We start from the raw sequence: 56844 nt of genomic DNA, 5'->3' as shown, positions 1-56844 counted from the left end.
TTTGCAATGCCTTACGCTGACCCGGTTCACCCCCTCGCAAGTCCTCTTCTTCTGCGGACCCTTCGACTCAGCTGCCTCACCGACGCGTACGCGCCACTCTGGGGCGAGCTCTACGAAATGACCTGGCCTGGTTATGAGGATTGGGGTGTGGAGTGGCCCTACCTTGCGCCGCTTGCCAGCGGGATTGGGAAAGAATGGAGACACGGCACACCTCTTCGGACGGAGTACGAGCGTCGTGCCGCCCTTGTGGAGATCGACGCCCTGGTGGCGGTATGGCTCGGCATGAGCGCGGACGAGCTTATCGCCATTCACAAGGCGCGGTACGCGATCCTTGCCGATCGGGAATCACACATGTGGTTCGACGCCAGCGGGCGTCAACTGGCCAAGGACCCGTATGCCCACGGTCACGGCCAGACCAAGGAGCACTACGAGCACTTCCTCGCCTACCAGAAGAAGGAGCGGCCCGAGCCCCCCGAGGGCTACACCGCCCCCTTCTACAAGGCTGACCGCGAGAAGGAGATGCGTGAGGCGCACGCTCACTTCTCCGCGCGGCTTCAGGAAGCCGTCGACACAGGCAAGTGGATGCCGCCTGCCCGCTGAACGGCAGCGTCCCGTGCCGGACCTGTCCAGCACGGGACGCAGGCCGAAGGGTCAGTCGCCGAAAATGCTGGCCAAGTCCGCCGCCACCGCGCCCCTGCCGTCACGGCTCGACATTGTGATGGACGGCGCATACAGCAGGCTGGATGATGTTGCGCTTATGTCCAGCTCGGTGCAGTCCCTTTCGGGTCTCCGAACGGCACTGGTCGACCAGTGAGGGCGTCCAGGAGGAGGCGGTCACCGAGCGGCTGCGACAGTTCCACCCTCAGGTTCTGTTCGATCATCTCGGCGGAGCATGGGCCGCTTTCTGCCCCCTTGAGAGAGGCGTGCAACACGACGCTCTCCTTTGTCTCCAGCGCTTTGACGACGGGGCTGTCGTCGCAGGATCCGTGAGTGGCCCGCACAGTCACGGAACGGCCATCTGCCGCCGTTCCGGCCAGCCGGGCGATGCTCCTGAGACCGCCGGCAGTCCCTTGCCGGGCTTGTCCGATCGGCGGCTCGGGAAGCTTTGAGGGGGTTACGGCGACACGCTTGAGCGGGGTGTCGTAGCTCTCCAGCGTGAACAACCATGCGGGAACGGCTGCGTTGCCACGGCTGGTCACGATGGTTGTCGTGCCGAGCCGAGCCCCCGTCACGGTCAGGTGCGGTCCGGCGCTGCGGTTGAGAGCTAACGACTGGTATGCCTTCTTCGCCTCCATCAGCGGGCGGCTGAGATCTTTCCCGTTTCCCCAGTCCACCTTCCCGAGGGCGGGGGCCTTGATGGGCAGATCGCCACCCAGAACGAAGTTCTTCGTTTCGAAGGCTCGCTCGTCTGCCTTGCTCCCGCGCCGGTCACGCGGATCGGGCACCCGCGCAAGCGAGTGGAGCAGCCCGGCGGCCCCACCAGCGGCCCGGTCGGCGTGAGGGCGCCACAGCGGGCGCGACGGGCGTAGGAGATGACGGAGCGACGAGCACAACAACCTCGCGGATCTCGAAGCGTAGAGAACTCCATGAGCCGCAAGTGCCGTGCTCGACTTACATCCGATACCCGCTCGTGCCCCACATGGTCAAACCTGGCGAACGTGACTCTCCCCGGGGCTCTGGGGTCAGCCCTGGGCGGCGTACGTGATGAAGTCGCTCCACGCGGCGGGGGAGAGGGCGAGTTCGGGGCTCCGCTGGTCCTTGGAGTCCCGGACGTGGATCGCCTGCGTGCCCTTCGCCACCTCGACGCAGTCGTCGCCATCGGAACCGCTGTAGCTGCTCTTGAACCAAGCCTGTTCGTCGATGCTGCTCATAGCGCTCCTCGAAGTTGCTTCAGCAGGCCTCTTGAGTCCTCGGAGGAGAGGGCCTGTGAGCGCAGTTTCGCATACCGCTGGAACGTGATGCTGACCTCCTTGGGGTCGGAGATCAGCATGCCGCCACGCTGTCCCTCCGCGTACCCGAACCACTTGGTGTCCTGCGTTTCTAGGAGCCTCAGCGGTCCGTCAAACCCCGCATGATCCGGCTGGTATCGCGGCATGATCTGCAACTCGACGTTGAACTGCACCGACCGCTCCAGCAGATGGTCGAGCAACTCCCGCATCACGTCGGGCCCGCCCGTACCTCGTTCGACAAGCGCCTGCTCGATGATGAAGCTGAACGCGATCGGTGGCCTGCGCTCGAACAGTTGCTGGCGTTCCAGTCGAGCTGCAACCTGCTTGGCCACCTGCTCCTCGTCCTTCACGGGCGGCACGCTTTCCGTCACGGCTCGCGCGTACCGCTCGGTCTGGAGCAGTCCGGGGATCACCCGGCACTCGTAGGTCCACAAGGTCACAGCCTGCGCCTCCAGCCGAGCCCACTGCCGGAACCAACTCGCCAGCCCCGCCTGCCGCGACAGATGCGGCGCCGCCCTCCGAAGGGCCCCCGTGCCCCCGAGGACCGGCTCCGCGCGCTCCACGAAGTCCCGGTCCGGCATCCGGCGGCCCTGCTCGACCGAGGCGACCGTGTGCTTCGAGTAGCCGACCAGCGTGCCGAACTCCTCCCGGCTCAGGCCCGCGTGTTCGCGTAAGGCCTGGACGACCGCGCCGAAGGTGCGCAGACTGTCCGACGCCCCCGGTTCCGCGCCGCCCGCGCCCGTACCGCCGTCCGTGCTCTCGTAGGCCACCGCCGGACACCTCCCGTGCCACCCGCCCGCCGTAACGCTTCTGACTCCGTTCATGGTCACGCACGGTGACGCGTACTGTCCACGGAATGTGCGCGTACGCTGACCCAGCGTACGCGGGGTCGCCCTGGTGAATCGCCTGATTCAGCGTCACATTGGGCATATGACACCACCGTCCACCCCCACAACCCGCCGAGCGCCCGTCACCGTACGTGTGTTCACCCAGCGGTTCAGCTCCACCCCGCGCGGCGCCCGCCTCGCCCGCCGGCTCGCACTGCACCAGCTCGACACCTGGGGCGTGCCGTACGGCAGTGAGGCGTCCGACACCGCCGCCCTGCTCGTCGCGGAACTCGCCGCCAACGCCGTCACGCACGGCCGCGTCCCCGGCCGGGACTTCGAGGTCGCCGTCAGGCTCCTCGGCCGGACCCTGCGCATCGAGGTCTCCGACACCCGGGGCGAGGAGCGGCCCGTCGGCCCCGGCGCGCCCCGCCCGGCGCTCCCGCCGCTCGCGGAGACCGGCCGGGGCATGCTCCTCGTGGAGGCCCTCGCGGACCGGTGGGACGTCCTCGACCGCGTCCCCGTCGGCAAGACGGTCGTCGCCGAGCTGGATCTGCCGCGCTGACGGGCGCCGACAGGCCCGGACGATCTCGCTGACAGGCCACGACGCCGTCTATAGGCTGTGCCGGGCACGGCATCGGGCGGCGGAGGGCAACGGGGAGCATGGCGGACCTGGAGGACAGCGGCGGCGGCCGGGGCGCCGGGCGGCACCGGCCGGCGCGACCCCGGGGGTACGCCGTACCGGAGGACGTCGAGGGCGGGCCCGACGCGTTCTTCCTGCCGCTGGGGCCGCCCCTGGAGATCGGGTCCGACGGCCGGCCGACCGGCGTCGAGCTGGAGCTTCCCTCCGACGACGAGGAGGGGGAGGAGGGCCCCTACAGCGACGCCGACGGCATCTCCGCGCCGTTCCGGCCCGACAGCATCAAGATCCACACGGAGACCACCACCGTGGACCTGCTGCTGTCCCGGCTGCGGGAGGGCATGATCGACCTCGCCCCGGACTTCCAGCGCCGGGCCGGGATCTGGAGCGACCGCGCGCAGAGCCGTCTGATCGAGTCGCTGCTGCTGCGCATCCCGATCTCCAACCTCCACATGGCCCAGGACGACGAGGACAAGTGGGCCGTGGTGGACGGCGTCCAGCGGCTCACCGCCATCGCCCGGTTCATGGAGCCCAAGCTCACCGGCCTAGGTCCCCTGACCCTCCGGGGCATGGACTACCTCTGGAAACTCGACGGCAGCACCTACCAGGAGCTGACCGGACGGCTGAAGATCAGGTTGCGCGAGACCCAGCTGACCGTCCACATCATGCAGCAGGGCACCCCGGACACCGTCAAGCACAACGTGTTCTCCCGGATCAACACCACCGGCATGCGGCTGACGCAGCAGGAGCTGCGGCACGCGCTGGTGCGGGGTGCGGCCCGGGAGTTCCTCGCGGACCTCGCCGAGGACCCGGCGTTCGGCGAGGCCACGCAGTGGAGCGTGTCCAACGAGCGGATGGCCGACCGGGAGATGGTGCTGCGCTTCCTCGCCTTCCGCCTGACCAACCCGGCCGCGCACGACGAGAAGGACTTCGACCGCTTCCTCACCGATGTGATGTACCGGGTCAACAACCTCACCGAGGAGCGGCGGGAGCAGCTGACACGGGAGTTCCGCAGGGCGATGCGGTGCGCGCGGGACCTGTTCGGGGAGCGGGCCTTCCGCAAGTGGCGTGACGGGCCGGGGCGTTCGCCCATCAACAAGGCCCTCTTCGAGACGATCTCCGTTCATCTCGCGCTGCTCGACGACCAGGAGCGGGACCGGCTGGTAGCGTCTCGGGAGATCTTGCTCGACCGGTACGCCGAGCTCATGAGGGACTGGGACTTCGACCGGTCGATCTCCATCGGCACCGGCGACCCGGCGAAGATCCGCACCAGATTCCAGTACGTGGCACGGTTGTTCCGGGGGGTAGCCGAACAGTGATCGACCGTCTGACCCTGCACAACTTCAAGGCGTTCCGCGACGCGTCCTTACCGCTGGGGCCGCTCACCCTCCTGACCGGGCTCAACTCGTCCGGCAAGAGCAGCGTCCTCCAGTCGATCGCGCTGCTGCGCCAGTCGTTCGAGGCGGGCGACCTCGCGGTCTCCGAGTACCTGCGCGAGGCGCAGCGGGCCGGACTGCGGCACAGCGTCGCCAACCAGGGCTTCCTGCTCAACGGCGAACTCGTCGGCCTCGGCACCGGAGAGGACGTCCTGCACGAGGACTTCGCGGGGGACGAGGCCCGGATCGGTCTCGCCGTCGACGAGGGGCCGTACCACTACGGCTGGACCGTCGACTACGACCCCGAGCAGAACCTGCTGCCGCTGCGCGACGTGGACCTGCCGTCCACCTCCGAGGGGTCCGCGGCACCGACCGGTCCCGAAGCCGTGGCCCCGTCGTTCCTCACCGCGCCCTTCCAGTACCTGCACGCCGACCGGATCTCGCCCGCCGAGTTCTACCCGCGTGACCACCACGCCGCCGTCGGCCGGGGCTTCCTCGGCGTACGGGGCGAGCACACCGTCAACTTCCTCCGCCACCACGCCCGGGACGAGGTCCCCAAGGGCCCGCTGCACCATCCGCGCGCCGAGTCCGATTCCCTGCGCGAACAGGCCGCCGCCTGGATGGGCGACCTGTGCCCCGGAGTGGACATCCAGGCCGACCCCATCGAGGGCGCCGACGCCGTGCGCCTCTCCTACGGGTTCCAGGGCACGCTCGGCCCCACCCGGCGCCGCCGGCCCAGCCACGTCGGCTTCGGCCTCACCTACGTCCTGCCGGTCGTGGTGGCCTGCCTCACCGCCCGTCCCGGCTCCCTGGTCCTCCTGGAGAACCCGGAGGCGCACCTCCACCCGCAGGGCCAGACGCAGATGGCGACGCTCGCCGCCGCGGCCGCCGCACAGGGCGCGCAGGTGATCATGGAGACGCACAGCGACCACGTCATCAACGGCGTGCGGCTCGCCGTCAAGCAGGGACGGATCACCCCCGGACAGGCGGTGTTCCACTACTTCCGCGGCGACGGCACCGGCGTGGAGGTCGTCAGCCCGCGCGTCGACGCGGACGGCATGCTCGACCAGTGGCCCACCGGGTTCTTCGACGAGCTGGAGAACACGCTCGACCAGCTCATCGGCTGACACGCCCGCCTGGGGAGGCGGGCAAGGCGCACACATCGTCGCGGAGGGGGAGACGTGCCGCAGCTGTTCCTGAACGAGAAGTCCTGTGAGTCGAAGGCAGATCCGGAGCGGGTCAACCGCGCCATGACCGAGATGGTCAGGGCCGTGCTCGCGGTGGCCAGGGAGGACCGGGCGGGGACCCGGCTCTTCTCCCGGGAGCCCGTCAACGCGTTACAGCTGGCCCAGGGCCACGCCATCGGCAAGTGGATCGGCACCCCGGGTGCCAGGGACCTGTGGGTGCGCCTGCTCCAGATGCAGACCAAGTGGCCCCACCGGGAGGCCTTCCCCGAGGGGGAGACCCACTCCGACGTGGAGTACCGGCACGACGGGCAGGCGGTCGAGGGGCTCGGGTCGGCGCACCTGACCGGTGGTCTCGGGGTGTCCCTGCCCGTCGAGCCGTGCTGGGACGCCGACCGGCTCACCCTCGTACGGGAGGAACTCCTCGACGACGAGGACGGCGGCTCCGCCCTCACGAGCGTCGAGGTGGAGCACGCCGCCCGACGGGAGCACGTCGCCACGCACCTGTCGTGGATCCGCCGCGGCGCGGACGGTGTCCGGCAGAAGGCCGTCGAAGGCCTGCGGTCCGGCACCGAGCTGTGGCGACTGAAGGCGGAGCTGTGGCCGCACCTCCAGTTCACACGGCTCGCCGAGCAGTACTTCACCGAGCTGCCCGAGGTGTGGGTGCAGCCGGTGGGGGAGCGGCTCGGAGAGCTCCAGGACGCGGTCAGCGACTGGAACCCGGACCGGCAGCCCATCGCGCCCCAGTGGCGTTCCTACGTACGGACCGAGTTCGAGGCGCGTCGGCGCCTGTGCTGGTTCACCGACGACGACGGCGAGAACCGCCTGTTCGACTGGCACTGCGACTTCCTGCCGTCGCCGGGCCGGATGCACTTCCGGCTGCTCCACGAGGAACGCACCCTGCGCATCGCGTACGTCGGGCGGAAACTCGGCAAGTGAGGCGGGCCCGGGGCCGCACCACCTCCCCCGATACCGTGGGCGGTGAACGGGCGCCCCCGGCAAGCCCGTCCCGGCACGACCAGCACCAAGGAGGACCGCGCGTGCGTCCCACCCTCGCCGCCGACCAGGTACGGGCCAGCCTGAGCCAGTACCTCGCGACGACGTACGCGCTGGCCGACGAGAGCACCCGCCGCGCGCTGGAGAACTTCCTCGGCGACGCCGACGACGGCATCTTCCGCGGCCCCTACCTCCGGGTGCGCACACCGTTCCGGACCGCCGAGGGAGAAGACTGGAAGCGGCACCTGGTCTGGCATCCCGAGCTGACCCCGTACCGGCACCAGGAAGCCGCCTGGGAACGGCTGTCCACCCTGCACGGACCAGCGCGGCCCACCCTCGTCACCACCGGCACCGGATCCGGCAAGACCGAGTCGTTCCTGATCCCGCTGCTCGACCACTGCTACCGGGAACGGCTGGCCGGCCGGGAGGGCGTCAAGGCGATCCTGCTCTACCCCATGAACGCGCTCGCCACCGACCAGGCCCACCGCATCGGCGAGCGGCTCGCCGACGTCAAGGACACCCGGCTGCACGACGCCGGGGTGCGGGCGGCGCTCTACATCGGCGACACACCGTCCCAGGACTTCAAGCAGGCCAACCCCGCGATCGCCGTCGACCGCGACGAGATCCGGCGCACCCGGCCGGACATCCTGATCACGAACTACAAGATGCTCGACCTGCTCCTCCAGCGGCCCGAGGACCAGCGGCTGTGGCAGGACTCCGCACTCGCGTACGTCGTCCTCGACGAGTTCCACACCTACGACGGCGCCCAGGGCACGGACGTGGCCATGCTGCTGCGGAGGCTCGGCTCCGTCACCGGGCTCGCGCGGCCCGGCCGGCCGCTCGGGCCGGTCTGCCCCGTCGCGACGTCGGCCACCCTTGGCGCGAACGGCCCCGACAGAGACGGACGGGGCACGGACGGGCGGGGCGGGACCGGGCGGCCGGGCGGCGGACCCGGCATGCTGGAGGTCGCCGAGCAGGTCTTCGGCGTGCCGTTCCCGCCCGACTCGGTCGTCGGCGAGGACCGGCGCTCCACCAAGGACTTCACCGGCGAGTGCGACTTCACCCTGCCGTTTCCCTCGCCCGAGGAGGTCACCGGCCTCGGCGACCCCACCCGCGACCCGGGCGCCATGGACGACCTCGTCGCCGCGTTCACCGGCCGGAGCGGACCGACCCCCGAGGAACTCGGGGCGGTGCTGCGCCGCCACCGGCTCACCGCCGCCGTCCTGGAGATCCTCGACGGCACCCCCAAGACCCTCACCGAGATCACCGAGGTGCTGCCCCGCTACGCCTACCACTGGGGCATGGCCGTGCAGCAGCGGCCACGGATCGCCGCCCAGGCCCTCGCCCGCTACGTCGCCCTCCTGTCGTACGCCCGTGACCCCGAGCACCCCGGACGGCCGCTGCTGTCCATCGAGGTCCACCACTGGGTGCGCTCGGTCTCCCGCGTGCTACGGGGCATCAGCGCGGCCCGCGCCGAGTTCCGCTGGGACGACGAGCGGGTGACCTCCGGCGGCGCACTGGCCCGCAAGGACCAGAGCACCGCCGCCCGGCCGTCCCCGTACGACGGAGAGGGCCCCGCCGTACCGCTCGACGCCGCCGAACAGGCCGCCGTACCGGCCGGCGACAGTGCCCCGCCGCCCGCCGAGGTCTTCCTGCCCGCCGTGTTCTGCCGCGAGTGCGGGCGCTCCGGCTGGGCCGCGTACTCACCGGAGGTCGACCCGGCCGAACTCGACCTGACCGCCACGAAGATCCGCCGCGCCTCGGTGAGCCGCGACAAGCGCCGGGTGCGCAACATGATCGCCGCGACTCCCCAGGAGGTGCACGAGGCCGCCTTCGCAGCCGGGGCGGAACAGCGGCGTGGCGGGCCCGCCGTCATGGTCCTGGAAGGCAGCGGCGGACGGCTGCGCCCCCTCTCGCCCGAAGCCGACTTCACCAGCCCGGTCAACGGCGAGGGACCACGCCGGCCCGCACCCCTGCACAACGCGGCGTTCGTCCACGTCGACCTCGACGGCGACCGGGCCGCGGAACGCGACCAGTGCCCCGCCTGCCGCACCTTCAACTCCATCCGCTACCTCGGCACCGGCCTCGCCGCGCTCGCCGCCGCCGCCATCACCCAGCTCTTCACCGGCGGCGAACTGGACAAGAACCTGGGCGAGAACAAGACCCTGCTCTTCAACGACTCCGTCCAGGACGCCGCCCACCGTGCCGGATACGTCGCCAGCCGCTCGTACACGTTCTCGCTGCGCGCGCTTCTCGCCAGCCGCATCGACGAGGACGAACCCACCACCCTGAACGACCTGGCCGCCGACCTGATCGCGGACGTCGTCGACAGCAAGGCGGTGCAGGCCGCCGTCATCCCGCCGGACCTGCACCTGATCCGCGGCGTGGACATCCTGCTCGCCGGCCGCAGCCGCGGCTCGCGGCCCACGTGGGAACTGATCGCGCAGCGCCTGGCGTTCGCCACCGTCATGGAGTTCGGACTGCGGTCCCGGCAGGGCCGCACCCTCGAACTCACCCGCACCGTCGCCGCCGACGTGCCCCTGACGGACCCCGACGCCGTGGCGGACCTCGTCCACGAGATCCTCCTCACCACACCGGGAGAGATCGCACTCCCCGACGGATCGGCGCCCGGCCCGGATCAGTACCTCGGTTTCGTCCGGGGCCTGCTCGAACGGCTGCGCATCCGGGGCGCCGTCCGGCACGCCTGGCTGGACCCCTGGCTCGACCAGGCCGGAGTGCGCCGGTGGGCGATCTGGGGCGGACGCGAACCCGGCATGCCCGCCTTCCCCCGCGGCGTCTCCGCGCCCGCCTTCCTGCTCGGCTCACCCAAGCAGGGCAGCGAGGACTTCGACGTGCTCACCGGCCGGCTCGGCTGGTACCAGGACTGGGCCGTGCGCGCCCTCGGCCTGCGCCGGGAGGCCGCCGCAGGTTTCCTCGCCCGGCTGCTGCCCGCGCTCGCCGACACCGGCGTCCTCTCCGCACGCACCGCGCTCGACGGCGCCACCCGCGTCTACGGACTCCAGCCCGGCCACATCCAGGTCCGCCGACTCGCCGACGACATCCTGCCCGACGCCACCGCGCACTGCCCGCGCTGCTTCTGGGAACAGACCATCCACCCCGACCTCGCCGACCGGTGGCACGGGCAGCCGTGCCCCCGCTACCGCTGCGGGGGGACCCTCGGCACCGGCCGTGACCTGGACAGCGGCCTGCGGCAGAGGGACTTCACCGACGACTTCTACCGGCGCATGTACCGCGACGCCGGGGTCTTCACCATCAACACCGCCGAGCACACCGGCACCCTCAGCCGCGCCAAGCGCGAAGCGGTCGAGCGGGCCTTCCGAGAGGGCACCGACGTCCACTACGCCAACCCGCAGGTACTGTCCTGCACCCCCACCCTCGAACTCGGCATCGACATCGGCGACCTGTCGGCCGTCGTCCTCGCCTCACTGCCGAAGGGACCGGCCAACTACATCCAGCGCGTCGGCCGGGCGGGCCGCTCCACCGGCAACGCCTACCTGCTCACCATGGTCGACCGCGGCCCGCGCGACCGCTACTACCTCGAAGAACCCCGGATGATGATCGCCGGGGACGTCCTGCCGCCCGGCTGCTACCTGTCCGCGGCGGAGATCCTGCGCCGCCAGTACCTGGCCCACCTCCTCGACCTCGCGGGCGCCGGACGGCTGACCGCCCCCGACGGGACACCCCTGCGGCCGCTGCCCGGGCGCGCCACCGACTTGTTCGGGGCCTCGGCCTGGCAGGCCGAGTTCGCCGAGGCCGCGCTCGCCGACGGCGGGCGGCTCGTACAGCGCTTCCTGGACCTGTTCCCGCCGTACGACGAGAGCCGCGGCACCGGCGTCAGCCCGCAGGCCCGCGCCGCCCTCGTCACCTACGCGACCGACCCCGGCGAGGAGGGACTGGCAGGCGCCCTGGAAGCCGCGTGCCGGCGCTGGGAGGACCGCCGGGCCGACCTGCAGCGCCGCAGCGAGGCCATCGACCGGGCTCACGGACTGCTCGTCGCCGGTGACCCCGACCACGAACGGCAGGGGCGCGAACTGCGCGCCGAACGCCGGGACGTGGCACGCGTCTCCCGCGAGATCAGCCACACCACCGCGCACGGCGCCCTCGTCGATCTCGGCCTGCTGCCGAACTACAGCCTGATCGACTCGGCCACCGAGCTGGAGGCCACCCTCACCTGGACCGAGAAGACCACCGACGGCACCGGCGAGAAGCGCAGCAAGACCCTGCGCCACAGCCGTCCCGCGCGCTTCGCGCTCTCCGAATTCGCCCCCGGCAACCACTACTACGCCCAGGGCTACAAACACCGGGTCACCGGACTGGACATCGGCAGCCCCGACCGCCCGGCCTGGCTCTGGTGGCGTGTCTGCCCCGACTGCGGACACGTGCGCACCCACCGTGCCGAACAGGACGCCTCACCCTGCCCCCGCTGCCGGTCCGCGGCCATCGGAGACGTCGGCTGCCTGCACAAGGTCCTCGTGCCGCGCCGCGTCACCTCCCGGGACGAACGCGACGACGTCCGGGTACGGGACGACAGGGACGAGCGGGACGAGCGGCACTACACCGTCGTCCCGGCCGTGGACATCGAAGCGGGCGACGTCGAGCAGGCGTGGAAGCACGAACATGCCACCTTCGGCTGGGAGTTCACCCGCGAGGCTCACATCCGCCACATCAACGTCGGAGCGACCCGGGTCGACGGCGGGGCCGACACCGCCTTCGCCGGACAGGAGGTCCGCCTCAACCCCTTCTGGGTCTGCGACGCGTGCGGCTTCGCCGACCCCGACGGCGGACCCGCCGCTCACGACGCCGCCGACCCTTCCGCGAACGGCAAGTACCATCGCCCCTGGTGCCGCAGACGGCGCGCCGGAGCCGACACCGCACGACGGGGCGAGAGGATCCTGCTCGCCCACGAACTGCGCACCGACGCCCTGCGCATCCTCATCCCCGCCGTCACCGCGCACACCCGGGAACGGCTCGCGTCCTTCAAGGCGCTGCTGCTGGCCGGCATCGCCCGCAGCTACGGTGGCGACCCCGACCACCTCGCGGTCGTCACCGACTCCATGCCCGAGGAACGCGGCGAGAGCGCGCACCGCCGCCACTTCCTCGTGCTCTACGACACGCTTCCCGGCGGCACCGGCTATCTGCACCGCCTCGCCGGCCAGGAGGGCCTCAAGGGCGTCCTGGAGGCCGCCCGCCAGGTGATCGAGACCTGCGTGTGCGTGGGTCAGGGCCGCCCCGCCTGCCACCGCTGCCTGCTGAGGCACGTCACCGACAACGAGTACGCACTCGTCTCCCGCGAGCACGCCCTCGACATGCTGGGCGACCTGTTCGGCCGCACCGCCGACCGGTGGAGCGTCGTACCGGTCGCCACCACCCGGGACATCACCCTGGTGCACCAGGTGGAGAGCGAACTGGAGGCGCTCTTCCGCCGCGGACTCCTGGAATGGGCCGAGCGGATGGACGAGGTCAGCGTCCGCACCGCGCTCACCGCGGACGGCACCAGGGACACGACCCTCCGCTTCACCGCACCCGACGGAACCGTCCGCGGCTGGCAGATGGAAACCCAGACCCCGCTCGGTTTCACCCGGCCGGACGTGGTCTTCCGCAGCACCGACGCGGACCGTCGCGTAGCCGTCTACCTCGACGGATACCGCTACCACGCGAGCCCCGAGCACCTCATCGCGGAGTCGGACGCGGTGAAACGCACCCGGCTGCGCGCGGAGGGCTGGCAGGTCTTCCAGCTCACCTGGGACGACGTGCAGGCCTGGACGGGACAGACCAGACCACAGGCCGACCCCGTGTGGAAGCCGTACCCGAACACCGCGCAGAAGACGGCCATGGACGTCCACCGGCGCATGCACGCAGGGGACACCCGTGACCTGCCGCGCCTGGTGTGGGCCAATCCGGTCGAGACGCTGATCGGCTACCTCACCGACCCCGACCCCGACGCGTGGCGGCGCCGCACCCAGAGCGTGCTCGCGGGCTTCGCCGCAGTGTCGGCGACCAGCAGGGCCCTGGCCGACGGCGAGGAGATCGGCCGCCGGATCGGTGAGGCGCTGCACGGGCGGCGGCTGGCCAAGGGGCAGGGCGCGGTTCAGGTCATGGCGACCCGGGACGCGTCGGGATGCCCGCTCACCATCGCGCTCGACCTGCGCAGAGGACAGAGCGGGGCGGTCTGGACGGCGCTGACCGTACTGGACGACAGCCCGGATGCAGTCACGGCCGGGGAGGCCGCCCACCGCAGGCGCTGGCAGGCGTGGCTCTACTGGAGCAACCTGCTCCAGTTCCTCGACACGGGCGAGGGGGACGGGGTCCAGCTGACGGCCGGGATGCTGCCCGGGTTCGACCCGGCTGAACTGGCGGTCACCGGCGGAGCCGGATGGCTCACCTCCCAGCGGCGGGCGCACGCACCCGCAGCGGAGAGAGGAGAAGCGGCGGCGAAGCGGCCGGACGCCGAGGACACTCCGGCGACCGTGCGCGATCCCGCCTGGGACGAGGTCATCGAGCTCCTTGTCGACGATCCCGGCCTGCCCGCTCTCGCCCGGACCCTCGCCGACCGGGGCCTGCCCGCCCCGGAGGCCGGCTACGAGCTGGGAGCAGCCGCCTGGCCCGCCGAACTCGCCTGGCCCGCCCATCGCGTCGGCGTCGTCCTCGCGCACCGGCCGGGCCCGGGCGGCGAACAGGACATCGATGCCGAACAACGGGACCAGGCCTACCGGGAGGCGGGCTGGCAGGTCCGCACCGCGACGGACTGGGACGCCGACGAACTCGCCGCCCTGGTGAACGGCGACGCCGGCAGTGCGACGAACGACCATGAGGAGAACGAGCGATGACGGTCACCGGCGCGCCGAGGACGGGCGTGACCCTGCGCCTGCTCGACAAGGCCGACAAGGAAATCGTCACACTGGACCGTGCGGTCCTCGGGGCGTTCTACAAGTTCCAGCACGACTTCCGCCGCAACCCGGACGCCGGCGGGTTCCACCTCAAACCACTGGAAGGCCACGACCGGCTCTGGTCGGCACGCGTCAACCGCGAGTGGCGGGCCCTGATGATCCGCCTCGGCGGTGACGACTGGCTTCTCGTCTCGGTCAAGCACCGCAGCCACGTCCACAAGAACCTGGACAGGCTCAACTACGGCATCAACCACGTCACCGGCGCCATCGAGTACGTCGACCTCCAGGTCGTCGAGGAGAGCGTGCTGCGCCGTGACCTCACGCCGCCCGCCACTCCCGCCCCGCCTCCCGCGCCCACCCCCGCTCCCGCACCGCAATCGGACCGGCCGAAGCCGCCGGAGGAGCCCCTTTTCGCCGCGTACACCGACGAGCAGCTCGCGGACCTCGGCGTCGCCGCACCCCTCATCCCGGTCGTCCGGAAGCTCACCACGGACGACGAACTGCTCGGCCTCGCCGAATACGCGCCCCGCCACAGCGCAGAGGTGCTCCTCCAACTGCGCGACGGCGTTCCGTACGACCTGGTCATGGAACTGGTCACCGCGCCCGTCGCCGTGACCGAGCCGGACACGAACCTCGACACCGACGACTGGCAGGCGGCCGTCGACCGCTCCCAGACCGTGGTGATCACCGACGACGAATCCCTGCAGAGCATCCTGGAGGAAGGTGACTTCGGTCGATGGAAGGTCTTTCTCCACCCCACCCAGGAGAAGCTGGTACACCGGCGCTGCTCCGGCCCGGCCCGGGTCGGCGGCGGGCCCGGGACGGGCAAGACGATCGTCGCCCTCCACCGCGTGTGCCATCTCGTGCGAAGGCTTCCTCCCGGTCGTAACAAGCCCGTCCTGCTCACCACGTTCAACAAAAACCTCGCCGCGGACCTGCGGGCCCGGCTGCTCTCGCTCGGTGGCCCCGATGTGCTGGCCCGGGTCGACATCGCCCATGTCGACCAACTCGCGACCCGGGTCGTCAGCGAGGCCGATCCGGGCAACGCCAAGCGGCGGATCGACGACACGGCGGCGCTCCGCGAGTGGCGCGAGCTCCTGGTGGAGGCGGGGGAGAGCCGTTGGAGCGCCGAGTTCCTCAGCGACGAATGGAACCAGGTCATCCTCGGCCAGGCCGTGACCTCCCGCGCGAACTACTTCACCGTGCGGCGTGCCGGACGGGGACGCAGTGTCACCCGCGCCGAGCGCGCCGGTATCTGGCAGCTCGCCGAGCGCTTCACCCAGCGGCTCGAGACCAAGGGGCTGGAGACCCACCGCCAGGTCGCGGAGCGGGCCGCGCGGCTGGAGATGGCCCGCAAGGCCAGGATCGACAAGCGGGCGGAGGAACGCGAGGAACGAGGAGGACAGGACAACCTCCACATCGAGGCCGGCTCCGGTGCGTGGCTGCGCTACCGGTACCGGCACATCGTGGTCGACGAGGCACAGGACCTCAGCGCCGCCCACTGGAAGATGCTGCGTGCCATGGTGCCGTCCGAGCCCGACGACCTCTTCCTCGTCGGCGACACGCACCAGCGGATCTACGACAACCAGGTCACCCTCGGCAGCCTGGGCGTCCACATCCGCGGCCGCTCCTCCCGTCTGACACTCAGCTACCGCACGACCCGGGAGATCCTCCGCGACGCGATCCGGGTGCTGGGCGACGCCGACTACGACGATCTCGACGGCGGCGCCGACACCCTCGCCGGATACCGCTCGGTCCTCCACGGCCCGGCCCCGTCGCTGCGCGGCGCGCGGAGCTGGGACGAGGAGATGGACCTCGTCGTGGAGCAGTTGCGGGCCTGGCACGACGTGCCCCGCGAGTCCACGGCCATCTGCGTCCCGACCAACGACATGGTCACCCAGCTCGCCGACCGGCTCGTCCGGCGCGGCATCACTCCGACCGAGATCACGCAGGACGGGCCGCGGAGCGACCAGGGCGTCCACATCGGCACCATGTACCGCTTCAAAGGACTGGAGTACCGCTGCCTGATCATCGCCGGGGTTGCCGAGGGGCTCGTCCCCCGGGCCTCGGTGGACGCCTGGGAACACACTGACCCGAGCCGCCACCAGCGAGAACTGCACCGGGCACGCTCGCTGCTCTTCGTTGCGGCGACCCGCGCCCGTGACGCGCTCGCCATCACCTGGCATGGCGAGCCGAGCCGCTTCCTTTCGCCCTTGCTTCCGTCCCGGTGACAAGAAGCGGGGCTCTCTCATCGACGCTGGAGTGCCACTCGGCCGCGCAGTCCCGCCATGCCCGCTCAGTTCGCCGCCGCACTCGTTCGTTCCACGGCGTGACCCCACGTACGGCAGAGGCGTCTACGGCGACGAGGCGGCCTGCGCGCAGGGGTTGCAGCCGTGCTGCCGCCCGAAGCCCTGAACGTGGCAACCCTTCCCGGAGCGGCCCAGCCCCTCCTCACCTGCCCTCGGAAGTCCCGTAGGCACCCCGTGCGCAATTCCCGCGACGGACCCCTCACTCTCCCCCGTAGAGCAGACGACAGGAAGCTCACCGGGAGGGGAACAGGACGTGGCAGGGCACAGGGGCAGACGTGTCAGGGGTACGGTAGCCGCGGTGGCGGCGATGGCGGCGCTCACCGCGTCGCAGGGGCCGGGGGTGATCCCGGCGCGGGCCTCCGTACCGGCGCCCGGTCAGGCACCGGCCGAGCACGGACCGAGCGTGTCCGGCGACGCCCCCTATCGCACAGCGCTTCCGCCCCTGCGGACCGGGAAGCGCTCGGGTGGCGGGGCGGCCGTGGAGGTGGGCGGAGCGCTGCCGGCGAGTGTGTTCGCCGCCTACCGGAAAGCCGAGGACCGGCTCGCGCGGGAGGCGCCCGGCTGCCGGCTGCGCTGGCAGCTGCTGGCGGCGATCGGGCAGGTGGAGTCGGGGCAGGCGCGCGGCGGAAGGGTGACGCCGGACGGTACGACCGTGGCGCCGATCCTCGGGCCGCGGCTGGACGGCGTGGCCTTCGCGCTGATCCGGGACACCGACGGGGGTGTCCACGACGGGGACACGGCGTACGACCGCGCGGTCGGGCCGATGCAGTTCATCCCGTCGACCTGGGCCCGCTGGGGCGCGGACGGCAACGGTGACGGGCGTACGGATCCGAACAACGTCTTCGACGCGGCCCTCGCCGCCGGACGGTACCTGTGTGCCGGCGGCCGGGACCTGTCCGTCCCCGCCCAGCTGGACCGGGCGATCCTCGGCTACAACCACTCGGCGGCCTATCTGCGCACGGTCAGGGCCTGGTACGCCTACTTCACGGAAGGACACCGCGTGGTGCCGGACGGCTCCGCCGGGCCCTCCTCCGCGCGCCCGGAGCCGTCGCGGCCGGCCGCCACACCGAAGCCGTCGCGGACACCCTCCGCCCGGCCGAGTGCCCCGCCGTCCCGTACCCCGCCGACCCCTGCCTCCCCGGCCCCGGCCCCGGCCGGAACCGGCCCGGCCGCCGAACCCGAGAGGCCGGACGAGCCGCAACTTCCCGTCCCGGGCCCGGACATGAAGCTCCCCGGCGAGAACCTGCTGCCCAGCGGTGCCCCACTCACCAGTAACAGCGCGGACTCGATGACCGTCTCCCCCTCCACAACCGCCGATACCGGGCGGTAATGTCGCCCCCCGCCGGACAGCACGGGACCGGTGGGTGAGCGCGAAGGGGCCCTCATGGCGACGGACATGCCCGCACAGACACGTGTGGAGATACACGCGGCCGACGAGCGGTGGCGCCACATGTGGAGCCACCGCGAGCATTTGCTCAAGGTGGCCCGGCGCAGGTCGATGAGTGCGGAGGACGCCGAGGACGCGGTACACGAGGCGATGCTGCGCGCGGCCGAGCGGCCCGATCTGGACGAGGAGCGGCTCGCGGCCTGGCTGACGACGGTGACGATGCGGCTCTGCGTCGACCGCTATCGGCAGGTGCACCGCGAGGCCGAGGTGCGTACCAGTCCGACGCTCGTCACCCCCGGCCCGGTGCCCGTCGAGGAGGCGGTGTGCGACCGGGCTGAGGCGAAGTGGCTGGCGGTGCGCAGCGGTGAGCTGCCCGCGCGGCAGGCCGAGGCGCTGCGGCTGAAGTCGCAGGACCTGGACGTCGGCCAGGTCGCCGTCCGGATGGGGCTGAGCTACCGGACCGTCGAGTCGCTGCTGGCCCGGGCCCGGCGGACGCTGCGGCAGTCGCTGGCCGCCACGCTCGGGTGCGCGCTGTTCCTGATCGGGTGGGGGCGGTCGCGCGGAGTCGGCAGGGCGCAGGCCGTGGCGGTCGCCTCGACGGCGGCATCCCTGGCGGTGGCGGGGTTCGTGCTGCCGTACGCGCTCGACGGCGGCGGCGGCGGCGGGGGAGGCGGGGGCGGTGCGGCGCCTCGGCCCGCCGTCGCCACGCCGGACGCGGAGACGATGCGGCCGGACGGCGGTGGCGAGGGCGGTACGCGTCGGGGGTCTGAGCCCACGACTGCCGCAGCCGAGCGCGGAGCGGCCGGGGCTCCCGCCGGCGAATCGTTCCTCCCGCTGTCCGTGCCGTCGCTGCCGGAGGTCCCGGTCGTCGCGCAGGTCCCGGATGTCCCGGACCTTCCTCAGGTCCCGGCGGCCCCGCTGCCCGGGCTGTCCGCGCCGGAGGTCCCGCAGGTGCCCGACGCCCCCGGCCTGCCGGTGGAGCTCTCCGCCGTGCCGAGGGACACGGCGGCCACGGCCGTCCCGGAAGCTCCCGAGACATCCAACACGCTGTCCACCTCGTTCCCCGGGCTCGAGCTCACGGCGAGCCCGCTTCCGTAGCGCTGTCAGTAAACCCGCCTCATAGCGCTGCCTGGCGCCGCGCGCAGGTGTTGCCGGGAGACCGATTCGCGGGTGCTGCCGGGCGCCGCGCGCAGGTGTTGCCGGGAGACCGATTCGCGGGTGCTGCCGGGCACCGCGCGCAGGTGCTGCCGGGAACCGGCTCGCGGGCGCTGCCTGGCGCTGCTCGAAGGTGCTGCCGGGAACCGGCTCGCAGGTGCTGCCCGGTGCTGCTCGAAGGTGCTGCCGGGAACCGGCTCGCAGGTGCTGCCTGGCGCTGCTCGAAGGTGCTGCCGGGAACCGGCTCGCGGGTGCTGCCCGGTGCCGCTCGAAGGTGCTGCCGGGAACCGGCTCGCGGGTGCTGCCCGGTGCCGCTCGAAGGTGCTGCCGGGAACCGGCTCGCAGGTGCTGCCCGGTGCTGCCCGAAGGTGCTGCCGGGAACTGGCTCGCGGGCGCTGCCTGGCGCTGCCCGAAGGTGCTGCCGGGAACCGGCTCGCGGGCGCTGCCCGGTGCCGCGCGAAGGTGCTGCCCGGGAACCGGCTTGCAGGCGCTGCCTGGCGCCGCTCGAAGGTGCTGCCCGTAACCCGCCCGAAAAAAATCCGCCGCACGAGCGACGGACGCCCAGTCCCTCCCCGTAGAGCAGATGGCAGAGCTGCTCCGCGGGCTGAAGGGTGGACCGGATGGGTGTCGAGATCTGTGTGGAAGGACTGACCAAGTCCTTCGGTCACCAGGTCATCTGGCAGGACGTCTCGCTGACGCTGCCCGCCGGGGAGGTCTCGGTCATGCTCGGCCCCTCGGGCACGGGCAAGTCGGTGTTCCTCAAGACGCTCGTCGGACTGCTGAAGCCGGAGCGCGGCTCGATCACGATCCAGGGCCGGGACATCACCAAGCTCCGCGAGCACGACCTGTACGAGGTGCGCAAGCTCTTCGGCGTGCTGTTCCAGGACGGCGCGCTGTTCGGCTCGATGAACCTGTACGACAACATCGCCTTCCCGCTGCGCGAGCACACCCGTAAGCCCGAGAGCGAGATCCGGCGCATCGTGCTGGAGAAGATGGACATGGTCGGGCTGATCGGCGCCGAGGAAAAGCTGCCCGGCGAGATCTCCGGCGGGATGCGCAAGCGCGCCGGGCTGGCCCGGGCCCTCGTCCTGGACCCGGAGATCATCCTCTTCGACGAACCGGACTCGGGCCTGGACCCGGTCCGCGTCGCCTACCTCAACCAGCTCATCGTCGACCTCAACGCCCAGATCGACGCGACCTTCCTGATCGTCACGCACGACATCGCCTCGGCCCGCCAGGTGCCGGACAACATCGGGCTGCTCTTCCGCCGGGAGCTGGTGATGTTCGGGCCGCGCGCAGAGCTGCTGACCAGCGACGAGCCCGTCGTACGGCAGTTCCTCAACGGCCGGATGCAGGGCCCGATCGGCATGGCGGAGGAGAAGGACGCGGCGCAGGTCGAGCAGGAGCTCGCGCAGATCGACGACAGCACGCGCGTGCAGGAGCTGACTCCCCGCCTGCTGCCGGGACCGGGCATCACCCGCCCGCCCCGCTGGCAGGCGATCGCACGGCGCGAGGCCCGGCTCCACCAGAAGGAGGTGGCCGGCGCATGAGCCTGTCACCGGCCGGGGCGCTGCGGCACTCCGGCAGCCTCTTCGCGATGGCGCTGGACGTCGCCCGGACGATCCCCCGACGGCCTTTCCAGGCACGGGAGTTCATCCAGCAGGCGTGGTTCGTCGCGAGCGTGACGATCCTGCCGACGGCCCTGGTCTCCATCCCGTTCGGGGCGGTCATCGCGCTCCAGATCGGCAGCCTGACCCGGCAACTGGGCGCCCAGTCCTTCGCCGGGGCGGCCTCCGTGCTCGCCGTGCTGCGCGAGGCCTCGCCGATCGTCACCGCGCTGCTGATCGCGGGCGCCGGCGGCACGGCGATCTGCGCCGACCTCGGGGCGCGGAAGATCCGCGACGAGATCGACGCGATGCAGGTGCTGGGCATCGACCCCATCCACCGGCTGGTCGTTCCCCGCGTGCTGGCGTCGATGCTGGTGGCGGTGCTGCTCAACGGCCTGGTGTCGGTGGTCGGCGTGGCGGGCGGCTACTTCTTCAACGTCGTCCTCCAGAACGGCACTCCCGGCGCCTACCTGGCCTCCTTCACCACGCTCGCCCAGCTCTCCGACCTGTGGGCGGCCGAGGTCAAGGCGCTGGTGTTCGGTGCGATCGCCGGGATCGTCGCCTCCTACAAGGGGCTGACCGCGAAGGGCGGACCCAAGGGTGTGGGCGACGCGGTGAACCAGTCGGTGGTGATCACCTTCATGTTGCTGTTCGTGACGAACTTCGTGATGACCGCCGTGTACTTCCAAGTCGTTCCGCAGAGGGGCTGAGGCATGGCGCTGCTGAGTCGTCTGGAGGAGCTGGGTGCCCAGCTGTCCTTCTACGGGCGGTCGCTGGCCTGGACCGGCCGCACCCTGCGCCGCTACAAGAAGGAGATCCTGCGGTTGCTCGCCGAGGTGAGCTTCGGCCGCGGCGCGCTCGCCGTCGTGGGCGGCACGGTCGGCGTGATCGCCTTCCTGTCGTTCTTCACCGGCACGGAAGTGGGGTTGCAGGGGTACGCCGCGCTCAACCAGCTCGGCACCTCCAACTTCGTGGCGTTCCTCTCGGCGTACTTCAACACCCGTGAGATCGCCCCGCTGGTGGCCGGGCTCGCGCTCTCCGCGACCGTCGGCGCCGGGTTCACCGCCCAGCTCGGCGCGATGCGGATCAGCGAGGAGACCGACGCGCTGGAGGTCATGGGCGTGCCCTCGCTGCCGTTCCTCGTGACGACGCGGATGATCGCCGGGTTCGTGGCCGTCATCCCGCTGTACGTGATCGGGCTGCTGTCCTCGTACCTGGCCGCCCGCACCATCACCACCGGCTACTACGGGCAGTCCACGGGCACCTACGACCACTACTTCCAGCAGTACCTGCCACCGGTCGACGTGCTGTGGTCCTTCGGCAAGGTGCTGGTCTTCGCCGTCCTGATCATCCTCGTGCACTGCTTCTACGGCTACTACGCGAGCGGCGGCCCGGCGGGCGTCGGCGTCGCGGTGGGCCGCGCCGTGCGGACCTCGATCGTGGCGATCAACGTCCTGGACTTCTTCCTGTCGCTGGCGATCTGGGGCGCCAGCACGACCGTACGGATCGCGGGGTGAGCCGCCGGATGAAGGTGCTGAGACTGCGGTTGTACGGCGTCGTCTTCATCGCCGTGCTCGCGCTGCTGCTGTCCCTGTCCGTCGCCGTCTACCGGCAGGCGTTCACGCCGGTCGTGCGGATCACTCTGGAGGCCGACAGCCTCGGCAACCAGCTCGATCCGCGGGCCGACGTCAAGCTGCGCGGGCTGCTGGTCGGCGAAGTGCGCGGCGTGCGGGCCGACGGCACGAAGGCGACGCTCGACATCGCGCTGAAGCCGGAACACGTCGCCCGGATCCCGTCCGACGTGCACGCGCGCCTGCTGCCCAAGACGCTGTTCGGCGAGAAGTACGTCGACCTGGTCGCACCGCGCGGCTCATCGGGCCGGCCCATTCGCGCCGGTGACGTCATCACCCAGGACCGCACCCGCGTCGGCATCGAGGTCCAGCAGCTGATGAACGACCTGCTGCCCCTGCTGCGGACGGTCCAGCCCGGCAAGCTCAACGCCACGCTCTCCGCGTTCGCCACCGCCCTCGACGGCCGCGGCGACCGGATCGGCGACAACCTCACGCGAGTGGAGGCCTACCTGCGCCGCATCAATCCGCACCTGCCGTCCCTGAAAGAGGACATCGCACGCTTCGCCGACGTCGCCGAGGTCTACGGCGACGCGGCGCCCGACCTGATGGAGATCCTGCGCAACACCGTCACCACCAGCCGCACGATCGTCGATCAGAAGGACCGGCTGGCCGCGGCGCTGAAGAGCACGGCCACTGTCGCGGACACCGCCGAGGACTTCCTCGACTCCAACGGCGACCGGCTGATCACCCTCGGCCGGGTCTCCCGCCCCACGCTGGAGCTGTTCGCCCGCTACTCCCCCCAGTACCCCTGTCTGCTGGCCGGCCTGGTCCGGCAGGAGAAGGCGTCCGAGGAGGCGTTCAAGGGCGGGAAGATGCACATCACGCTGGAGGTCGTACGACCGCAGGGCGCGTACGAACCGGGTGAGGAACCGCGCTACGGCGAGCGGTCGGGCCCGAACTGCCGTGATCTGCCGCACCCTGCGGTGCCGGCGCCCGGCGCCCACCTCGACGACGGTTCCAAGGAGGCGAGTCCGGCCTCGGGCGGCCCGCTCGGCGTCTCCGCCACCCGGGCCGAGCAGCGGGCCGTCGGCTCGCTCGTGGCGCCGGTGCTGGGCGTGCCCGCCGACGAGGTGCCACCGGTCGCGACGCTGCTGTTCGGGCCGATGGCGCGCGGGACGGCGGTGAGCGTCGCATGAGCACCACAGGAGCCCGGCAGACCGCCGCCCCGCTGGTCAAGTTCAGTCTCTTCGCGCTGGTGACGCTGGTGGCGACAGCCCTGCTCGCCGCCACCATCGTGAACATCTCCTTCACCCCCGAGCACGAGTACCGCGCGGTCTTCAGCGACGTCACCGGCCTCGAAGAGGGCGACGACATCCGGGTGGCCGGAGTGCGGGTCGGCGAGGTCGAGGGCATCCGGATCAAGGACCGGACGCTGGCCGAGGTCACCTTCACGACAAGCCAGGACCGGCCGCTGCTGACCAGTACGGGCGCCGTCATCCGCTACCGCAACCTGGTCGGGCAGCGGTACGTCGCGCTGACCGAGGGCGCCGGCGACGGTACCCGGCTGCGCCCCGGCGGCACGATCCCGCTCGCGCGCACCCAGCCGGCCCTCGATCTGAACGCGCTGCTGAACGGCTTCAAGCCGCTGTTCGCCGCGCTCAGCCCGAAGGACGTCAACCAGCTCGCCACCGAGATCATCAAGACCCTCCAGGGCGAGGGCGGCACCGTCAACAGCCTGCTCACGCACACGGCGTCGCTCACCACGTCGCTGGCCGGCCGCGACAAGCTGATCGGCTCGGTGATCGACAACCTCAACACCGTGCTGAAGACGCTCGACAAGCGAGGCGCCCGCTTCTCCGGACTGCTCAAGCAGCTGCGCCGGGTCATCTCGGGCCTGTCCGCCGACCGCAAGCCCATCGGGGAGTCGCTGGTGAGCATCGGCGATCTGACGGAGGCCACCTCGGGCCTGCTGAAGGACGCGCGTCCGCCGCTGAAGGACGACATCGCGGAACTGACCGACCTCACCGGGACGCTGAACGACAACGAGAAGACCGTGGAGGGCGTGCTGAAGAGGCTGCCGAACAAGCTCAACGAGCTCACGGGGACGGCGTCCTACGGATCGTGGTTCAACTTCTACCTGTGCGACTTCGACGGCCGGATCGTGCTGCCGAAGACGAAGCAGGTGCTCACCCCCGAGATGCACGTGGCGAGGGCGAGGTGTGGGGCATGAGCCGTAAGAACCGCCCGGAGCCGCTGGTCAGGGTGCGGGTGGAACCGCCGAAGCTGCCCAGAGTACGGCTGCCGGGGACACGGCTCCTGCCGCGCCGCACGCCGCGCCCGCAGCCGCTGGTCAGGGTGCGGGTGGAACCGCCGAAGCTGCCCAGAGTACGGCTGCCGAGGACACGGCTCCTGCCGCGCCGCACGCCGCGCCCGCAGCCGCTGGTCAAGGTCCGCGTCGACCCGCCGAAGCTGCCGAGGATCCGGCTCCGCCGTCCGCGCCTCGGGCCCTTCCGCGAGCGCAACCCCGTCCTCATCGGTGCCGTCGGGCTCACGGTCCTGGCGCTGCTGACCGTGGCCGCGTTCAACGCCGACCGCCTGCCGGTGATCGGCGACGGTGAGACGTACAGTGCCGCCTTCGCGGAGGCGGGCGGTCTCAAGCCGGGTGACGAGGTGCGGATCGCCGGGGTCAAGGTCGGCAAGGTCGAGGAGGTCGACCTGGACGGCGACCATGTCAAGGTCACCTTCAAGATCAAGGGCGAGCCGGCGTTCGGCACCGAGACCGGCGCGTCGATCCGGGTCAAGACGATTCTCGGCGCCAAGTACCTCGCCCTGTACCCCAGCGGGCGGGGCCAGTTGGAGCCCGGCAGCGAGATCCCGCTGAAGCGGACCGTCCCCGCCTACGACGTCGTGCAGGCGTTCAGCGATCTCACCACCACGACGGAGAAGGTCGACACCGAACAGCTGGCGAAGGCGCTGGACACCATCTCGACGACCTTCGAGGACTCCCCCTCCGAAGTGCGGTCGTCCATCAAGGGCCTGTCGAAAATCTCCCGGACCGTGGCCTCGCGCGACAAGGCCCTCAGGGAGCTCCTCGACCACGCGAACGGCGTGACGGGTGTACTCGCCGACCGGTCGGGCGACTTCACCGCCCTGGTCGAGGACGGCGACAAGCTGTTCAAGGAGATCAGCAAGAGGCGCAATGCGATCCACAAGCTGCTGAAGACCTCCGCCGCGCTCGGCATCCAGCTGTCCGGCCTGGTCCAGGACAACGAGAAGGAGATCGGGCCCGCGCTCAAGGGCCTCAACACCGTGGTGAAGATGCTCGAACGCAACCAGTCCAGCCTCGACCGGAGCATCGAGCTCCTTGCGCCCTATGTGCGGGTCTTCACCAACACCCTCGGCAACGGCCGCTGGTTCGACTCCTACGTCCAGAACCTGGTCGCCGCCCCGGTGGTGCCGCGGACGCGGACGGGAGGCGCGCGGTGAGCAACCGTTGGAGGAAGGGCGCGGCCCTGTTGATCACCCTGACCCTGGTCGCGGCGCTCACCCACGTCCTGTGGCCGCGGACCGAGCCGGCCCGCGTCACGGCGTACTTCCCGCGCACCGTCGGCATCTACCCCGGCTCGGACGTCCGCGTGCTGGGCGTGCGGATCGGCGAGGTCAAGAAGATCACGCCGGAGGGCGGCCGGGTGCGGGTGGAGCTGGAGTACGACGCGGACCGGAAGGTCCCGGCGGACGCACAGGCGGCGATCGTCAACTCCTCGGTGGTCAGCGACCGTTACGTGCAGCTGCTGCCGGTGTACCGCAGCGGCCCGGTACTGCGGGACGGGGACGAGATCCCCGAGTCGCGCACGGCCGTGCCGGTCGAACTGGACCGCGTCTTCGACAGCCTGCACACCACGGCAGAGGCGCTCGGCCCCGAGGGAGCCAACAAGGACGGCGCCCTGTCACGGCTGCTCGGCGTCAGCGCCGACAACCTCGACGGCCAGGGCGAGAACCTGCACCAGACGGTGAAGGACCTCTCGGAGGCGGTCACGACCCTGTCCGACGGCCGCACGGACCTGTTCGGCACGGTCCGCAACCTCCAGGTGTTCACGGCGGCACTGGCGGCGGACGACAAGAGCGTGCGGTCGTTCAACAGCAGCCTCGCCAAGGCCGCCGGGCAACTCGCGGGCGAGCGCAAGGATTTGGCGGCGGCGCTGAAACACCTCGGCACGGCGCTCGGTGACGTGTCCGCCTTCGTGAAGAAGAACAAGAAGTCGCTGACGTCGAACGTGGAGGGCCTGAGCAAGGTGACCAAGGTGCTCGTCACCCAACGGGCTGCGCTGGAGGAGCTGCTGGAGGTCGCGCCGACGGGCGTGTCGAACCTGCACAACGCCTACAACCCTTCCGCCGGCACCCTCGACACCCGCAACAACCCGGACCATCCGCAGGATCCGGCCTCACTGCTGTGCTCGATCCTGAAGACGACCGGGGAGAAGGCCGACTGCGGGGACCTGAGGGACCTCTTCGACTCCCTGCCCGAAGTGCCCCGGGGCACCTCGGGCGCCGGAACGGTCGACCGCACCCTCGGTGGAATCCTGGGGGCGAGCGCATGAGGCCACTGAGCAAGGGCGGGGCCGTCACCTGGGCGGCCGTCGGGGCGCTGCTCCTGTCCGGCTGCGAGTTCAACGGCTGGTACGACGTCCCGCTCCCCGGCGGAGCCGCCGCCGACGGCCACGCCTACCACGTCACCGTCGAGTTCCGCGACGTCCTGGACCTGGTTCCGCAGTCGTCGGTCAAGGTCGACAACGTCACCGTGGGCGCGGTGGAGAAGGTGGAGCTGGAGGGCTGGCACGCGAGGGTCCGCCTCCGGGTCGCCGACTCGGTGAAGCTGCCCGCCAACGCCGTGGCCGGGCTGCGGCAGACCAGCATGCTCGGCGAGAAGTACGTGGCGCTGGCCGCGCCGCCGGAAGGCACGCCGGTCGGCCGGCTCCGCGACGGCGACGTGATCCCCCTGTCCCGCAGCGGCCGCAATCCGGAGGTCGAGGAGGTGCTGTCCGCGCTGTCCGCCCTGCTCAACGGCGGCGGCGTGGCCCAGCTCAAGACGATCACCACGGAGCTGAACAAGGCCCTGGAAGGCCGGGAGAACCGGGTCAAGTCCCTGCTCAAGGAGCTCGACACCTTCATCGGCGGCCTGGACGACCAGCGCCGGGACATCGTCCGCGCGCTGAAGGCCGTGGACCGGCTGGCCAAACGGCTGGGCAAGGAGAAGACGACGATCGCCGAGGCGGTCGACACGATGCCGCCCGCCCTGAAGGTCCTGGCCGACCAGCGCCGCGACCTGACGAGGATGCTCACCGCCCTGTCCAGGCTGGGCAAGACCGGCACCAAGGTGGTCAACGCCTCGCACGACGACACGGTCGCCAACCTCAAGCAGCTCCGGCCGATCCTGCGACAGCTCAACAAGGCGGGCAGCGACCTGCCCAACTCCCTCGAGCTGCTGACGACGTACCCGTTCCCGCGCAACGTGGTGGACGCCATCAAGGGCGACTACGTCAACCTGCACATCACGGCGGACCTCGATCTGGCCGGGATCTACGGCAATCTGACGGACGAGCCGGGCGGCGGGAACGGCGGGGACTCCGGGCCCGGGCTTCCCGAGCCCCCACACCTGCCGGACGTACCGGACCTCCCGGACGTGCCGGAGCTCCCGGACGTGCCGCGCGTGCCGAAGCCCACCGCGCTGCCGAGCGGTCCGAGCGTGCCGTCGTCCCCGTCGGCCCCCGCAGGCGGCGGCGACCCACTGTGCCCGCCGGTGTGCACCGCCGGTTACGGCTCCCACGGCCACCGCACCGGGGGCGACTGGCCCGAGGGGATCAACCTCGATCTCGCCGAGCTGATGCTGAAGGGGGTCCAGCCGTGATCACCCGTACGGTCAAGGCGCAACTGATCGCCTTCGCCACCCTCACCGCCGTGGGTGTGTCGTACGTCGGCGCCGAGTACACGGGCCTGGTGGACGAGGTCCTGGACCGCGGCTACACCGTGCGGGCCGACTTCGCCGACTCCGGGGGCGTCTTCTCCGGCGCCGAGGTCACGTATCGCGGGGTGCCGGTGGGCAAGGTCGGCGCACTGCGCCTGGCCGGCCCGGACGGGGTCTCGGTCACGCTCGACATCGAGGACGGGGCGCCGCGCATCCCGGCGGACACGCTGGCCGTGGTGGCGAACCGTTCGGCGGTGGGCGAGCAGTACGTCGACCTTCAGCCCCGCACCTCCCACGGCCCGTACCTGCTGAACGGCAGCACGATCCCGCGCGAGAGCACGCGGGTGCCGCTGTCGACGACGGACATGGTCCTCAGTCTGGACCGCCTGGTGAACTCGGTCGGCAAGGACGACCTGCGGGTCACGGTCGACGAGTTGGGCAAGGCGTTCGCCGGCACAGGCCCGAACCTGGGCCGCCTGGTGGACTCGGGCAACACCCTGGTCGAGTCGGCGTCCGAGGCGCTGCCGGAGACGATCGCCTTGATCGAGGACTCACGGAAGGTCCTGAAGACACAGGCCGACCAGGGCTCGTCGATCAAGTCGTTCGCGCGCGATCTGGCGGCGCTGTCAGCCCAGTTGAAAGCCAGTGACGGGGACCTGCGCAGGCTGATCGGAAACGCGCGGCCGGCGGCGCAGGAACTGAACTCGCTGCTGAAGGCGACCGGGCCGCAGCTGTCGGTCCTGCTGGGCAACCTGATCAGCGGCGGCCAGATCACGCTGGCCCGCCTTCCCGGCGTGGAGCAGGCCCTCGTCACCTTCCCGCTGACGGTGGCGGGCAGCTACACGGTGGTCCCCGGCGACGGCACCACCCACTTCGGCCTGGTGCTGAACGCCGACGAACCGCCGGCCTGCACTCAGGGGTACGGCACGGCACGCCGCGACCCGGCGGACACCAGCACACGCGAGGCGAACACCGACGCCCGCTGCACACTCCCACGCGGCAGCGAGTCGTCGGTACGCGGTGCGCAGAACGCCCCGGGCGCGTCGACCGCCGACGGCGGCGCGAACCAGGCTGCGTACGTCACCCCGTACGACCCGGAGACCGGCACCATCACCGGCCCGGACGGAAGGAACGTCGAGATCGGCTCGGCGGGCGGCCAGCAGGCCGTGTTCGGAAAGGAATCGTGGCAATGGCTGCTCGTTGGTCCCATGGCATGAGGCCGGTGCGACCAGGAGTGCTGACGGCGGGACTCGTAGCGGCGACCGTCATCACCACAGCACTCTCACTCTGGCTGGCCCTCGGCCTCCACGCACAGCGCGAGGCCGACCATCGACGCCAGGGCATCCTGGCCGCGGCCCGCCAGTCGGCACTGAACTTCACCTCCCTGGACTACCGGCACTACGACCGCGACAGCGCGAACGTACTTGCGGGCGCGACCGGCGAGTTCAAGAAGCAGTTCACCGCGCAGACCGACCGGCTGACGAAGCTGGTGGCCCAGAACAAGTCCGTGTCGGAAGGCCAGGTCCTGGAGGCGGGCATCGTCCGCTCCGACGAGAACTCGGCCCGTGTGCTGGTGGTCGCCGACAGCAAGGTGACCAACACCGCCGTGCCCGGGGGAGAGGCGCGCACGTACCGGCTCCAGCTCGACCTCGTACACAAGGACGGCCGCTGGCTGACGTCCGACGTCGAGTTCGTCGGCTGATCCACGGACCGATACGCCGACCGACAAGCACCGACGAGGAGTACCACCATGCCGAAGACGACCACCGGCCGCGCTCACGGTCCCGGCGCCCGCCGCACCATGACGGCGGCCGCCCGAGCGGCGGCGAAGCGCGCGGAGCGCGGCCACCGCGAAGCGGACGCGGTGACGGCCACGGACGAGGAGTCCCCGCGCCGTGCCGAGCGGCCGCTCGCCGGACGCACCGTCCTCGTCGAGGCCCCTCGGGACGGCTGGGACGATCCGCCGGAGCCGTCGACGGAGCCGTTCGAGGAGGACGGACCGCAAGAGCAAAGTGAACCCGGTCCCGGCGGGCGCCGCAGGCTGCTCACCTCGGTCCTGGCCGTCCTGCTCGTCGTCGGCCTGGTCGCCCTGGCCGTCCTGGGATGGCAGTACCGCGACGGCCGCCGGACGGAGACCGCCCGGACCGAGGCGCTCACGGCCGCGCGAAAGGCGGCACCGACCGTCCTGTCGTACGACTACCGCCACCTGGACAAGGACTTCTCGAGGGCCCGCGCCCACCTGACGGGCGACTTCCGCGACGAGTACGGCAAGACCACGAAGACCGTGGTCGCCCCGACGGCCGAGAAGTACCGCGGCGTGGTGAAGGCAAGGGTCGCCGCCCCCGGCTCCGGCGGCGCACCTGCCGCCTCCGTCGTCTCAGCCTCCCCCGACAAGGTCGTCGTCCTGCTCTTCGTCAACCAGGTCACCGAGAGCACCCAGGTGTCGGGGTCCCGCCTGGACCAGAACCGGGTGCGGATGACGATGGACCGCACCGGCGACGGGTGGAAGGTGAGCGCGGTGGACGCGCTGTGAAGGCAGGACCGGCGCCTCTCACCGCAGCGTGACCCGGCCGGGGAAGGGTGAACGGGCTCTTGTTGCGGTATCCGGTGATCAGAGCGACCCACGCGGAACGTCCGCCTGTGCCGACCGCGCCGTGGACCGTCGTGTCACCCGCTCCAGGTGACGTGCGAACACCTCCGGGGCCTGCGGCGTAAGCGTCCGCAACGCCAGCAACGCCGTGATGGCGACATCACACAACTCCGCCTCCACGTCCTTCCACGTATGCGTGACTCCCTTGCGCGGGTTCTGCCCCGTCGCCCCGATCACCGCCTCCGCGACCTCGCCCACCTCCTCGGAGAGTTTGAGGATGCGAAGGAGGAGGCCCTCGCGGCCCTCGACGGGACGGTTGGTGTCGAGCCACTCGCACAGAGCGTCGATGGTGGACCAGAGTTCAGGGGCGGGGGACTGTTCGTTCATGGGGGCGCAGCCTGCCATGCGGGACTGACAACGCCCCGGGTCCCGGCCCCCCGGGCCCCTTAGGGGTCCTTTCACTATGCCCGTCCGGGTCGCGTGGTCTGGCACCGCACCTCGCCGCGTTGCCGAAAAGCCCTAGTAGCTCCGCTACGAGGGCTTCCCGGCGCCTTGCGACGCACGGCACCAGACCACGCGCCCTGATCGGACGCTCATAGTGAAAGGACCCCTTACTCCATGTACTCCTCCTCGAACAACGCCTCCTGCTCCCCCTCCTTCGCCTTCCGCAGCCGCCTCGCCCGGGCCCCCACCACCACCGCCGTGCCCGCCGCCGTCGCCGCGAAGGCCGCGGGGATCATCCAGCCGCGGTTCACCGCATGGCCGAGCAGGTGGTCCAGGGAGAGGCGGCCCGGGCCGGTGATGGCCAGGCCCGCCGCCGTCAGGCCCAGCGTCGCCGCGTACTCGTAGCCGCCGCCCTGGTTGAAGAAGCCGTGCGGGGCGTGCACCGCCGCCGCGCCGGCCATCGCGCCGGCCGCGGCCGCGCCCGCGGCCGGCGTGGCCAGGCCGAGGGCCAGCAGTGTGCCGCCGCCGGTCTCCGCGAGGCCCGCCGCCGTCGCGCTCGCCTTGCCGGGGACGTAACCGACGGACTCCATGAACTGGCCGGTCCCCTCGATGCCGTGTCCGCCGAACCAGCCGAACAGCTTCTGCACGCCGTGGGCGGCCAGCGCGCCGCCCGCACCCAGCCGGAGCAGCAGCAGACCCAGATCACGTCGGTCGTTACGCCTCACGTCGTCTCCCGGAGCAGGCAGCCATCAATACGGAACAGGACCATGCGTCGCGTCGTCGCGATTCCACCGTCGCATCGCCGACGCCCCGCCGACCGCCCCGGGGACGCCGTTCGGGTGGCACGGGTGGCGCGGGCCGGTGGCCGGTACGAGGCTGCTCGCATGACGATTCAGACCACGCGCCTCAGCGATCCGGCCGTCCGGGCCTTCGTGACCGCCGTGAACAACCACGACCGCGAGAGCTTCATGAAGGTCCTCGCGCCGAGCGCGACCATGACCGACGACGGGTCCGACCGCGACCTCGACGACTGGGTGGACCGGGAGATCTTCTCCTCCCACGGCCACATGGAGGTCGACAACGAGTCCAACGGCGGCCGTTCCCTCCTCGTCCGCTACAGCAACGACACCTGGGGCGAGATGCGCACCCGGTGGAGTTTCCAGGTGGACGAGGACGGCCGCATCACGCGCTTCGAGACCGGTCAGGCCTGACCCCGGCCCCCGAGCCAGGGCTTGTGCTCGTGTGCGCTCCAACTCCTGGCCTCTCCCGGCATGGAGACCACACGGCCGCTGGGACGCGGCGGCATCGAGGTGAGCGCAGTCGGCTTCGGCTGCTGGGCGATCGGCGGTGAAGAGCAGGCCGCGGACGGGCAGCCGCTCGGCTGGGGCAGGGTCGACGACGAGGAGTCGGTACGGGCGGTGCGGCGCGCCCCCGACCTGGGCGTCACCTTCTTCGACACCGCCGACGCCTATGGCGCCGGGCACAGCGAACGGGTGCTGGGCCGGGCCCTCGGCAAGCGCAGGGCCGATGCCGTCGTGGCCACCAAGTGGGGCAACTGCGCCCTGGCCTGGCTGTGGGCACGCAGCCCGCGCGCGGTTCCGATCCCCGGTTTCCGGTCGGTCGCCCAGGCTCAGGAGAACGCGGGGGCGCTTGAGAAGGGGGCTCTGACCGACGCGCAACTCACCGAGGTCGACCGGCTGCTCGGGCGGTGATCCCCGGTCCGGTCCTTGCTGTGGGCGGCAGTCGTTCCACGCGCACCGGTGCGTACTCCGCGGTCCCTCGCGGAATCCACCCCCACCCGGTGCCGTGGAACGGCTGCCGCCTCCCCCCCTTGGATGTGGCCGACGGGAGCTCTCTGCTCCAAGTGTGAAGCTTTGGTGTAGGAGATTTGAGCATAGGCCCCCTATCGGCCGCAATAGTGCGGACGCTTGTATTCCGTTTGTGCATGTTGACGAGTTGACGAATGTCGCCGCGCGCTCAGCCGCGACCGACGTACGGCATCGCCGTAGCCAGTACGGTCGCGAACTGCACGTTCGCCTTCAACGGCAACTCCGCCATGTGCCGCACCGTGCGGGCCACGTCCGCGACGTCCATGACCGGTTCCGGGGCGACTTCCCCGTTCGCCTGCAGCGCTCCCGTCTGCATACGGGACGTCATGTCGGTGGCGGCGTTGCCGATGTCGATCTGCCCGACGGCGATTTCGTAGGGCCGCCCGTCCAGGGAGAGGGACTTCGTCAGGCCGGTCAGGGCATGCTTGGTCGCCGTGTAGGCCACCGACAGCGGGCGGGGCGTGTGCGCGGAGATCGAGCCGTTGTTGATGATCCGGCCGCCCCGCGGGTCCTGCTCCTTCATCTGCCGGTACGCCGCCTGCGCGCACAGGAACGCCCCGTTGAGATTGGTGTCCACCACGTGCCGCCAGGCCTCGTAGGGCAGTTCCTCGACCGGCACCCCGCCGGGGCCGAACGTGCCCGCGTTGTTGAACAGCAGGTCGACCCGGCCGAAGCGCTCGACGGTCGCGGCGAACAGGGCGCTCACGTCCTCGGGGCGTGAGACGTCCGTCCGTACGGTGAGCGCCGCCCCGGTGGGTACGCCCTCGTCCGCGCCACCGGAAGCCAGGGCCGCCGTCTCCTCCAGGGTCTCCGTACGCCGGCCCGCCAGCGCCACCGACCAGCCCGTACGCAGCAGTTCCACGGCGACCGCCCGGCCGATGCCGGAACCCGCCCCGGTCACCACCGCGATCGCATTGTCCTTGGCATTCATGGGCCCGCAGCGTACGGGAGCCGGCCCCCCCGGGCCCCCGCATGAGCAGAGCTCAGGCGGGCGTGAGCTCCGAGGTGAGGTCCTCGTCCGGGGCCTCGCCCGGGTAGCGGACGCCGACCTGGTCGCGGATCGCGTCGAGCGTCCGCATCACGGCGAGCGTGCCGTCGAGCGGGACCAGCGGGGACTCCGTCTCACCCGCGCGCACGGCCCGCATCACCTCCAGCGCCTCGTGGCGCATGCTGTTGCGGGGCCCGTCCGCCGGGTCGGCCGTGAACTCCTCGGCGTCGCGGCCGTCGCGGTGCAGGACGAAACGGTCCGGGAAGAAGAACCCCTGCGGGATGTCGATCCGGCCCCGGGAGCCGGTCACCGAGGCGGAGGTCGCCGTGCCGCCCACGATGGAGCAGTGCACCGAACCGAGCGCGCCGCTGTCGAAGGAGAGCACCGCCGCCGTCTGGAGGTCGACGCCTTCCTCGGAGAGGACCGCCCGCGCCGCGACGTCCGACGGCTCCCCGAGCAGCAGCTGCGCGAACGACACCGGATACACGCCCAGATCGAGCAGCGCGCCGCCGCCCAGCTCCGGGTTCCGCAGCCGGTGCGAGGGCGGGAACGGGCCGGCCAGCCCGAAGTCGGCCTGAACGCTGCGCACCTCGCCGATCGCCCCGTCGCCGACGAGCGCCTTCAGCCGCCGGACCAGCGGGTTGCAGTACATCCACATCGCCTCCATCAGGAAGCGCCCGTGCTCCCGCGCCAGCGCGACGAGTTCCCCGGCCTCGCGCACGTTCAGCGTGAAGGGCTTCTCGCACAGCACGTGCCGCCCGGCCGCGAGACACAGCCCGGCGGCCGCCCGGTGCGCCGTGTGCGGGGTCGCGACGTAGACGACATCGATGTCCTCGTCCTGAGCGAGGGCGTGCCAGTCGCCGTAGGCCCGGGGGATCCCGAACCGCTCCGCGAACGCCTTCGCCGACGCCTCCGACCGGGACGCCACCGCCACGACCTCCGCGTCCGGCAGGTCGATCAGGTCCGCGGTGAACGCGCCCGCTATCCCGCCGGTCGCCAGGATCCCCCACCGCACCGTGTCCGCCGTCATCGCGCCCCGCCTCCACCTCGTGACCCCGAGCAGTTCGTACGAGCCGTCGCACGACCGGTCGTACATGCGGCCGTACATGCGGTCGTACGAGCATTCCGTATGAGCTGAGAGCATAGGTGGCGATCGACTGTCAGAGGGAGGGACTCATGCCCGAGGGTGGGGCGTCCATATCGAACACCGCGCAGGAGGCCGCAGCCGGGACGGAGCGGCCCGACCGCACATCGCAGCGCCGCACCGGGCTCCTGGTCACCTTCCTCCTCGGAAGCCTGACCGCTGTGCCCCCGCTGGCGATGGACATGTACCTCCCGTCCCTGCCGGAGGTCACCCGCTCCCTGCACGCGCCGGCCGCGACCGTCCAGCTCACGCTCACCGCCTGCTTGGCCGGCATGGCGCTCGGGCAGCTCGTGGTCGGGCCGATGAGCGACCGGTGGGGGCGCCGCCGCCCGCTGCTCGCCGGGCTCGCCGTCTTCGTCGTCGCCACCGTGCTGTGCGCGCTCGCCCCCACCGTCGAGCTGCTGGTGGCCTTCCGGCTGGCCCAGGGCCTCGCCGGCGCCGCCGCCATCGTCATCGCCCGGGCCGTCGTCCGCGACCTCTACGACGGCATGGCCATGGCCCGCTTCTTCTCCACCCTCATGCTGATCTCCGGGGTCGCCCCGATCGTGGCGCCGCTGATCGGCGGGCAGATCCTGCGCATCACGGACTGGCGGGGCGTGTTCGCCGTCCTCACCGTCATCGGCGTGCTGATCGGCGTCCTGGTCTGGACGCGGCTGCCCGAGACCCTGGCGCCCGCCGAGCGGCACAGCGGCGGCGTCGGCGAGGCCCTGCGCTCGATGCGCTGCCTGCTCGCCGACCGCTCCTTCACCGGCTACATGATCACCGGCGGCTTCGCCTTCGCCGCCCTCTTCGCCTACATCTCGGCCTCTCCCTTCGTCATCCAGGAGATCTACGGCGCCTCCCCGCAGACGTTCAGCCTGCTGTTCGGCGTCAACTCCGTCGGGCTGGTCGTCGTCGGCCAGATCAACGGAAAGATCCTCGTCGGCCGGGTCAGCCTCGACCGGGTCCTGGGCATCGGCCTCGCGATCGTCATCACCGCCGCGACCGCCCTGCTGCTGATGTCCCTCGGCGTCTTCGGCGAGGTCGGTCTGGTGCCCGTCGCCGCCGCGCTGTTCGTGCTCATGTCCGCGATGGGCATCACCCTGCCCAACACCCAGGCCCTCGCCCTGATGCGCACCAAGCACGCCGCGGGCTCCGCATCGGCCCTGCTCGGCACCACCTCCTTCCTCATCGGCGCGATCGCCTCCCCGCTCGTGGGCATCGCCGGGGAGGACACCGCCCTCCCGATGGCCGTCGTCCAACTGGCCGCCGCACTGGTGGCACTGGCCTGCTTCATGGGAATGTGCCGACCCTGGAAGAAGGAGAGCGGCCGCGCGAGCGTGGAGGGAGCAGTCAGCTGAGCGCACCCAGACTGCGCGACGGCACGCCGGAGCGGGCCGGACTCGACCCCACGGAGCTGCGTCACCTCGTCCGGGAGGTCCACGTCCTCACCACCGGGCAGCGCCCCTGGGCGCCCGGCGCCGTCCTGGTCGTCGGACGCGGCCCGGTGATCGCCGTCGAGGAGGCGGCGGGCTGGGCCGTGCGCTACGCGGCCTACGACCCCGACACCGACGCCGGGGTGGAGCTGCCCCCCGAGGACCGGGTGCCGATGACCGTCGACACACCCTTCGACCTGGCGTCCCTCACGAAACTGTTCACGTCCGTGGCCGCCGTGCAGCAGATCGAGCGCGGCACGCTCGGCATCGACGCGAAGGTCGGGGCGTACCTGCCCGACTTCACGGCCGCCGCCCGGCACGGCATCACCGTACGGCAGCTGCTCACCCACACCTCCGGGCTGCGGCCCGAACTCCCGCTCTACGACTGCGCCGACGACGCGGCGCGACTGGCGGCGCTCCAGGCGGAGCCGCCGGTCGGGGTGCCGGGCGCATACTGCTACTCCGACCTGAACATGCTGCTTCTCCAGCATGTCCTGGAGCGCGTCTGCGGGCGCACGCTCGACGTCCTCGTCCACGACGGCATCACCCGGCCGCTGGGCATGACGGCGACGGACTTCGGGCCGTGCCCGGGTGCCGCGGCGACGGAGGACCAGCGCCGGCCGTGGGCCAAGGCGGACCGGGGGATGCTGCGGGGCGAGGTCCACGACGAGAACGCCTGGGCGCTCGGGGGAGTGGCCGGGCACGCGGGCCTGTTCTCCACCGGCCGGGACCTCGCGGTGTTCTGCCGCACCCTCCTCGCCGGCGGCTCCCACGGCACCGCCCGCATCCTCGGCCCCGACTTCGTCGAGCTCCTCTTCACCCCGCCGGGCCTCGGCTTCTCGCTCGACCAGCCGTGGTTCATGGGCGACCTGGCGGGCCGCGGCGCGGCGGGCCACACCGGGTTCACGGGCACGTCCCTCGTCCTCGACCCGGCCACGGACACCTTCCTCGTCCTCCTCACCAACGCGGTCCATCCACGCCGCCGCCGCCCCGACAGCGCGCCGCGAGCGGCAGCGGCGTCACGGGTGGCGCGGGCGGTGCGGTGACGCTGCCGCGGGCTTTCGAGGTGTCTGTCCGGGAGGGCGCCGCCCCCGCCGTCGCGGCGCGCCTCGTAGAATCGCCGGGTGAACGCCCCCGCACCCCCGGCCGAAAACCTCCGCGCCGCCCTCGCCGGTCTGCTCGACGGGCTGCCGCCCCGGCAGGCCTCGCAGGCGGTCGAGCGGCTGATCGCCAGCTACCGGGGGGCCACCCCGACCGACGCCCCCATCCTCCGGGACCGGGCCGACGTCGCCGCCTACGCCGCCTACCGGATGCCCGCGACCTTCGAGGCCGTGCGTTCCGCGCTGGAGGCGTTCGCGGACGCCGCTCCCGAGTGGGTGCCCGCCGGGCACACGGACCTCGGCGGGGGCACGGGCGCCGCGGCCTGGGCCGTGAGTGCGGTCTGGGGCGGTCAGCGGCCCACCACCGTGCTCGACTGGGCCGAGCCCGCGCTCGCCCTGGGACGCGAGATCGCCGCGGCCAACCCGGAGCTGAAGGACGTCCGCTGGCAGCGCTCCCGGATCGGAGCGGCGCTCACCCTCGAGAGCACGGACCTCGTCACCGTCTCCTACGTCCTCAACGAGCTGACCGCCGCCGACCGCACCGCCCTCGTCGACGCCGCCGCGGCAGCCGCCCAGGCCGTCGTGATCGTGGAACCCGGCACCCCCGACGGCTACGCCCGCCTCATCGAGGCCCGCGACCGGCTGATCACCGCCGGCTTCCGGATCGCCGCCCCCTGCCCGCACAGCGCCGCCTGCCCCATCGTCCCCGGCACGGACTGGTGCCACTTCTCCGCCCGGGTCAGCCGCTCCTCCCTGCACCGCCAGGTCAAGGGCGGCTCCCTCGCCTACGAGGACGAGAAGTTCGCCTACGTGGCCGCCGCCCGCTTCCTTGTCGAACCGGCACCCTCCCGGGTCGTCCGGCGCCCCCAGATCCGCAAGGGCCAGGTCCTCCTCGACCTGTGCGAGAGCGAACCGTCCCTGCGTCGCGCCACCGTCACCAAGCGCCACGGCGACCTGTACAAGGCCGCCCGGGACGCCGACTGGGGAGATCCCTGGCCGCCCTCCTGAGCTTCTGTCAGGTACGCACAAGGTCAACTCGCGCCCCCGGGTGTGTACGACGCGTGCCACTGAAACGGGAGGAAATTGTGAAGGAACTGCAGATCGCCCCGCTGGCGGCGGCGGCCCCGGCCCTGGCCGGGTTCGTGCCGAGCGCCTCCGGCACGGCGACGGCCGGGAGCGGCGGCATGGCCACCGTGGCGGCGACGGCGAGCTGCAAGAGCCTCACGGCCCTGTCGACCGTTCACGTCCGCAAGTCGGCCAGCACCAAGTCCACCAGTCTGCGCGCTTGACACAAGGGCACCAAGGGCTGCGACATCGCAGGGTAGAGCCGTCGGAAGAGCCTAACGACGCGGTGGTGGTCGTCGGCCGCCCGGCGGACGGTGAGGTGCGTGTAGCCGGGGCCCGCGGGGCGTGAGGTGCCGAAGTAGCGGTGTGCGACCTGGAGCTGGCTGGCTCCGGGCAGAACAATCGGTTCGCTCCGCCGTGGTGTGAGGACCGCCTGGCAGCCCGTGCTGAGCAGCCGGTGGGGCGGTCGGCGGCGGTGTGGAGCAGGGTGAGGCGCTGCTCGAAGGTGCCGGCGGCGGGGTCCGTGTGGTCGACCGGCTGGCGCAGGCCCAGGACGAAGTGCCGGTGACCCGGTCCGGCGTCGTGCCGCTCCTCGATCAGGCACAGTCCGGGCAGGGCACGCAGGGCGTCCGCCACATCGACGTCACCGGGACGGGCGGTTGCCGCCGCCCGCGCGGGCGGCGCCGCCATGACGGCGAGGCCCGCCGCCGGGAGGGCCGTGGCCGCCGAGGTGAGCAGCCGTCGTCTGGTCCATGCGCTCATGAGCCGAGTCCTCCCGGGGGTCAGTGGGGCCGGATCTCCGCCGGACGCGGGCCGCGACCGGCGTAGGGCCTGTTCCGGGCCCAGCGCATCCGCCGGACCGCCCGGGGTGATCCCGCGCATCCGCCGGACCGCCCGGGGTGATCCCGCGCATCCGCCGGACCGCCCGGGGTGATCCCGCGCATCCGCCGGACCGCCCGGGATCCTCCCGCGCATCCGCCGGACCGCCCGGGATCCTCCCGCGCGGGGGGGCGCTCTCCCCCGCGGGGGAGGCTCACGACGCCTCGCCGGCCGTGCCCTCCTCCCGCACTTCCCGCTGCCGCCGGCTCTCCTGGAGCTTGCGCAGCAGTTCGCGCTTCTGGGCCTGGGGGTCGAGGCCGCCGCCGATCCGGCCGCCCCGGCCGCCGCCGCGCAGCTCCCTGCGGCCGAGGTTCTTGCGTGATCCGCCGACACCCAGCATGTTTCCGGCTCCGCCTCGGGTCATCCCGGGCTCCTTCCGTGACCGCTCGTCACCACTTTTCACGACGAGACGGTTCGTCTCGTGCGCATGTGCCCACTGTTCGCGAGACGCTCCGTCTTGTCAACCTGGTAAATTCGGCCCATGGCCGTCCAGAAACCCACCCAGCCCGCTCCCGGCAAGCCCGCCCCCGACTCCACCCGGCGCAGCGAGAAGTCCCGCCGCGCCATCTACGACGCCGCCCTCGCGCTCGTCGTCGAGGCCGGCTACGCGAAGACCACCATCGAGGGCATCGCCGCCCGCGCCGGCGTCGGCAAGCAGACGATCTACCGCTGGTGGTCGTCCAAGGCGGACGTCCTGATGGAGGCGTTCCTCGACCTGGCCGAGCAGTCCGTGGAGGAGGCCGGGCCGACGCCGTACGCCTTCCCGGACACCGGCGATCTCGCCACCGACCTCAAGGGCGTCCTGCGCGCCACCGTCGACGAACTGCGCGACCCGAGGTTCGAGGCACCCTCGCGGGCGCTGGCCGCCGAGGGCGTCGTCAACGAACGGCTCGGGCGGCGACTCGTCGCCAAGCTGATGCAGCCCTCACTCGACCTCTACATCGCCCGGCTGCGCGCCGCACAGGAAGCCGGTCAGGTGCGGCCCGAGATCGACCCGCGCATCGCCCTGGAGCTCTTCGTCTCCCCGCTGGCCCAGCGCTGGCTCCAGCACACCGGCCCGATCTCCCACGAGTACACCGACACCCTCGTCGACTACGCCCTTCACGGCCTCGCCCCGCGCTGAGCGGCCCGCGCCAGGCGCCCCGGCGCGTCCGTGATCACGCCGCCGCAGCCCAGCGCCAGCACCCGGTCCCGCTGCGCGTCCGTCAGCACGGTGTGCGCCCACACCCGCGCGATCCCCGAGTTCACCGCCCGCACCAGGTCCGCGTCGCGCGCCCGGTGGTCCACGTCCAGCAGGTCCACGAACGACCTCCAGCGCTCCGGGCGGTCCGTGCGCAGCTGCTGCGCCGAGCGCCACAACTGCGAGAGCAGCCCGAGGCTGTGGACACGCCGGGCCACCTCCGGGTCGTTGGAGTTCACGAACACCGAGCGGGTCAGGCCGCGGGCCCGGATCAGCTCGGCCAGCCGGTCCAGACTCCGCGGGTCCTTCGCCTCCAGCATGAGCACGATCCGCCCGCCGAAACGATCCAGCACCTCGGCGACCGTCGGCGGCCGCTCCGACCGCCAGCTCCCCGGGAGCCGGTCCTTCGGGCGCAGCCGTACGCCCTGCCACTCCCGGGCGTCCAGACCGCCCACCGCGCCACCGAGGTAGGTCGTGCGGTTCAGGGTCTCGTCGTGGAACACCACCGGCGTGCCGTCCCGCAGCAGCCGCGTGTCGAAGTCCAGCACCTGCGCCGTCCCGCGCTCGTAGGCGGTCGTCAGCCCCGCCATGCTGTTCTCGGGGACCTCGCGGGCGCCGCCGCGGTGCGCGACGTACGTGATCCTCGGCAGGGCCGCCACGGTCAGCGGACCCGCACCCCACTCCAGCGGCGCCGGAGCGCGGCCGCCGGGTCCCGTGAGGGTCAGCGAGACCACGGAAGCCACGGAGGCCAGACCCGTCAGCGCGATCCTTGTGACCATGGCGACCACGGTAGGACGCCATGTCATGTCAAAGCGGGCAATGACACCCGATCATGCCGAGAGCGGGGATCGCCGCTTCTCCTCCTATCGGACGACCGGTGTACGTTGCGTCCCCGGTGTCCCGGATGTGGGCACTGGCCCCCCGGTGCGCGGGAAGATGGGACGATGAGGCATGCTGTTCCGCACGACGGCGAGGCGAGGGGATAGATGAGCGCGGAGTTCGGCGGCCGGACCGGCCTGCAGGGCAAACTCACCCAGTGGCTGCGCGCCGGGCGCCGGCCGAAGGAGACCGCCGGGGACGGCGGCCGTGAGGTCCTGCTGCTCGCCGCCGCCGACGCGGGACTGCCCCTCGCGCCCGCGGCCCATCCGGCGGCCGGGTACCGCTGCTCCTGCGACCGGGTCGGCTGTCCCACCCCCGCCCGGCACCCGGTGTCCTTCGCCTGGCAGACGCAGTCGACCACCGACCACGCCCAGATCGAGCGCTGGGCCCGCCACCAGCCGCGGGCCAACTTCATCACCGCGACCGGCATGATGCACGACGTCCTCGACGTGCCCCTCGACGCCGGTCGCGACGCGTTGGAGCGGCTGCTCGCCGCCGGGATCGAGGTCGGGCCGGTCGCCGAGAGCGACGACGGCCGCCTGTTGTTCTTCACGCTCACCCGCGGTACGCCCGAGGACGAGGACGAGTGGTGGCCGTGCGAACTGGACTGCCACCCCGAGACGATGGACGAGCACCCCGGGCTGCGCTGGCACTGCCGGGGCTCCTACGTCCTCGTGCCGCCGGCGATGCTGCCCGGTGAGGGCCAGGCCGTGCGGTGGGTGCGCGGGCCCGAGCACGCGCTGCCGGATCCACTGAGCCTGCTGGAGGTGCTCACGGAGGTGTGCGGGCGCTTTGTGGACGAGGGCGGCGAAACGGACCATGCCGCGGGGGCGGGCTGGCCGCTGCGGCACTGATGCGGGTGCCTGTCGGCGACTGGGCCGGGAGGGCTTGGGTGTGAGGGCCGGGCTGGGTGTGAGGGCTTGGGTGTGAGGGCCGGCCTGGGTGTGAGGGCTTGGGTGGGGTTCTGAGCTACGAGCCTTCCGCCGAGGTCATGCCCTGGATCCTGCCCAGGATCGTCACCTTGCCCGGGCCCTTGGGGGCCAGCGCGACCTCGTTGGAGACGAACTCCATGGTCAGGGACTGCTTGATCTCGCCCTTCGTCAGGGCGAGGACGTCCTTGTTCGGGGTGGGCACGGAGGTGCCCGCGTAGGCGGTCTGCTTCTCGTAGTGGCGTGTGGTGAAGAAGACCAGCGCCCCGCCGTCGGTCGTGCGCAGCGCCAGCGGTGCGTAGTCGCCGTTCGTCAGCGGCTCGTCGATGTACTGGGTGACCATGCCCGGCTTCTTGCCGTTCTTCTCGCGCAGGGCACGCCACTGGCTGGTGTGGGCGCCGTCCGTGAAGGTCTCGCCGCCGCTCTTCAGGTACGTCGCGTACGTGCTGCTCAGGTCGCCGGGGTCGGTGGCCAGGTCGGTCGACTTGACCGGGACGGACTCGGCCCAGCCGTCGGCGTCCTTCTTGAACTGCGGGACCTTGCCCGGGGCGACGAGTGTCAGGTACGCCACCTGGAACGGGTCGTCCAGGCTGCTGCGGGTGAACACCAGGAGCCAGCGGGCGGTACCGCCCTTGTTGCCGGCCGCGTCGACGACGAACCAGCGGGGCCACCCGGCCTTCTTGGGGATGGTGAACTTCGTGTCCGTCAGGGTCAGGGGGGTGTGGTTCGGGTTGCCGTCCGGGTTGTTCGCCTTCCCGGCCTCGAGGCGGGCCGAGTCGATGTCGGCGAGGGCGCCGGTGGTGTGGTCGGCGTCCAGGGTGCCGTCGTAGGCCTTGTCGGCCTCGTTGTACGCGGTCGTGAACTCCTGGAGGGCCTTGGCGGCTTCGGCGCGGGTCGTGGACGGGAGGATCTCCCGTTCGCCGTGCACGACGACGCATCCACTGGCCGTCATCGACAAAGCGGTCGCCGAGACTGCTATGAGGGCGCTCCGGGCGGGCCTGCGGAGCGTTCGAGGGTCGCGATCCCTGCTCATCGGGTACCTTCACCTTCCCCTTTCCGGAGGCGAACCCTACCGGGTGCCTCCGGCGGTTGGGCGGGGGCGGGGTGGGGTGGGGTGGGCGTCCTCTTCGGCTTGCGGCGGGTGGGGGTGCGCGCCTGCGCCTTGGCGTGGGGTGCGCGCCTGCGCCTTGGCGTGGGGTGTGGGTCGGGGCCGCGCCGGGGGGTGTCCGTCCTCGGAACGGCGCGATGAGGCCTGACGCCGACTGACTGTCCGTTGACGCGCCAACCGCTGCGGGCGGACACCCCCCGACACGGCCCCTTCCCGCCGTACGCGGGTGCGGGAGCGTCGTGGCCTCTGCTGCATGCGCACGGCTGCGGGAGCGGCCCTCGCTTCGCGCCGCAAGGCCGCCCGGCTGTCCCGAGCGGCCCTCGCTTCGCGCCGCAAGGCCGCCCGGCTGTCCCGCCCCCGCCGCGGGCATGCGTGCCGCGCGGCGGCACCCAGTTACGCCGGGCCGCGGGCCCGCCCGGCCCTCGGCTTCAGGGGCGGTGCTGTGTCACACCCTGTCGCGTACCGGGGTTGGCGTCGTGGTGCGGGTCGGGGCCAGGAACAGGGCCAGGGTCGGGATCAGGTACAGGAGCCAGACGGCCACTTGGAGCGTCGTGGGGTCGGGCTGGAAGTTGAAGACGCCCTTGAGGAGTGTGCCGTACCAGCTGTCCGGAGGGATCGTGCCGGAGATGTCGAACGCCTTGTCCGTGAGGCCGGGCAGGAAGTCGGCCTCCTGGAGGTCGTGGAAGCCGTAGGCGAGGACACCGGCCGCCACGACCACCAGCATGCCGCCGGTCCACGTGAAGAACTTCGCCAGGTTGATGCGCAGGGCGCCCCGGTAGAACAGCCAGCCCAGGAGGACCGCCGTGAGGAGGCCCAGGGCGACGCCGAGCAGGGGACGGGGTGTGCCGTCGCTCGCCGCGTGGACCGAGGCCCAGACGAACAGGGCCGTCTCCAGGCCCTCCCGGCCCACCGCGAGGAACGCCGTGGCGACGAGTGCGCCGGTGCCCATCGCGAGGGCGGTGTCGAGCCTGCCGTGCAGCTCCGACTTGAGGTGGCGGGCGGTGCGGCGCATCCAGAACACCATCCACGTCACCAGGCCGACCGCGAGGATGGAGAGGGACCCGCCCAGGGCCTCCTGGGCCTGGAACGTCAGCTCCTGGGAGCCGAATTCGAGGGCGCAGCCGAAGCCGAACGCGAGGGCGATCGCGACGGCTATGCCGGCCCAGATCGGCTTCAGGGCGTCCCTGCGGTCCGTCTTGACCAGGTAGGCGATGAGGATGCAGACGACGAGGCTCGCCTCCAGGCCCTCGCGCAGACCGATCAAATAGTTGGAGAACACCGGGTCAGGCCTCCTTCGAGAACAGCGTCCGGCCCCACCAGTCGTCCTTGTCGCGGACGCCCGGCGGGACGGCGAAGAGCGCCGAACCAACGTGCTGGATGTACTCGTTGAGCGCGTCCGCGGCCAGGCTGCGCTGGATGGGGATGAAGCCCTTGCGCACATCGCGCTGGTAGGCCAGGAAGAACAGGCCCGCGTCCAGGCGGCCGAGGCCGTCCGTGCCGTCGGTGAAGGAGTAGCCGCGGCGCAGGATCGTCGCCCCGTGGTTGGTGTCGGGGTGCGCCAGCCGGACGTGGGCGTCGGGCTTCATCGCCTTCAGGAACGGCTCGTCGCGCTCCTTGGCCTTGCCGACCGGAGCGCCCTCGCCCTTGTCGCGGCCGAAGATGTCCTCCTGCTCCTGCAGTGAGGTGCGGTCCCAGGTCTCGATGTGCATGCGGATGCGGCGGGCCACCAGGTAGCTGCCGCCCGCCATCCAGGCCGGTTCGTCCTTCTCGTCCACCCAGACGAACTTCTTCAGACGGTCCGTCTCGGTGCCCGCGATGTTGCGGGTGCCGTCCTTGAAGCCCATGAGGTTGCGCGGTGTCTGCGCCTCGGGCGTCGTGGAGGAGGTCTTGCCGAAGCCGAGCTGCGACCACTTGATGACGACCTTGCCGAAGCCGATGCGGGCCAGGTTGCGGACGGCGTGGACCGCGACCTGGGGGTCGTCGGCGCAGGCCTGGATGCACAGGTCGCCGCCGCTGCGGTTCTTGTCGAGGTTGTCGCCGGGGAACTTCGGCAGGTCGACCAGGGCCTCCGGGCGGCGGTCCGCGAGGCCGAACTTCTCGAACAGGGACGGGCCGAAGCCGATCGTGAGGGTCAGGCGGGAGGGCTTCAGGCCGAGCGCCTCGCCGGTGTCGTCCGGGGGCGCCTCGGCCAGACCGCCGAACGCGCCCTCGCCGACGGCGTGTCCGGCCGCCATGCGCCGTGCGGCCGCCGTCCAGTCCTTCAGCAGCTGGACGAAGGCCTCGCGGTCGTCGGTCGTCACGTCGAACGCGGCGAAGTGCAGGCGGTCCTGCACCGGTGTGGCGATGCCCGCCTGGTGGGGGCCGTGGAAGGCGATCGCCGAGCCGGCCGACAGCGCGGCGTCGTCCTCGGTGCGGGCCATCGCCACCGCGCCGCCCGCCGCGGCCGCGCCGAGGGCCAGGCCCGCGCCGCCCCAGCCGAGCAGGGAACGGCGGCTGGGGGAGGGAGAGTTGGTGTCCGTCATGGTTACTTCACCACAGCCGCGGCGAGCTTCGACAGCGGCTCCGCCAGGGCGTTGACCGCGTCCGAGAGCTCCTTGCGGTCGGCCTTGCCGACCTTGTCGTAGGAGGTGAAGTCGTACGACGTGGTGCTCGGGCGGTACTGGACGAGCAGCTTGTCCAGGGCCGCGAACTGCTCGTCGAGTTCGGTGACGAGGGCCGCGTCGTTCTCCTTCGCGACCGGCTTCAGCAAGTCGTAGGACTTCTGCGCGCCCTCGACGTTGGCCTTGAAGTCGACCAGGTCGGTGTGCGAGTAGCGCTCCTCCTCGCCGGTCACCTTGCCGGTGGCGACCTCGTCGAGGAGTTCCTTGGCGCCGTTGGCCATGGAGGTGGGGGTGATCTCGGCCTTGCCGACCCGGCTCTGCCAGTCCTTCAGGTCCTTGATCAGCAGGTCGGCGAGGTCCTTCTCGCGGGTGCCGATCTTCTTGTCCTGCCAGAGGGCCTTCTCCAGGCGGTGCCAGCCCGTCCAGTCGGTGGCCGGGTCCTGGCCGTCCTCCAGACCGTCCTCGCGGACGTCGACCTTGGGGTCGATGTCGCCGAAGGACTCGGCGACCGGCTCGGTGCGCTCCCAGCCGATGCGGGAGGGGGCGTAGGCCTTCTTCGCCGCCTCCAGGTCACCGTCCTTGACGGCCTTGGCGAACACCTCGGCCTTCGGCAGCGTCTCGCCGGCCTGCGCCTGCGCGTAGGCGCGGTAGGCCGCGACGGCCTTGTCCAGACGCGGGTCGCGCTTGACGGCCTTGCCGCCGGTGGCCTTGACGGCCTGGCGGATGCCGTCGCCCTTCATGCCGGGCTTGCAGGCGATCTGGTAGTCGCCGGCCTTCACCTCGGCGGTGACCCGCTGCTTGGTGCCGGGGCCTATGTTCTCGCGCTCGGTGACCACACGGTCGTCGGGGAAGAGGACGTAGACCTCGGTGACCTTGGAGCCCTTGTTCTCGACGGCCAGCTCGACGTGCCCGGCCGGGAACTCCTTCTTCGACACCTGGCACTTGTCGTCGGTCGCCGTCACGTTGATGACGTGGTCGCCGTCCTTCGCGTCGCTCTTCTCGGTGCAGCCGGTGACGGCGGCCAGGGCCGCCGCGGCGGCGATGACGACGGAAGCGGGACGAGCGGGTCGCATGAGGGCTCCAGAGAAGAGGTAGGTGAGGCTCACCTAAGGCAGCACATAAGGATGGCTCAAGTGGCTCAAAATCGCCGTCATGATTGGGTCAAGGGAAGGTCAAAGGTCGCATCGCGCCCCCTGCCGCGCCGGCGCACGTCCTTGACCGGCGAGAATGCCTCCCGTGACTGACTACGACGTGCTCCGCGTCTTCTGCGGGCCGAACGGCGGGTACGGCAACGAGCTCGGGGTCGTGCGCGAGGGGTCCGTGATGCCCGAGCGGGACGAGCGGCAGGCGTTCGCCGCGAAGGTCGGGTTCAGCGAGACGGTGTTCGTCGACGATCCCGAGCGCGGAGTGATCGACATCTACACGCCCACGCTGCGGCTGCCCTTCGCCGGGCACCCCTGTGTCGGGACGGCATGGCTGCTCGACGTGCCCGAGCTGGTCACGCCCGCCGGAGTGGTCGGGGCCCGGCAGGACGGGGAGTTCTGCTGGATCGAGGCGCGGGCGGAGTGGGTGCCGCCGCGGACGCTGCGCCGCTACGGCAGCGCCGCCGAGGTCGACGACCTGACCGTGCCGCCGCCGGGGGAGTGGGTGTACGCCTGGGCGTGGGAGGACGAGCCCGCCGGGCGGATCCGGGCCCGGGCCTTTCCCGGCCGGGACGACGGCATCGACGAGGACGAGGCGACCGGGGCCGCGGCCCTGCTGCTCACCGACCGGCTGGGCCGGGCCCTCAACATCACCCAGGGCGCGGGCTCCCAGATCCTCACCGCGCCCCAGCCGGGCGGATGGACCGAGGTCGGCGGGCGGGTCCACCTCGAACGCTGACCCGGACGGAGCGCGTCCGTACGGGTGGAACAGCGTGTGCGGGCGGTGGTGAACGGGGGTCGCTGGGCGTGACCAGGCACCACCGCGAGAGGCATCATGCGCATTCGATCCGCTCTGGCCGTCGTCGCCCCGACCGCCGCCCTGACCGCCACCGGTGCGGCCGCGGCCTCCGCCGACGATGACGGGGAGTACCGCGACGACCACCACGTGGCGTGCAGCCCGTACTTCGGTGAGCTCGAGGCCGAGACCGCCGAGATCGAGTGGGGCGGGGCCGTCTGGCGCAACGGTCCGTTCGACATCTGAGCAGGACAGGCCCGGCCCCCTCCCGGACCGGCACCAGGGCCCCTCGCCGCGTGCGGGCGGGGCCCCGCCCGTCACGCCGTCAGGGGGAACTCCTCGCTCAGCGCCTCGAACATCGCGTTGTTCAACCCGTACGCCCGCTTGCACTCGGCCACGATCCGCTGCCGCTCCAGCTCGTCACCGGGCATCGCGTCCAGCAGCTCGCAGTAGGCCCGCTTGAAGGCGGCCGGGTTGGGGATCTCCTCGAAGACGTAGAAGCGGACTCCGTCGCCCTTCTTCGCGAAGCCCCAGGTCTTTTCGGCCGTGTCGCGGATGATCTGCCCGCCGGAGAGGTCGCCCAGGTAGCGGGTGTAGTGGTGGGCGATGTAGCCGGCCGGCCAGGTGCGGGCGCACACCGCGATCCGTTCCGCGTACTCCAGGGTGGCCGGCAGCGCGGTGGCCGTCGTCCGCCAGCCGGGGCCGCGCACATGCTCCAGGTCCCGCTCCAGCGCCGTCATGCGGAACAGCTCCGGACGGACGAAGGGGCCGGCCACCGGGTCCGCGGCCAGCTGCCGGGCGCCGGACTCCAGCGAGCCGTACACGAACCACAGCTGCTCCGTGTAGCGCGCGAACGCCTCGACCCCCAGTTTGTGCCCCAGCAGGTCGCCGATGAAGGCCGAGCCCCTGACCTCCTCGTGCTGCTCGCGAGAGGCGGTCCGAAGGAGCGTCGAGAAGGATTCCATGCGCGCACTTTTCCCGACGGACTGTCGGTAAAAACCTCCCGTGCGAAACCTCCGTGGGAAATCGCCGTGCGAAACCTCCGTGCGAAATCGCCGTGCGAAACCTCCGTGCGAAATCGCCGTGCGAAACCTCCGTGCGAAACCGCCGTGCGGAACCGCCGTGCGGAAAAGAAGCGGCCCGCCTTCCGGGGGAGAGCGGGCCGTGCGGTGGGGTGCGGGTGGTGGGTTACGGCAGCGTGAGGATCTCCGCGCCCGAGTCCGTCACCACCAGCGTGTGCTCGAACTGGGCCGTCCGCTTCCGGTCCTTCGTGACGACCGTCCAGCCGTCGTCCCACATGTCGTACTCGTGCGTGCCGAGCGTCAGCATCGGCTCGATCGTGAACGTCATGCCGGGCTGGATCACCGTCGTGGCGTGCGGACTGTCGTAGTGCGGGATGATCAGGCCCGAGTGGAACGACGAGTTGATGCCGTGCCCGGTGAAGTCCCTGACCACTCCGTAGCCGAAGCGCTTGGCGTACGACTCGATGACCCGGCCGATGATGTTGATCTGCCGGCCCGGCTTGACCGCCTTGATCGCCCGCTCCAGGGACTCCCGGGTCCGCTCCACCAGCAGCCGCGACTCCTCGTCGACGTCACCCACCAGGTAGGTGGCGTTGTTGTCGCCGTGCACACCGCCGATGTACGCCGTCACGTCGAGGTTGACGATGTCGCCGTCGCGCAGGACCGTCGAGTCCGGGATGCCGTGGCAGATGACCTCGTTGACGCTCGTGCACAGCGACTTCGGGAAGCCGCGGTAGCCGAGCGTCGAGGGGTAGGCGCCGTGGTCGCACATGTACTCGTGCGCGACCTTGTCCAACTCGTCCGTGGTCACCCCGGGGGAGATCAGCTTCGCGGCCTCCGCCATCGCCCGGGCCGCGATCCGGCCGGCCACGCGCATCGCCTCCACGGTCTCGGGCGTCTGCACCTCCGGTCCGGTGTACGGCGTCGGCGCGGGTTTGCCGACGTACTCGGGGCGGCGGATGTTTCCGGGCACGGAACGGGTGGGGGACAGCTCCCCCGGTACAAGCAGCGACTGGCCAGACATGCCAGCGAGTCTAACCAGCGGCGATGGGGGAACATGTCGATGGCGAGAGGAGCTGGTCATGGCCCTGTTCAAGAAGCGCACGGTCGGCAAGCCGGGTGAGTGGTACTACTGCCTGGAACACAAGAAGGTCGAGGAGGGGCCGGAGTGCCCCAACAAGGACCGGTTCGGGCCGTACGCCTCCCGCACGGAGGCCGAACACGCGATGGCGACCGCCCGCGAGCGCAACCTCCAGTGGGAGAACGACCCCAAGTGGCACGACGCCCCGGCGGGCAGCCGGGACGACGAGAGCTGATCCCGCCGGCGCCCGGGGCCGCGGCCCCGGGCGTTCGTGTGTCCGGGGCCACGCCATCGGCAGCGGCACGCCCGGACGTCACCAGCGGGCCGGCGGCGGGGCCGTCAGGTGCTCCGCCAGTCGCGCCACCCGGTCCCGCAGGCGGCGCCGCCCCCGCGGGGCCGGCAGGGCGTTCTCCCCGGCCGCCGCACTGACCAGGTGCTGCACCGTGTCGAGGTCCAGTTCCGAACCGTCCGGGACGGCCAGGGCCTCGTGCGCCAGGGACGGGAGCTCGCCACGGCCCGGGCCGAGGGCCAGGACCGTCGCTCCGGCGCGGCGGGCGTCGGACACCCGTTCCAGGAGTGGTGCGGCAGGCCCGTCGGGCGCGACCACCAGCAGCGTCTCGCCCCGCCGGGCCGCCTCCAGCCGCCCCAGACCGACCGCCAGGTGCGTCGGATCCGAGGGGCGCGCGTCGTGCCGTACCAGCGTCGGGGCCAGCTCCGGCGTGCCCGACCAGGCCGCCTCGTCCACCAGGTGCGCGGCGAGGTGCCACGGCTCGTACTCCGGCGTGCCGACGAGCAGCAGCCCGCCCCCGTGCGACACCACCGAGCCGCGCAGCGCCCCGGCGAACCGCCGGGTGGCCCCCAGCCACTCCGTCCCGGCGAGCACTTCCCGCAGCAGCGCGACCCGTACCGCATCCATGGGGCCGCATCCTGCCCCAAGCGGACACCCGTGACGTGGAATTCACCCCGCATTCGCCCGGGCTGGGTAGGCCGACCGGTCACCCGTACCGCTGTCGAACGACCGGAGGAGCCCGCGATGACCGAGGCCAGCGTCCCCTTCCGCGCCGGGCAGGAGGGGTACACCAGTTTCCGTATCCCCGCCGTCGTCGCCACCCGCACCGGCGACCTGCTCGCCTTCTGCGAGGGCCGGGTCGGCTCCCGGGACGACTTCGGGAACATCGACGTCGTCCTCAAACGCTCCACGGACGGCGGCCGCACCTGGGGCCCGCTCCAGGTCGCCGCGCACAACGGCGACGCCCTCGCCGGCAACCCCGCCCCGGTCGTCCTCGACACCGGCCGCGTCCTCCTCGTGCACGTGCGCAACGCCGCCCTCGCCACCGAGGACGCCATCCGGCGCGGCACGGTGAGCGCGGCGGACGGGCGCCGCGTCTGGGTGCGGCACAGCGACGACGAGGGCCGCACCTGGTCGGCGCCCAAGGAGATCACCCGGGAGACCAAGCGGCCCGAATGGCGCTGGTACGCCACCACCCCCGGCCACGCGATCCAGCTCACCACCGGCAGGATCGTCGTCCCCGCCAATCACTCCCTGCCGCCCACCGGCACCGACAACGGCACCGAGGGCCGCTACAACGGCGGCCACTGCCTGCTCAGCGACGACGCGGGCGCCACCTGGCGGATCGGCTACGTCGACGACGACACCGACGGCTACATCAACGCCAACGAGACCACCGCCGCCGAACTCCCCGACGGCCGCGTCTACTTCAACACCCGCAACGACTCGCCCTCGCCCGGCACACGGGCCGACGCCCACTCGGCCGACGGCGGCCGGACCCTGGTGAAGCCCTTCCGCCCGCAGGCCGGACTCACCGCCCCCGTCTGCGAGGCCGCCGTCCTCCAGCTCCGCGACCCCGACCTGCTCCTGTACTCCGGCCCCGCCGACCCCGGCTTCCGCGCCCTGATGACGATCCGCGCTTCCACCGACGGCGGCACCACCTGGCGCCCGGCGTACACGGTGGACGGCCTGCCCGCCGCGTACTCGGATCTCGTCCGGATCGACACGGACACCGTGGGCCTGCTGTACGAGACCGGCGACTTCGGCGCCTACGAGACGATCACCTTCCGGCGGGTGCCCGTGACGGAGCTGACCTGAGCCGTCCCGGGCGGCGGCGCGGTCGTAGAGTCGGGGCCATGACCTCTACCGACAGTGCTGCCACCGACAACGCCCAGAAGGCGCCCGCCAAGGACCCCTGGGACCTGCCCGACGTCTCCGGACTCGTGGTCGGGGTGCTCGGCGGAACCGGGCCGCAGGGCAAGGGCCTGGCCTACCGGCTCGCCAAGGCCGGCCAGAAGGTGATCATCGGCTCGCGGGCGGCGGATCGCGCCCGGGCGGCCGCCGGGGAACTCGGCCACGGCGTCGAGGGCGCCGACAACGCCGAGACCGCGCGCCGCAGCGACATCGTGATCGTCGCCGTACCGTGGGACGGCCACGGCAAGACCCTCGAATCCCTGCGCGAGGAACTGGCCGGCAAGCTCGTCGTCGACTGCGTCAACCCGCTCGGCTTCGACAAGAAGGGCGCCTACGCCCTCAAGCCCGAGGAGGGCAGCGCCGCCGAGCAGGCCGCCGCCCTGCTGCCGGACTCCCGGGTCACCGCCGCCTTCCACCACCTGTCGGCCGTACTGCTCCAGGACCCGGAGATCGACGAGATCGACACCGATGTGATGGTGCTCGGAGAGGTCCGCGCGGACGTGGAGATCGTCCAGGCCCTGGCCGGGCGCATCCCGGGCATGCGCGGCATCTTCGCCGGGCGGCTGCGCAACGCCCACCAGGTGGAGTCGCTGGTCGCGAACCTGATCTCCGTGAACCGCCGCTACAAGGCGCACGCCGGGCTCCGCGTCACCGACGTGTGAGCCGGTGAGGTCCGTGGGGGACACTGGACGGCAGCAGCGGTACCAGCCGCGCCAGAAAGTGTCCCCCCGACAGGAGCCGACCGCCATGCCCCGCCTTGCCCTCTACGCCCTGATCGTCTGCGTCCTCTCCGTGGCCGCCGCCGTCGTCTCCTTCACGCGGGGCAGCTTCCTGGGGATCGTGTGGGTACTGCTGGCGGGCCTGTCGTCCAACATGTGCTGGTACTACGTCAAGCGCACCAGGCAGCAGAAGTCCGCCACCGGCTGACCCGTCACGGGGCCGCCGAGCAGAACTCGTTCGAGCATGCCAGAAGCGGTACAGCTCCTGACCGCACGGGGGAAGGGGAAGTCTCCGACGGCTATTGCCATCGAATTGACTGCGGAAGGCCTTCTCACGCCCCGGCGCTACTGGGCGAAAAAGCGGCAGGAGCTCAGGAAGGCTCAGACCGCAACGGCGGCCGACGCAGAATTGAGCAACGACGCTGAGGACGAGGCGGAGAGAGAAGGGCCGTCGCAGAGCCGTCGAGGGTGGACGGGGGCGATCATCAAGGCGATGCTGACTGATCACGCCATGCTTGGGTGGAAGACGTACAACGGTCAGGTGGTCCGTAAGACGCAAACCGGCGTCCCCGTGCCCTTCACGGACGAGCCGATCCTCACCCGCGAGGAGTTCGCCCACGTCTCCGCGCTGTTCGAAGCTCGATCCCGACAGCCCGTCGAACGCAAGGACACGAACGCGCCCCTCTTGGGAGTCCTCCTGTGTGACGGGTGCGGCGGGCGCATGTACCTCCAGCGTCGGGCGAAGGCGCAGAACTACGTGTGTCAGGCCTTCAGCCCCGGTATGCAGTGCTCCGCCCCCTCGTCGATCAAGCAAGCGTGGGCCGAAGAGTACGTAGAGCGGGAGTTCCTGCGCCGGCTGGGCGGCATCCGGGTTCAGGAGCACATCACGATCCCTGGCTACGACCCCGCGCCGGAGATCGATGAGACAGAGGCGGAGTTCAAGGCTCACCTGGCGGAGCGCGGCAAGCAGAAGTCCCGCGCAGCCATCGCAGCATGGCAGGAGCTCCACGACACGCTTGACGCCCGTCTGGCAGAGCTGGAGGCCCGACCGAAGACGGAGCCGCAGACCGTTGTCAAGGAACTGTCGACCACCTACGCGCAGACGTGGGAGGCGAGTGACGACCTGGAACGCCGTGCGTTGCTTCTGGACTGCGGGGTCGTCGTCCGCGTCAAGAGGGGCACCCGCGGGGGGTGGCGGAAGCTCGACGAGTCGCGGGTGTCGTTCGACGTGACTGCCGAGTTCTTCGCCGACGCTGCTGCGGAGCACGACGGTCTAGCGGCTGAGTTGACCAACTGACAACGCACGACAAAGCCCCCTCCAAGTAGCAGGAGGGGGCTCTCGTCAGATGCTCCTATGGCTGTCAAGCCGCTGGAGCCAGGTCGGTTTGAGTGGTTTGTTCGGTTGGTGTGCTGGTCAGGGCGCGGTAGACCTCGCGGGCGACGAATCGCTTGAGGCAGCGCATGATGTCCTTCTTGTTCAGCCCTTCCTTGGTGCGGCGTTCGACGTAGGCGCGGGTGCGTTCGTCGAAGCGCATGCGGGTGAGGACGATGGTGTGCAGGGCGTTGTTCGCCGCCCGGTCGCCACCGCGGTTGAGGCGGTGGCGGTGGGTTCGTCCGGACGAGGCCGGGATCGGTGCGACCCCCGCCAGGTGCGCGAACGCGCCCTCGGACCGCATCCGCTCCGGGTTGTCCCCAGCCGAGGCCAGCAGCTGGCCGGCGGTCTCGGGGCCGACGCCGAACAGCTCCAGCAGCTGCGGGGCGGCTTGCTTGACCAGCGGGCCGATCTCGGTGTCGAGGTCGGCGATCTCGGCGTCAAGTGCCTGGTGACGCCGGGCCAGGCGGCGCAGCGATGCCCGGGTCGCCGTCAGCGGCCGCGACAGATCGTCTCCGGGCCGCAGCCGGGTGAGTGTGCGTATCAGTGCGGCCCGGTCCAGACCGGCGACCTGTTCACGCAGCACCGCGGGAGCTGAGACGAGCAGGCCGCGTATCTGGTTCATCGCCTGGGTGCGGGCCTTGACCGCGCTGCGGCGGGCGAGTCGCAGGACACGCACGGCCTCGACCACGCCGTCCCGGCTCTTCGGTGTGCCGGTGGCGCGTCCGGAGAGCACGGCCGTCGCGGCGGCGTAGGCGTCGATCGGGTCGGACTTGCCCTTCATCCGCCGCGTCTTGCGGTCGGGCCGGTCCACGTCGATGACCGTGACGCCCGCGGCGGTCAGCACCCGGGCGAGTTCGGCGCCGTAGGCGCCGGTCCCCTCCACCCCGACCGCGAGCAGCGTGCCGTGTGAGCGCATCCAGTCCAGCAGGTCGCGGTAGCCGCGGATGGTGGCGGGGAACTCCCGGTCGGCCAGGTGCCGGCCGACCGTGTCGATCACGGCCGCGTGGTGGGTCAGGCCGTGGGTGTCGACTCCGCCGGTGATCTGCGGGTCGTCGTGCGTCATGCTGGTCATGTCCGTCCTTGTGGCGTGTCCGTTCCGAGGGCGGCACGCGCCGGTCGGGCGGGTGGACAAGACAGTGACGGGGCTTCTGGACCAAGCTCCTATGAAGTCACAAACACCCGTCCGGCCGCGTGCGTGGTGACGCCCGGCGGGCCGACAAATCCCAAACAGGACAGTCGAGACGTCAGTCAGCCGAGGAGTCAGACCCACCAGCAGCGTCACCACGTCACATCCTCACTGTCAGCCGACTCGATGTACGTCGAGTGGCGCCGGTTGCAGCGCACTGGGCTCCGCCGGTTGCAGGAGTCCTACGTGCCGCTCTTCGAGCGCACGCGGGTATTCCGAATTTACTGCTCGAACGTCGTCCCGGGGCTCCTCCAGACGGACGGCTATGCGAGCGCTCTACTCGGCTCCATCGCTGCCTTCAGGGAGACGCCCGACGACGTGTCGGAGGCCGTGGCAGCGCGTATGGAGCGCTCACGAGTGATCCGTGAGGGCAACCATCGGTTCGCGCTCCTGGTCGAGGAGGCGGTACTCAGGCACCGCGTAGGCGGCTCTGAGGTCATGGCTGGCCAACTCGGCTACCTGCTCTCCATCATGGCCCTGCCGTCCGTCTCCCTAGGCGTGATCCCGTTCTCAGCCGACAGGCGCATGTGGATGCTGGAAACTTTCAGTGTCTACGACGAGGTACAGACACAGGTCGAGCTACTCACAGCTCAGGTGAACGTCACGGCGCCCTGAGAGGGCGTTTGATGTAGCCGAATTGCCCTTTAAGTTCTAGTAAGTTCCTCGCCAGGTTGGCGTGGTCTCGTCCGTTATGCGCTTGGCGAGGTTGTCGATCGATGCGACGTGGATCATGGCTTCGGAGCTGGCGGTGAGGGTCTCGTAGTCGCGGGCGAGGCGGCGGTGCATCATGATCCAACCGATACTTCGTTCCACTACCCAGCGCCTTTTCAGGACGTGAAAGCCGCGGGTCCCAGGGTTTTTGTCGACGACTTCGACGTCGATTCCGAGGTTCGCGCCGTGCTCTACGACGGCCTTCTTGAAGCCGGTGTCGACCCAGCTCTTGGTGATGGTTGGGTACGTGTTTTTCGCCTGGTCGAGGAGGCGTATCCCCAGTGCATTCTCCGAGAGACTCGCAGCGGCGACGGTCACAACGAGGATCAGGCCGATCGTGTCAGTGAGGATGCCTCGCTTCCGGCCCACGATCTTCTTCGCGGCGTCCGTTCCCTGGCTGGTCACGGGCACGTTGGTGGAGGTCTTGACGCTCTGGGTGTCGATGACGGAGGCCGTCGGCTCGGACTTCCGGCCTTCCTTCACGCGGGCGAGGGCAGTGAGGTCGTAATTGAGCTGGGCGAAGATCCCCTCGTCGCGCCAGGCGGCGTAGTAGAAGTAGACGGTGCCGTGGCCAGGGAAGTCATGTGGGAG

At 71.3% G+C, this 56844-nt stretch carries 54 protein-coding genes and 2 pseudogenes (1 of these 56 only partly in view); 36 read left to right on the top strand and 20 right to left on the bottom strand.

The window, feature by feature from the left end; genetic code table 11:
• Window positions 1-600 carry the end of a DNA methyltransferase gene (locus HDC93_RS23945; protein WP_185012909.1) on the top strand. Its footprint begins 4737 nt before the window's first position, so 600 of the gene's 5337 nt are visible here — the last part of the coding sequence; its start codon lies off the left edge, out of view; it ends in the stop codon at window positions 598-600.
• 155 nt (window positions 601-755) lie between these two features.
• Here HDC93_RS23945 and HDC93_RS23940 read toward each other — a convergent pair whose 3' ends face one another.
• From HDC93_RS23940 to HDC93_RS23930, 3 genes are all read right to left on the bottom strand, one after another.
• Window positions 756-1445 carry a hypothetical protein gene (locus HDC93_RS23940; RefSeq protein ID WP_185012908.1) on the bottom strand — a complete coding sequence of 230 codons (690 nt, stop codon included), beginning with the start codon at window positions 1443-1445 and terminating at the stop codon, window positions 756-758.
• A 237-nt stretch (window positions 1446-1682) separates the two neighbouring features.
• Complete coding sequence (locus HDC93_RS23935) at window positions 1683-1871, bottom strand: DUF397 domain-containing protein (protein ID WP_185012907.1); 189 nt, start codon at window positions 1869-1871, stop codon at window positions 1683-1685.
• Window positions 1868-2719, bottom strand: coding sequence for a helix-turn-helix transcriptional regulator (locus HDC93_RS23930; protein WP_311774611.1), 852 nt, complete (start codon window positions 2717-2719; stop codon window positions 1868-1870). The genes HDC93_RS23935 and HDC93_RS23930 overlap by 4 nt, the downstream gene beginning before the upstream one ends.
• 160 nt (window positions 2720-2879) lie before the next feature.
• On the opposite strand from HDC93_RS23930, the gene HDC93_RS23925 reads away from it, so the two are divergent.
• From HDC93_RS23925 to HDC93_RS23835, 19 genes are all read left to right on the top strand, one after another.
• Window positions 2880-3338, top strand: coding sequence for an ATP-binding protein (locus HDC93_RS23925; RefSeq protein WP_185012905.1), 459 nt, complete (start codon window positions 2880-2882; stop codon window positions 3336-3338).
• 98 nt (window positions 3339-3436) lie between these two features.
• Window positions 3437-4732, top strand: coding sequence for a DUF262 domain-containing protein (locus HDC93_RS23920; RefSeq protein ID WP_185012904.1), 1296 nt, complete (start codon window positions 3437-3439; stop codon window positions 4730-4732).
• The gene (locus tag HDC93_RS23915; RefSeq protein ID WP_185012903.1) at window positions 4729-5916 is read left to right on the top strand and encodes a DUF3696 domain-containing protein; all 1188 of its coding nucleotides are present in this window, start codon (window positions 4729-4731) and stop codon (window positions 5914-5916) included. The genes HDC93_RS23920 and HDC93_RS23915 overlap by 4 nt, the downstream gene beginning before the upstream one ends.
• Before the next feature lie 54 nt (window positions 5917-5970).
• The gene (locus HDC93_RS23910; protein ID WP_185012902.1) at window positions 5971-6912 is read left to right on the top strand and encodes a hypothetical protein; all 942 of its coding nucleotides are present in this window, start codon (window positions 5971-5973) and stop codon (window positions 6910-6912) included.
• A 101-nt stretch (window positions 6913-7013) separates the two neighbouring features.
• Entirely contained in the window at window positions 7014-13817 is a 6804-nt protein-coding gene (locus HDC93_RS23905; RefSeq protein WP_185012901.1) for a DEAD/DEAH box helicase, read from the top strand.
• Window positions 13814-16108 carry a UvrD-helicase domain-containing protein gene (locus tag HDC93_RS23900; protein WP_185012900.1) on the top strand — a complete coding sequence of 765 codons (2295 nt, stop codon included), beginning with the start codon at window positions 13814-13816 and terminating at the stop codon, window positions 16106-16108. Before HDC93_RS23905 ends, HDC93_RS23900 begins: the two co-directional genes overlap by 4 nt.
• A gap of 385 nt (window positions 16109-16493) precedes the next feature.
• A complete protein-coding gene (locus tag HDC93_RS23895) occupies window positions 16494-17516 on the top strand; it encodes a lytic transglycosylase domain-containing protein (protein WP_185013050.1) in 1023 nt (340 codons plus the stop codon).
• Window positions 17517-17570: 54 nt separating this feature from the next.
• Window positions 17571-18671 carry an RNA polymerase sigma factor gene (locus tag HDC93_RS23890; protein WP_185012899.1) on the top strand — a complete coding sequence of 367 codons (1101 nt, stop codon included), beginning with the start codon at window positions 17571-17573 and terminating at the stop codon, window positions 18669-18671.
• A 677-nt stretch (window positions 18672-19348) separates the two neighbouring features.
• Window positions 19349-20278 carry an ABC transporter ATP-binding protein gene (locus tag HDC93_RS23885; protein WP_185012898.1) on the top strand — a complete coding sequence of 310 codons (930 nt, stop codon included), beginning with the start codon at window positions 19349-19351 and terminating at the stop codon, window positions 20276-20278.
• Entirely contained in the window at window positions 20275-21045 is a 771-nt protein-coding gene (locus tag HDC93_RS23880) for an ABC transporter permease (protein ID WP_185012897.1), read from the top strand. The genes HDC93_RS23885 and HDC93_RS23880 overlap by 4 nt, the downstream gene beginning before the upstream one ends.
• 3 nt (window positions 21046-21048) lie before the next feature.
• Window positions 21049-21852, top strand: a complete 804-nt coding sequence (locus HDC93_RS23875; RefSeq protein WP_184845712.1) for an ABC transporter permease — start codon at window positions 21049-21051, stop codon at window positions 21850-21852.
• A gap of 8 nt (window positions 21853-21860) precedes the next feature.
• Entirely contained in the window at window positions 21861-23102 is a 1242-nt protein-coding gene (locus HDC93_RS23870; RefSeq protein ID WP_185012896.1) for an MCE family protein, read from the top strand.
• A complete protein-coding gene (locus tag HDC93_RS23865; protein WP_185012895.1) occupies window positions 23099-24136 on the top strand; it encodes an MCE family protein in 1038 nt (345 codons plus the stop codon). Before HDC93_RS23870 ends, HDC93_RS23865 begins: the two co-directional genes overlap by 4 nt.
• A gap of 248 nt (window positions 24137-24384) precedes the next feature.
• Complete coding sequence (locus HDC93_RS23860) at window positions 24385-25392, top strand: MCE family protein (protein ID WP_398986303.1); 1008 nt, start codon at window positions 24385-24387, stop codon at window positions 25390-25392.
• Window positions 25389-26504 carry an MCE family protein gene (locus HDC93_RS23855; protein ID WP_185012894.1) on the top strand — a complete coding sequence of 372 codons (1116 nt, stop codon included), beginning with the start codon at window positions 25389-25391 and terminating at the stop codon, window positions 26502-26504. Before HDC93_RS23860 ends, HDC93_RS23855 begins: the two co-directional genes overlap by 4 nt.
• Complete coding sequence (locus tag HDC93_RS23850; RefSeq protein ID WP_185012893.1) at window positions 26501-27811, top strand: MCE family protein; 1311 nt, start codon at window positions 26501-26503, stop codon at window positions 27809-27811. The genes HDC93_RS23855 and HDC93_RS23850 overlap by 4 nt, the downstream gene beginning before the upstream one ends.
• A complete protein-coding gene (locus tag HDC93_RS23845) occupies window positions 27808-29085 on the top strand; it encodes an MCE family protein (protein ID WP_185012892.1) in 1278 nt (425 codons plus the stop codon). The genes HDC93_RS23850 and HDC93_RS23845 overlap by 4 nt, the downstream gene beginning before the upstream one ends.
• The gene (locus tag HDC93_RS23840; protein ID WP_185013048.1) at window positions 29082-29570 is read left to right on the top strand and encodes a hypothetical protein; all 489 of its coding nucleotides are present in this window, start codon (window positions 29082-29084) and stop codon (window positions 29568-29570) included. Before HDC93_RS23845 ends, HDC93_RS23840 begins: the two co-directional genes overlap by 4 nt.
• A gap of 48 nt (window positions 29571-29618) precedes the next feature.
• A complete protein-coding gene (locus HDC93_RS23835) occupies window positions 29619-30401 on the top strand; it encodes a hypothetical protein (protein WP_185012891.1) in 783 nt (260 codons plus the stop codon).
• Window positions 30402-30479: 78 nt separating this feature from the next.
• Here the strand turns inward: HDC93_RS23835 and HDC93_RS23830 are convergent, their stop codons facing one another.
• Window positions 30480-30845 (bottom strand): MazG-like family protein, encoded by a 366-nt coding sequence (locus tag HDC93_RS23830; protein ID WP_185012890.1) that lies wholly within the window; start codon window positions 30843-30845, stop codon window positions 30480-30482.
• A gap of 224 nt (window positions 30846-31069) precedes the next feature.
• Complete coding sequence (locus HDC93_RS23825; RefSeq protein ID WP_185012889.1) at window positions 31070-31627, bottom strand: DoxX family protein; 558 nt, start codon at window positions 31625-31627, stop codon at window positions 31070-31072.
• A 159-nt stretch (window positions 31628-31786) separates the two neighbouring features.
• On the opposite strand from HDC93_RS23825, the gene HDC93_RS23820 reads away from it, so the two are divergent.
• Both HDC93_RS23820 and HDC93_RS23815 read left to right on the top strand, forming a co-directional pair.
• Window positions 31787-32113 carry a nuclear transport factor 2 family protein gene (locus tag HDC93_RS23820; RefSeq protein ID WP_185012888.1) on the top strand — a complete coding sequence of 109 codons (327 nt, stop codon included), beginning with the start codon at window positions 31787-31789 and terminating at the stop codon, window positions 32111-32113.
• Window positions 32114-32173: 60 nt separating this feature from the next.
• The gene (locus HDC93_RS23815; RefSeq protein WP_185012887.1) at window positions 32174-32614 is read left to right on the top strand and encodes an aldo/keto reductase; all 441 of its coding nucleotides are present in this window, start codon (window positions 32174-32176) and stop codon (window positions 32612-32614) included.
• A gap of 265 nt (window positions 32615-32879) precedes the next feature.
• On the opposite strand, the gene HDC93_RS23810 is transcribed toward HDC93_RS23815, so the two are convergent.
• On the bottom strand, window positions 32880-33662 hold the full coding sequence (locus HDC93_RS23810; protein WP_185012886.1) for an SDR family oxidoreductase: 783 nt from the start codon (window positions 33660-33662) through the stop codon (window positions 32880-32882).
• A gap of 52 nt (window positions 33663-33714) precedes the next feature.
• Window positions 33715-34749: a Gfo/Idh/MocA family protein gene (locus tag HDC93_RS23805; RefSeq protein WP_185012885.1), complete on the bottom strand. Its 1035-nt coding sequence runs from the start codon at window positions 34747-34749 to the stop codon at window positions 33715-33717.
• Window positions 34750-34895: 146 nt separating this feature from the next.
• Between HDC93_RS23805 and HDC93_RS23800 the strand changes: the two genes are divergently transcribed.
• From HDC93_RS23800 to HDC93_RS23785, 4 genes are all read left to right on the top strand, one after another.
• Window positions 34896-36203: a multidrug effflux MFS transporter gene (locus HDC93_RS23800; RefSeq protein ID WP_185012884.1), complete on the top strand. Its 1308-nt coding sequence runs from the start codon at window positions 34896-34898 to the stop codon at window positions 36201-36203.
• Window positions 36146-37324: a serine hydrolase gene (locus HDC93_RS23795; RefSeq protein WP_185012883.1), complete on the top strand. Its 1179-nt coding sequence runs from the start codon at window positions 36146-36148 to the stop codon at window positions 37322-37324. The genes HDC93_RS23800 and HDC93_RS23795 overlap by 58 nt, the downstream gene beginning before the upstream one ends.
• A gap of 78 nt (window positions 37325-37402) precedes the next feature.
• Window positions 37403-38386: a small ribosomal subunit Rsm22 family protein gene (locus tag HDC93_RS23790; RefSeq protein ID WP_185012882.1), complete on the top strand. Its 984-nt coding sequence runs from the start codon at window positions 37403-37405 to the stop codon at window positions 38384-38386.
• 77 nt (window positions 38387-38463) lie between these two features.
• The gene (locus tag HDC93_RS23785) at window positions 38464-38667 is read left to right on the top strand and encodes a hypothetical protein (protein WP_185012881.1); all 204 of its coding nucleotides are present in this window, start codon (window positions 38464-38466) and stop codon (window positions 38665-38667) included.
• On the opposite strand, the gene HDC93_RS39380 is transcribed toward HDC93_RS23785, so the two are convergent.
• The 3 genes and pseudogenes from HDC93_RS39380 to HDC93_RS23775 form a co-directional block, all read right to left on the bottom strand.
• The gene (locus HDC93_RS39380; protein WP_311774616.1) at window positions 38619-39047 is read right to left on the bottom strand and encodes a hypothetical protein; all 429 of its coding nucleotides are present in this window, start codon (window positions 39045-39047) and stop codon (window positions 38619-38621) included. The two genes, HDC93_RS23785 and HDC93_RS39380, sit on opposite strands and share 49 nt — an antisense overlap.
• Window positions 38957-39205, bottom strand: a pseudogene (locus HDC93_RS38655) (aminopeptidase); the annotation flags it as partial. The gene HDC93_RS39380 and the pseudogene HDC93_RS38655, both read right to left, overlap by 91 nt.
• A gap of 271 nt (window positions 39206-39476) precedes the next feature.
• Window positions 39477-39686, bottom strand: coding sequence for a DUF6243 family protein (locus HDC93_RS23775; protein WP_185012880.1), 210 nt, complete (start codon window positions 39684-39686; stop codon window positions 39477-39479).
• 117 nt (window positions 39687-39803) lie between these two features.
• Here HDC93_RS23775 and HDC93_RS23770 point away from each other — a divergent pair, with 117 nt between their 5' ends.
• Entirely contained in the window at window positions 39804-40445 is a 642-nt protein-coding gene (locus HDC93_RS23770) for a TetR/AcrR family transcriptional regulator (protein ID WP_185012879.1), read from the top strand.
• Here the strand turns inward: HDC93_RS23770 and HDC93_RS23765 are convergent.
• On the bottom strand, window positions 40424-41281 hold the full coding sequence (locus HDC93_RS23765) for a glycerophosphodiester phosphodiesterase (RefSeq protein WP_185012878.1): 858 nt from the start codon (window positions 41279-41281) through the stop codon (window positions 40424-40426). The genes HDC93_RS23770 and HDC93_RS23765 overlap by 22 nt on opposite strands.
• 207 nt (window positions 41282-41488) lie before the next feature.
• Here HDC93_RS23765 and HDC93_RS23760 point away from each other — a divergent pair, with 207 nt between their 5' ends.
• Entirely contained in the window at window positions 41489-42235 is a 747-nt protein-coding gene (locus HDC93_RS23760; protein ID WP_185012877.1) for a bifunctional DNA primase/polymerase, read from the top strand.
• 115 nt (window positions 42236-42350) lie between these two features.
• On the opposite strand, the gene HDC93_RS23755 is transcribed toward HDC93_RS23760, so the two are convergent.
• From HDC93_RS23755 to efeO, 4 genes are all read right to left on the bottom strand, one after another.
• A complete protein-coding gene (locus tag HDC93_RS23755; RefSeq protein ID WP_185012876.1) occupies window positions 42351-43343 on the bottom strand; it encodes a hypothetical protein in 993 nt (330 codons plus the stop codon).
• Between the two features lie 520 nt (window positions 43344-43863).
• A complete protein-coding gene (efeU, locus tag HDC93_RS23750; protein WP_185012875.1) occupies window positions 43864-44697 on the bottom strand; it encodes an iron uptake transporter permease EfeU in 834 nt (277 codons plus the stop codon).
• 4 nt (window positions 44698-44701) lie between these two features.
• The gene (gene efeB, locus HDC93_RS23745) at window positions 44702-45940 is read right to left on the bottom strand and encodes an iron uptake transporter deferrochelatase/peroxidase subunit (RefSeq protein ID WP_185012874.1); all 1239 of its coding nucleotides are present in this window, start codon (window positions 45938-45940) and stop codon (window positions 44702-44704) included.
• 2 nt (window positions 45941-45942) lie between these two features.
• Complete coding sequence (efeO, locus tag HDC93_RS23740) at window positions 45943-47091, bottom strand: iron uptake system protein EfeO (RefSeq protein WP_185012873.1); 1149 nt, start codon at window positions 47089-47091, stop codon at window positions 45943-45945.
• A 163-nt stretch (window positions 47092-47254) separates the two neighbouring features.
• On the opposite strand from efeO, the gene HDC93_RS23735 reads away from it, so the two are divergent.
• Both HDC93_RS23735 and HDC93_RS23730 read left to right on the top strand, forming a co-directional pair.
• Window positions 47255-47899: a PhzF family phenazine biosynthesis protein gene (locus HDC93_RS23735; RefSeq protein WP_185012872.1), complete on the top strand. Its 645-nt coding sequence runs from the start codon at window positions 47255-47257 to the stop codon at window positions 47897-47899.
• 96 nt (window positions 47900-47995) lie between these two features.
• Window positions 47996-48202, top strand: a complete 207-nt coding sequence (locus tag HDC93_RS23730; RefSeq protein WP_185012871.1) for a hypothetical protein — start codon at window positions 47996-47998, stop codon at window positions 48200-48202.
• A 71-nt stretch (window positions 48203-48273) separates the two neighbouring features.
• On the opposite strand, the gene HDC93_RS23725 is transcribed toward HDC93_RS23730, so the two are convergent.
• Both HDC93_RS23725 and map read right to left on the bottom strand, forming a co-directional pair.
• The gene (locus HDC93_RS23725; RefSeq protein WP_185012870.1) at window positions 48274-48921 is read right to left on the bottom strand and encodes a heme oxygenase (biliverdin-producing); all 648 of its coding nucleotides are present in this window, start codon (window positions 48919-48921) and stop codon (window positions 48274-48276) included.
• Between the two features lie 223 nt (window positions 48922-49144).
• Window positions 49145-50002, bottom strand: coding sequence for a type I methionyl aminopeptidase (gene map, locus HDC93_RS23720; RefSeq protein WP_031105399.1), 858 nt, complete (start codon window positions 50000-50002; stop codon window positions 49145-49147).
• 58 nt (window positions 50003-50060) lie between these two features.
• On the opposite strand from map, the gene HDC93_RS23715 reads away from it, so the two are divergent.
• Window positions 50061-50294 (top strand): hypothetical protein, encoded by a 234-nt coding sequence (locus HDC93_RS23715; protein ID WP_031105401.1) that lies wholly within the window; start codon window positions 50061-50063, stop codon window positions 50292-50294.
• Window positions 50295-50372: 78 nt separating this feature from the next.
• On the opposite strand, the gene HDC93_RS23710 is transcribed toward HDC93_RS23715, so the two are convergent.
• Window positions 50373-50975, bottom strand: a complete 603-nt coding sequence (locus tag HDC93_RS23710) for a hypothetical protein (RefSeq protein ID WP_185012869.1) — start codon at window positions 50973-50975, stop codon at window positions 50373-50375.
• 117 nt (window positions 50976-51092) lie between these two features.
• On the opposite strand from HDC93_RS23710, the gene HDC93_RS23705 reads away from it, so the two are divergent.
• Genes HDC93_RS23705 through HDC93_RS23690 form a run of 4 tightly spaced genes read left to right on the top strand, consistent with a single transcriptional unit; the run spans window position 51093 to window position 54278 of the window.
• On the top strand, window positions 51093-52166 hold the full coding sequence (locus HDC93_RS23705) for an exo-alpha-sialidase (protein ID WP_185012868.1): 1074 nt from the start codon (window positions 51093-51095) through the stop codon (window positions 52164-52166).
• A gap of 38 nt (window positions 52167-52204) precedes the next feature.
• Window positions 52205-52924 (top strand): NADPH-dependent F420 reductase, encoded by a 720-nt coding sequence (gene npdG, locus HDC93_RS23700; protein WP_185012867.1) that lies wholly within the window; start codon window positions 52205-52207, stop codon window positions 52922-52924.
• A gap of 13 nt (window positions 52925-52937) precedes the next feature.
• Window positions 52938-53189: a hypothetical protein gene (locus HDC93_RS23695; protein ID WP_398986159.1), complete on the top strand. Its 252-nt coding sequence runs from the start codon at window positions 52938-52940 to the stop codon at window positions 53187-53189.
• A gap of 36 nt (window positions 53190-53225) precedes the next feature.
• A complete protein-coding gene (locus HDC93_RS23690) occupies window positions 53226-54278 on the top strand; it encodes a recombinase family protein (protein ID WP_185012865.1) in 1053 nt (350 codons plus the stop codon).
• A 64-nt stretch (window positions 54279-54342) separates the two neighbouring features.
• Here HDC93_RS23690 and HDC93_RS23685 read toward each other — a convergent pair whose 3' ends face one another.
• Entirely contained in the window at window positions 54343-55428 is a 1086-nt protein-coding gene (locus HDC93_RS23685; RefSeq protein ID WP_185012864.1) for an IS110 family transposase, read from the bottom strand.
• Between the two features lie 228 nt (window positions 55429-55656).
• Between HDC93_RS23685 and HDC93_RS23680 the strand changes: the two are divergent.
• Window positions 55657-56154 (top strand): annotated as a pseudogene (locus HDC93_RS23680) (DUF5753 domain-containing protein); the annotation flags it as partial.
• Between the two features lie 39 nt (window positions 56155-56193).
• On the opposite strand, the gene HDC93_RS23675 reads toward HDC93_RS23680, so the two are convergent.
• Window positions 56194-56844, bottom strand: a 651-nt coding sequence (locus tag HDC93_RS23675) for an IS5 family transposase (protein ID WP_185012862.1), incomplete at its 5' end; no start/stop codon positions are given.

This window comes from Streptomyces sp. AK010, from assembly GCF_014207295.1.
In the GTDB taxonomy this organism is placed as follows: Bacteria; Actinomycetota; Actinomycetes; order Streptomycetales; family Streptomycetaceae; genus Streptomyces; species Streptomyces massasporeus.
This window is presented reverse-complemented; position numbering and strand designations above follow the sequence as displayed.

Coding starts and splice junctions, on each gene's coding strand:
- HDC93_RS23935 (WP_185012907.1), bottom strand. CDS start 1,871: ATGAGCAGCATCGACGAACAGGCTTGGTTCAAGAGCAGCTACAGCGGT.
- HDC93_RS23835 (WP_185012891.1), top strand. CDS start 29,619: ATGCCGAAGACGACCACCGGCCGCGCTCACGGTCCCGGCGCCCGCCGC.
- HDC93_RS23900 (WP_185012900.1), top strand. CDS start 13,814: ATGACGGTCACCGGCGCGCCGAGGACGGGCGTGACCCTGCGCCTGCTC.
- HDC93_RS23760 (WP_185012877.1), top strand. CDS start 41,489: ATGAGCGCGGAGTTCGGCGGCCGGACCGGCCTGCAGGGCAAACTCACC.
- HDC93_RS23690 (WP_185012865.1), top strand. CDS start 53,226: ATGCCAGAAGCGGTACAGCTCCTGACCGCACGGGGGAAGGGGAAGTCT.
- HDC93_RS23875 (WP_184845712.1), top strand. CDS start 21,049: ATGGCGCTGCTGAGTCGTCTGGAGGAGCTGGGTGCCCAGCTGTCCTTC.
- HDC93_RS23775 (WP_185012880.1), bottom strand. CDS start 39,686: ATGACCCGAGGCGGAGCCGGAAACATGCTGGGTGTCGGCGGATCACGC.
- HDC93_RS23820 (WP_185012888.1), top strand. CDS start 31,787: ATGACGATTCAGACCACGCGCCTCAGCGATCCGGCCGTCCGGGCCTTC.
- HDC93_RS23850 (WP_185012893.1), top strand. CDS start 26,501: ATGAGGCCACTGAGCAAGGGCGGGGCCGTCACCTGGGCGGCCGTCGGG.
- HDC93_RS23800 (WP_185012884.1), top strand. CDS start 34,896: ATGCCCGAGGGTGGGGCGTCCATATCGAACACCGCGCAGGAGGCCGCA.
- HDC93_RS23765 (WP_185012878.1), bottom strand. CDS start 41,281: ATGGTCACAAGGATCGCGCTGACGGGTCTGGCCTCCGTGGCTTCCGTG.
- HDC93_RS23710 (WP_185012869.1), bottom strand. CDS start 50,975: ATGGATGCGGTACGGGTCGCGCTGCTGCGGGAAGTGCTCGCCGGGACG.
- HDC93_RS23730 (WP_185012871.1), top strand. CDS start 47,996: ATGCGCATTCGATCCGCTCTGGCCGTCGTCGCCCCGACCGCCGCCCTG.
- HDC93_RS23705 (WP_185012868.1), top strand. CDS start 51,093: ATGACCGAGGCCAGCGTCCCCTTCCGCGCCGGGCAGGAGGGGTACACC.
- HDC93_RS23880 (WP_185012897.1), top strand. CDS start 20,275: ATGAGCCTGTCACCGGCCGGGGCGCTGCGGCACTCCGGCAGCCTCTTC.
- HDC93_RS23770 (WP_185012879.1), top strand. CDS start 39,804: ATGGCCGTCCAGAAACCCACCCAGCCCGCTCCCGGCAAGCCCGCCCCC.
- HDC93_RS23810 (WP_185012886.1), bottom strand. CDS start 33,662: ATGAATGCCAAGGACAATGCGATCGCGGTGGTGACCGGGGCGGGTTCC.
- HDC93_RS23840 (WP_185013048.1), top strand. CDS start 29,082: ATGAGGCCGGTGCGACCAGGAGTGCTGACGGCGGGACTCGTAGCGGCG.
- HDC93_RS23755 (WP_185012876.1), bottom strand. CDS start 43,343: ATGAGCAGGGATCGCGACCCTCGAACGCTCCGCAGGCCCGCCCGGAGC.
- map (WP_031105399.1), bottom strand. CDS start 50,002: ATGTCTGGCCAGTCGCTGCTTGTACCGGGGGAGCTGTCCCCCACCCGT.
- HDC93_RS23890 (WP_185012899.1), top strand. CDS start 17,571: ATGGCGACGGACATGCCCGCACAGACACGTGTGGAGATACACGCGGCC.
- efeB (WP_185012874.1), bottom strand. CDS start 45,940: ATGACGGACACCAACTCTCCCTCCCCCAGCCGCCGTTCCCTGCTCGGC.
- HDC93_RS23815 (WP_185012887.1), top strand. CDS start 32,174: ATGGAGACCACACGGCCGCTGGGACGCGGCGGCATCGAGGTGAGCGCA.
- npdG (WP_185012867.1), top strand. CDS start 52,205: ATGACCTCTACCGACAGTGCTGCCACCGACAACGCCCAGAAGGCGCCC.
- HDC93_RS23885 (WP_185012898.1), top strand. CDS start 19,349: ATGGGTGTCGAGATCTGTGTGGAAGGACTGACCAAGTCCTTCGGTCAC.
- HDC93_RS23865 (WP_185012895.1), top strand. CDS start 23,099: ATGAGCACCACAGGAGCCCGGCAGACCGCCGCCCCGCTGGTCAAGTTC.
- HDC93_RS23925 (WP_185012905.1), top strand. CDS start 2,880: ATGACACCACCGTCCACCCCCACAACCCGCCGAGCGCCCGTCACCGTA.
- HDC93_RS23895 (WP_185013050.1), top strand. CDS start 16,494: ATGGCGGCGCTCACCGCGTCGCAGGGGCCGGGGGTGATCCCGGCGCGG.
- HDC93_RS23725 (WP_185012870.1), bottom strand. CDS start 48,921: ATGGAATCCTTCTCGACGCTCCTTCGGACCGCCTCTCGCGAGCAGCAC.
- efeO (WP_185012873.1), bottom strand. CDS start 47,091: ATGCGACCCGCTCGTCCCGCTTCCGTCGTCATCGCCGCCGCGGCGGCC.
- HDC93_RS23685 (WP_185012864.1), bottom strand. CDS start 55,428: ATGACCAGCATGACGCACGACGACCCGCAGATCACCGGCGGAGTCGAC.
- HDC93_RS23805 (WP_185012885.1), bottom strand. CDS start 34,749: ATGACGGCGGACACGGTGCGGTGGGGGATCCTGGCGACCGGCGGGATA.
- HDC93_RS23715 (WP_031105401.1), top strand. CDS start 50,061: ATGGCCCTGTTCAAGAAGCGCACGGTCGGCAAGCCGGGTGAGTGGTAC.
- HDC93_RS23870 (WP_185012896.1), top strand. CDS start 21,861: ATGAAGGTGCTGAGACTGCGGTTGTACGGCGTCGTCTTCATCGCCGTG.
- HDC93_RS23830 (WP_185012890.1), bottom strand. CDS start 30,845: ATGAACGAACAGTCCCCCGCCCCTGAACTCTGGTCCACCATCGACGCT.
- HDC93_RS23920 (WP_185012904.1), top strand. CDS start 3,437: ATGGCGGACCTGGAGGACAGCGGCGGCGGCCGGGGCGCCGGGCGGCAC.